The organism is Sphingomonas sp. S-NIH.Pt3_0716 (assembly GCF_003950715.1).
In the GTDB taxonomy this organism is placed as follows: Bacteria; Pseudomonadota; Alphaproteobacteria; order Sphingomonadales; family Sphingomonadaceae; genus Sphingobium; species Sphingobium yanoikuyae_A.
In genome coordinates this window covers 113,120-156,976 of sequence record NZ_QLJK01000010.1, presented here as the reverse complement: position 1 = coordinate 156,976, position 43,857 = coordinate 113,120, and the positions used below count along the sequence as shown (strand labels likewise).

Below are 43,857 nucleotides of genomic sequence, written 5' to 3'. Positions count from 1 at the left end.
CAAGTTTGATGTCCGATTCTATCCAGGCGGAATAAGCCCAAACAGAACCGCTCATTTTCAGGAGCCATTCCTGCACAATATATTCTAGTGGAATATATCGAGACATATAGGAACGGCCTAAATTTATCTGAATCCCTACGCCTGAAAGCCGTAAGAACCCAGGGCCGCCGCCCACATGTCCCTTCATCTAAATCACAATGTCAAAGAGCCGTCCAAACATCGAAGCGGACAGTGATCGTTCCCCGCTATCTCTATCGGGGGACATACTGTCCTGCTATGTTGGCGACCGTGCGTGGCGAAAACCGTTGGTCATCACCGCGTCGGTGGAGTGGCATCTAGGCGCGTCAGACGAACCCGTCAACACCTTTCTCGCAAAAAATGAACCAAAAACAAAAATCACCGCGCAACGGCCCACCTGTATGCCCTGGAGGCTGCGCTACGAGGCCGACTTGTAGAAGGAACAGAATAACTTAATTCACGCGCCTCCCCCTTTCGGATAGCAATCCGGCCGCGATCCCATCGCCCTCGCTTCCGCAAAGACGACGACGTCATGCACTTCCTTCCACATTGACGGGACAGCAGCGTCGGAAACCGGCGTCGCGTCCTGGGGATAGTTCATGATCTTTGCACAATTTGCGCAATCTCCCGTCGCGACACCGGATATTCCGTGATGGAAAGTGGGGGGTCGCTCGTTCTGGACATCGGGTCGGAAGAATAAGGCGTGTCCGTGATACGAAGGTGCAGAAGAGCCGGTGTCGCGCGGCCGGGGCGGCATGCGCTGCGCCGGATCGCGACAATCGGCGCGCCCCTATTCGTGGCCCTGCCCCTCATCCCCGCCCCGGCATTCGCCCGCAATGGCACTGACACCTCCTTCGATATACCCCGTCAGAAGCTGGAAACCGCGATCCAGCAGCTCGCCTTGCAGGCCGGCCGGCAGATCGTCTTCCCCTCCGCCCTTGCCGGTTCGACCACATCGCACCGGCTATCGGGCACCATGCCCTTTTCGAGCGCGCTGCGGCGGCTGCTCAAGGGCAGCGGCCTGACCTTTCGGGAGACGGATGCCCATGTCATCCTGATCGAACCGGCCTCCCCGGTCCGCAGCACGACCGACATTGCCGCCGCCGCCTCTCCATCCCCCCTGCCCCTGGCCCGCCCGCTGATCGTCACCGCGCAGCGTCGCACCGATCCGGTCAGCTTTGCCGGCGACCTGCGGCTGCGCCCCAGCGCGGCGGGTATTGCCGCCCTGGTCGAAGCCAGTCCCGGCATCAGCAGCGAACCGGGCAATGCCGGCCAGCGCGCGCTGGTCGTGCGCGGCGTCGGCATGGCGGGGGAATCCACCACCCTGGTCTATTTCGGTGATGTGCCGATCGCCGGCCCGTCAGGCACCGGCAGCGATGCCGCGCGCACGACCAGCGACCTGTCGCTGGTCGACGTGGCGCAGGTCCGCATCGCGCGCACCGCACGCAGCGCCGAACATGGCGTCGGCGCGCTCGCGGGCGAGATCGAGATCGCGCCGGAAGAACCGCATCTGGGCCAATGGGGCGGCGGCGCCAGCCTGGGCCTGGGCATGCAGCAGGGCGGCGAGCCCGACCTGTCGGCTTCCTCCACGCTCAATATTCCGCTGGGCCAGCGCGCGGCCCTGCGCGCGACCGCCTATGCCAGCCGCGCCGGCGGCTATGTCGACAATGTCCGCACCGGCGCGCGCAACGTCAATGACGACGACATATCGGGGCTGCGCCTGATCGCGCGGATCGTGCCGCAGCCCGATCTCGACATATCGGCGCTGCTCACCTGGCAGCATCGCCGCATCGCCGATGCCTCCTCCTGGTTCCAGTCGCTCGGCCCCTATCGCACCGATCGCTATTTCGCCGCGCCCACCACCCATGACTTCCTGATGGGGCGGCTCAAGATCGGCTATGGCGGCGGTCCGGTCCGCCTGACCAGCATCACCGCCGCCTATCGCTGGTCGCTCGACCGGCGTTATGATCGGACCAACGCCACCTTGTTGCAGGGGCAGGATCCCGAAGCCTGCCAACGCTATTTCGGGCTCGACAGTCCGTCCTGCGATCCGGCGCAGACGCAGCAGTTCGCCGATTATGCCGCCGGCCTCGCGCCGTCGCTGCTGCATATTCCGATCGTGTCGACCCGCATCCTGCAGGAATTGCGCCTGGGCCGTGACAATGCCCATGGGCTGGGCTGGGTGGCGGGCGTGCTGATCGACCATCGGAGCGAGCGGCTGCGCAGCGAACTCTCCTCCTACAGCGGCGATCCCGATGTGACCGGCGAACTATTCGGCGCGCGCCGGCTGGCGATCAGCCGCGACCAGGCGGCGCTGTTCGGGACGCTCTCCTATCGCGAGGACGACCTGCTGGTTTCGCTCGGCCTGCGCTATGATGATTATCGCGTCGCATCGCAGAATGACGTGGTCGTGCCTAACCTGCTCAGCGGATCGATCGACTCCTGGCCGCGCACCGTCAGCCGCTCGGGCGGGCTCAGCACCCGCGTCCATATCGACCTGCCGATCGCGCCGGGCGCCAGCTGGCATACCCAGCTGACGCGCAGCATCCGGCCGGGCGGGGTCAATACGGCTTCGGTATTGCTGCCCGATCGCCGCACCTATGATGGCGACAGCCTGTGGGGCGCGGAACTCGGCTTCAACCTGCATCTCTGGCGCGACAGCGAGATGACGCTGACCGCCTATATGAACGACTGGCGCGACATGCAGTATCGGGCGCTGTCGGAAAATCGCTCGCATGCCTATCTGGTCAATGTCGGCAATGCGATGATCCTGGGCACCGAGTTCGAACTGGTCGCCCGGCCGCTGCCGGGTCTCACCGCCCGACTGGAGGCCAGCCTGATCCGCGCCGACCTGACCCGCGTGTCCGACGCCGCGCCGCTGGTCGGCGGCGCCGACAAGGGCGACAGCATCCCCTTCGTGCCGCATCGCCGGTTGCAGGCCGGCCTGGCGCGCAGCTGGTCGGTCGGCAGCCATGGCCAGCTGACGGTCGAGGGCGACTGGCAATATCAGTCGGGTTCCTGGTCCACCTTCACCCGCGACGATCCCGATTTCGTCGAAACGTCGAGCTTCTCGCTGTTCGGCGCGGGGGTCAGTTGGCACCGGGAACGGACCAGCCTGTCGCTGCGGGCGCGCAATATTTTCAACCGCGTCGCGAATTTGCGCGCGGTGACTAACGGATATGGGGTCGGTCAAACGTTCAGTTCAGGACCGCGATCGATCCTGCTGAGCTGGGACCGGCATTGGTGATGCGGGTCGCCGGGGCGGCCCGCAAGGGGTTTGAAAGCGCGGACAAGGGGTTTCGGGGTTGAACCGTCTATCAGGATCGTCGTTGCCGCAACCGGGCGGGGTGGAAAACAGGGCGACCGACTATTCCGCCTATATCCCGGCGCTGCGCCGCTATTTCGCCCGCCGCGTCACCAGCGCCCATATCGTTGACGACCTGGTGCAGGACGTGATGCTGCGCATGCATGTGCGCCAGTCGCCCGACGGCATCGACAATCTGGAAGGCTATATCTTCCGCACCGCATCCAGCGTATTGCGCGATCAGGCGCGGCGCGATCAGGTCCGTCATGCCAAGGGGCATGATGAACTGACGGAAAAGGATCATCCTGCTGAGGAACGGACCGCCGACCGCGTCTTACAGGCAAGGGAAGAGATCGCCCAGGTCGTCCGCGCGCTGGAAGAGCTGCCGGAACGGACCCGCGACATCTTCCTGATGCGGCGCTACGAAGGGCTGGCCTATGGCGATATTGCGGAAAGGCTGGGCATTTCGGTGAGCGCGATCGAGAAACATGTCGTCAAGGCCGTCGCGCATATCGCCCGGCACATGGCACGATAGGATAGCGGTCACTTCATGACCCAGGACGGGGACGACCCCTTCGACATCGCCGCCGCCCATTGGGCGCGGTTGCAGTCCGGCACGGCGACATCCGCCGAGCGGGCGGCGATCGCCGCCTGGTGCGACGCGGCCCCGGCGCATCGCGCGGCCATGGACGCGGTCGAGCGCGGCTGGGACGTCGCCGGCGCTGCGGAGCCAGATGATGCGATCGCGGCGATGCTCGCCCAGATGCAGGCGCGCCAGACCGAAGCCTCCGCCCCCTCGGCCGACCGCCGCCCGTGGCGCGCGGCCTTGCTGGCAGCCTCGCTGACCGCGCTGCTGGCAGTGCCGGCGACGCTCTGGTTCACCAGCCGCCCCGCCGAGCATCCCGTGCCCCCTGCCCTGTCCGGCGAACAGGTGGCGCAGGCTGCGGGCACGCGCCTGTTCAGCCCGGCCGGCCGCCGCCGCAATATCCAGCTGCCCGATGGTTCGCGCGTGATCCTGGACGCCGACAGTGCGATCCGCTTCGCCTTCTCCACCGACAAGCGGGCGGTCGCGCTGGAGACGGGCCGCGCCTATTTCGCCGTTCAGAAGGACAAGAGCCGCCCCTTCAGCGTATCGGCCGGCAAGCTCACGGCCACGGCGGTCGGCACCGCCTTCGACGTGTCGCGCCTTTCGGGCCGGGAACAGGTGACCACCACCGAGGGGCTTGTCCGCGTCGTGACGGCTGCGGCAACCCACAATGGCAGCCGCGCCACCCTGTTGCCCGCCGGCATGCGCCTGACCCAGAAGGATCAGAGCGTTTCGGTCGACCCGGTCGACGTGACCCGCGAAAGCGCCTGGCGCGACGGCCGCATCGTCTTCACCGGCCGCTGCCTGTCGGACGTCGCGGCGGAAATGAACCGCTATGGCTCGGGCCGGCTGGAGGTGAGGGAGGATGCCGCGCATATCGCCATCAGCGGTGTGTTCGACATCGACAATGCCGATGGCCTGGCCGAAGCGCTGGAGCAACAGGGGCTGGTGCATGTAGCACGTAGCGCCGACCGGATCGTCCTGACCCGCGGCGACCAGATCATCCCCGGCGACTGCGCCGTCCGGGGCTGATCCAAAAAAACGGGGCGTCCGATGACGCCCCGCTCCTTTCCTTATTTCCGATCGGCCGCGCCATAGAGCAGCGCGTTGAACAGGAATTTGAACGTGCCATAGGATTGGGCGCGCTGCGCCACTTCCGGCCCCATCACCAGCAGCTTGCCCTTGCCGACATCGACATCGGCGACGGCGATCGTGCCGGCCAGCTTCTCCTGTCCCACGGCCCAGCCGCTGCGCAGCAGGTCGCGGCCCTCGAACCAGGACACCTGGCCATAGGGGGTGGCATTCGCCGTCACGAAGGTCTGCGAGCGGTTGAAGAACATGTCCACCTGGTCGGGCAGGCCATAGGCCAGCGGCTGGCGGTTATCGACGCGCGCGCGCAGGATCGATCCGGGGATGAAGAAGCTCTTGGTGTCGAGCGGCTTCATCGCCCCCTCCACTTCCCGTGCCAGCGCGGGCTTCAGCGGCGTGCCGAGCAGGTCGATAAAGCGGGCCGAATTGCCGATCGCCACCACCGCGCCGCCATTGCGGGCGAAGTCCGCGACCGCCGGCACCGTCTTGGCGTCGGTGAGATCGCCCAGCATAGGTACGAACTCGGCCGGTATGTCCTTGACGTCCGGCTGCTTGCCAGCGCGGGCCGTTCCCCAGGCACCGCTCGGCGGCAGTGCGCCGTCGGCGAACAGCAGCACATCATAGTCCTTGGCCAGATTGCCCGCATCCAGACGCTTGGCATAGACCGGCGCGAAGGGGAATTCGAACTTCTCCAGCAGGAAGCGGGTCCAGCCGGTCGGGATATTGCCGCCATAACGATCGACCAGGCCGATGCGCAGGGGTTTGAGCGCAATGCGCTCGCCCTGCGGCGCGGCGTCGAGCGCATGGGCGGTCAGGCCCAGCTGCGTCACCGCGTCGCCGACGATCTTCTGCGCGCCGGCCGATGCCGGGATCCAGATCGCGCCGGCCTGCATCGCCTCGCCATCGGCGCTCACCGCCTGCTTCAACCAGGCCGGACGCACGCCGGCCTTCAACAGGCGGTTGGTCAGGATGAAGCTGTTGTTGCTTTCATGGCCGACGATCCAGCCCGCCTTGCCCTGCCCCACGATCCGGCCGGGCGGCGGCGCCAGCAGATCGGGCACCGGGGTGAAATGCTGGTCCAGCCCGTCGAGCAGCCGGTCGAAGCCGATCCCCATCTGATAGGCCAAAGTATAGCCGGTAATGTCATAGGGGGCCTTGGGCGGACCACCGGGGAAATCCGTGTCATGCGGATGGTCCTGCGGCTCGAACATGTCGATCACATGCGGGCGATAGGCCTGATCGGTGCGCACGATATAGGAGCCGGCGGCATAGCTTTTCCCGCCCGCCTGGAACGGCGCGTCGGCCCGCTCCACCTCGACGCCATTCTTGATGAGCGCGTTGAGGAAGGCGATCGCGGTCGGCATGTCGCGCTGGTCGGCGGGGATGATATAGGCGCGCGGATCGCGCTCGGCCGGGGCCTGCAGCATCGTCTTATAGAGGCCGGGATCGACCTTCTTGGGGCCGCGCCCTTCGTCCAGCGCCTTGGCATTGGCCAGCCGGTCGACCTTGGACGGGGTGATGGTCCAGCTGTCCTTGCTGCCCTTCTCGATGCTGTTGGCGCCCATCTTCCAGATGTTGAACAACAGCCGCTCGCGATTGCGCGAGGCATAGTCGATGACGGCGCGGTCCAGCGTCCACTGATAGTCGAGCGAATCCTGCAAATGCCAGTCGCGCGGGCCGATCGGCATCATCTCGTCGCCGCGTGGCAACTGGGTCGATGGCACCAGCGGGATTTTCGCCGGGGTCGGCCCGCCGATAATCTCGGTCAGCAGGCCGATGCTGTTGTGGAAATAGGCGACCGATCGTTCCATGCCATTGTGCCAGGTCGAATAGGGCGCCGCGCTGCGCGTGCCCGACCCGGCCTTGCCTTCGGAAATCAGGCGCGAATGCATCGCGAAGCCGACTTCGTTCAGCTGCGCCATGACGATCGGGTCATAATTGAAATTGAACGGATCGCGGAACGGCGGCACGAACACCACCATGCCCTCCGGCCCGGTCTGATGCTGGTTATAGACGATCTGCGGATACCATTGGCGGAACAGCACCCGATTGACATTCTCGGTCTCGGGCATCGCCGCCATGAAGCTGTCGCGGTTATTATCGTGGCCGATATATTTCTGGTAGAGGCGCGGCAGCGTCGCCATCTCGCGCTTCTTGGGATCGGCCGACCGCATATACCAGTTGGCGACCAGTTCCATGCCGTCGGGATTGTCATGCGCGAACAGGATGATGCAGTCGTCCAGCATGCGCATCGTTTCCGGGTCCGACTGGGTCAGCATCCGGTAGAGCACCTGGATCTGCCCCTGCGACGTCACCGTTTCGGTCGCGTGCATGCCCGCGTCGATCCAGACCACCGCCTTGCCCTGCGCCGCCAGCGCGCGCGCCTGCGCCTCGTCCACGCCATGGGCGCGGGCCAGCTTCTCGGCAATGGCGCGATACTCGTCCAGCTTGGCGAGGTTCGCGGGCGAGGAGACGATCGCCATCCACTGGCTGCGCCCTTCCGCGCTCTTGCCGATGTCGACCAGCTTCATCCGGTCGCTTTGGGTCGCCAGCTTCTGGAGATAGGCCTCATATTCGCTGTAATTGGCGAGATAATAGTCGGTCCCCGGCGGCTGCTTGAAGAAGCGTTCGGGCGGGGTCGGCGTGCTGGTCTGGGCCAAGGCAGGCACGGCCTGCAACAGCAGCGCGCCCGACAGGAAAAGCCAATGGGGTTTCATGCAATCTCTCCAGATATCTGGTCGTAAGCGGGCAGAAAGAGGAAAGGGCGCGATGCTCGATCGCGCCCTTTGAAATAGGCCGTCAGCCCTTAGTAGAAGCGGACATTGTCGATCTGCAACCACATGCGCTTGCCGGGACCGCGCGATCCGCCGAACTCGACCTGGGTGATGCCGTCGCCAGTGAAGGCCGGGCCAGTCTTGCCGCGCCGCTCGACCGGCTTGAACTGGCTGAACGGCACCTCGACCGCAGCCCAGCCGGCGCCGCCCTGCACCTGCGCTTCCCAGACGCCGTCCAGGCCGTTCAGGCGAACGGTGTAGGCGCCGTCGCCCTTCAGCTCGAACCGCAGGCCCTTGTAACCGCTGATCTTCGCCGGCGTGATCGACCCGCGGCTCAGCGGAATGGCAAAGCCGGCATAGGCCGCTTCCTTGACCGCCATGCGCGCCGACAGCGACAGCGCCTTGCCGCCCTCATCGCGCGGCACCGTCTGGGTGATCTCGACCGACCGATCGATGCCGCCATCCGGCGTATCGACGCGCAGCGTGTCGATCGACGAGCGGCGATCGTCGCGCTCGAAATCGTCGATCAGCGCAGGCACGCTGATCGAGGGCAGACGGTCGGTCTTGTTGGCGGCGGGCAGCGCCGGGGCGCCGGCGCCAAAGGCCAGCTTGCCGTCGATCAGCACCTGCGAGACCTTGTAGACATCCTTGATGTTGGTCCAGGGCGTGCCGTCGATCAGCACGATGTCGGCGCGCTTGCCGACCGCGATGGTGCCGCGATCGGCATCGATGCGCATGATCTTCGCGCTGGTCTGGGTGCCGGCGACCAGCGCCTGGCTCGGCGTCAGCCCGGCCTGCACCAGCAATTCCATCTCGTGCAGGGTCGACGGACCATGCGGCGTGCCCGGCATGCCCGCATCGGTGCCCAGCGCGATCGGCACGCCGGCATCGAACAGCGCCTTCACATTGCCCAGCGCAAAGCCGAACTTGCGGAAGGTCTGCTTCAGGCGCGGATCGTCCGCCTTCACGTCGCCGCGCTTATAGGGATCATAGACCGCCAGCGTCGGCGCCATCGCCATGCCGCTCTGCTTGATCGCGGCGACTTCCTCGGCGGTGATCGGCCGGTCCTGCAGGCCATGGGCCAGCGAATCCACGCCCGCCCGCGCCGCGACCAGGCCGCGATCGACGGTGACGGTGTGGGTCAGCACCGGCCAGTTCTGGACATGGGCCGCCTCGACCGTGGCCTTCAGCGTCCATTCGTCCATGCTGGTATTGTCGGGCGACACGCCATAGCGCCAGCCATCGGAGAAGATCTTCACCAGATCGGGCTGATAGGGCACCAGGCTTTCGATCGCGGCCTTGCCGGCACCGGGGGTGTTGACCCAGATGGTGGTCGCCTGATCGGCCCAGTCGGCGCCATGGCCGCCGGGCGTGCTGATGCGCGCGGCGAAGCGGACATGGGGCGCGTTCATCTGGCCCAGCCAGGCGCGCAGCGGCGCGAACGCCTCGGGCGCCTCGTTGAAATCATTCACCGTGGTCACGCCGGCCGCGACATAGGCATTGGCGATCTGCGGGAAAGTGCTGGGGTTGCCGCCGGCGGTCCAGTGGGTATGGACGTCGAAGAAGCCGGGCAGCAGCGCCTTGCCCTTGGCGTTGATGACACTGGCGCCGCGCGGCACCTTCACATCGGCGCCGACGGCGGTGATGCGGCCATCCTGGATCAGCACGGTGCCGGGCGCCGCGCCGGTGCCGTCGAAAATGGTCGCGCCGACGATGGCGACCGTGCCGCCATCGGCCGGGGCCGAGACGGAGGCGGCGGAATGCAGCGCGATCGGCAGGGCGATGGCCGAGGCCAGCAGAGCAGTAACAACAGATTTACGCATGGGACTTCCCCCTCAAAGGCAATGATTATTCTTCGGTCGCCGGCACCGCCGGCATGCAGAACCAGCATTCGGCATCGCTGCCGATCGGCGCGCCCGGCGGGATCGGCGGCGGCGGCGCGATCGGCTCGGCCAGCTTGGCGCGCTCCTCGGGCGAGGCCGTCAGCATTGTGGCGAGATAGCGGTTATGCGCGGCATCGGCGGCGGCGCCGCGCTTGCCGAGGCGCCCGGCCAGGCTCTCCATATGGGCTCGCACGATGGCGATCGCGGTCGACGACAATTGCTTGTCGTCGGCCAGGCTGATGAGGCGCAGGACATAGCGGGCCCGGACCTGCCGCGCGATTTCCGCCTGCCGGCCCATGGCCCCAGCAGCCATCACCCGATCGTCGATCGCGCCCAGATATTCGTCGAGCGACAGCTGGCCGGCATCGGCGGCATGCTGCGCCACCAGCCGATTGAGCCGCTCGGGCGCCAGCATCGCGATGAAGCTGCCGTCGGCCGCCACTTCTGCCGCGCGCGCCCAGTCGAAGGCGGCGGCGGTGCGGCCGGGCAGCAGTTCGATGTCGGTCTGGCGGTCGCTCATGCCCGACTGGATCGATGACAGCAAAGGTGACAGGCGATCGGGCAGATCGAGCGCGGCGGGGTCGAGCGTCGCGAGCAGCGCGCGCAGCGCGGCCCGCTGCTGCGCGGCGTCGACCGGCAGCGCCTGCTCATGGCCATCGCCCTTTACCGCATAGCTGTAATCCACCCCGCCGATCAGCTTCGACGCGGCCGTCACCTGGTAACGGTGGAACAGGTAGATCGGCACGATCATCCGGCGCAGGTCGGCGGCGGCCGCCCCGGCCGGCAGATTGTCGAGGCCGAAGCGGTCGAGCGCGATCCGGCGCACATCCATGATATGGGTCAGCTGCGCGGCGGCATCCGTGCCGTCATCCCACATATTGCCCCAAGGCTGGGCATCGCCATCGCCGCGTGTGTCACCATCGGCGACAAAGCGATAGCCCTTGGCCTGGACCGCGCGGGTCATGGCGTCCAGCGCACCCTTCTCGTCGGTGCCGGCCGGGAACTGGCGATAGAGCCAGTCGATCGCGAACTTGTCCCAGGCGCCGACGCCGGTGGCATAGGCGTCGGAAAAGTCGAGTGCACCGTCCCGCACGGCAATGCGCGGCGCGGGATAGTCCATCACCGACGCCCGGTTCTCGAAGGTCGAACCGGCGAAATTATGGGACAGGCCCAGCGCATGGCCGACCTCATGCACGGCCAACTGGCGCAGCCGCGCCTTGACCAGCATGATCGGGTCGTCGCTGGCGCCGGTGCCTTCCCTGGCTGCGCCGGCCAGCCCCTCGAAGATCAGCTTGTCCTGCCAGGCACGCAGCGATCCCAACTGCACCACGCCGCGCACGATTTCGCCGCTGCGCGGATCGACGATGGTGGTGCCGGTCGACCAGCCGCGCGTCTCGCGATGGACCCAGGCGATGACATTGTAGCGCGCGTCCATCGGATTGGCCCCGACCGGCAGTTCCTCCACCCGGAAGGCGTCGACGAAGCCGGCCGCGTCGAACGCCTGCGCCCACCATTGGGCACCTTCCTTCAGCGCATCGCGGATCGCCTGCGGCGCGGCACGGTCGACATAGAAGATGATCGGCTTCTTGACCGCCGAACGCGCGGCATTGGGATCGGTCTTCTCCAGCCGGAACCGGCGCACCAGCCGGGTGACGATCGGCTCGTCCAGCGCGGCGGCATAATTGTTGCGGATGACCTGCACCGACGTGCCGGTGCGCGGGTCATGGGCGCGGGTGTGGAAATTATCGTCGGGCAGGCGAATGAAGCTGTGATGCACCCGCACCGTCAGCCCGCGCGCATCGGGCAACACCCGCTCGATGCTGCGTCCCGGCTCGTCGCTGGTGAAGGTCAGCGCCGCCTCGAACTCGACATTGTCCGGGAAGGCCAGGCTCTGCGCCGGATCGACATAGGACAGCGCCGGCGCAATCTTGAAATTGCCGGCCTTGGTCGCCTTCAGCCGCCCGGCGACGTCAAAGGCATCGCGCATCAGCAGGCCGGACAGGTCGAGCGTGATGCCCTTGTCATCTTCGCTGACAATATCGCCCGACCAGATCGGCGAATTGGAGAAGGAGCGCGCAACCGCCTGTTCTTCGCCAGCGTCGCCATCGAGCGCACGGAAGCGGTAATTCTCGAACTCGGCCAGCACCTTGTTGCCGACCTTGCGGAACAGCAGCACCTGCGTCTCGCCGAGCCGCGCGCGATCGAGGCCGATCTCGGCCGCGCCCAGGCCGCCCGCGATCGAGGGGGTGTAGAGATAGCGGGCGATGACGCCATTGGCGCCCGCCCTGGGCAGGACGATCTTCTGCCCGCCCGCCAGCGTGAACAGGCTGGCCGGGGCCGGACTTGCCGCCGGCGCCGGCTGGGCCAGCGCGGTGCCGGCCGGCACGCTCAGGATCATCAGGGCGACAAGCGGCAGCGCGCGCAGCGATTTCATCAATAACATGTCCCGAAAGCAAAAAATGGGCACCGGCCGAATGGCCGGTGCCCCAGGAGGCATCAGAATTTGTGGCTGACGTTCAAGTACCAATAGCGACGCAGCGGCGAATAAAGCTGGCCCTGATAGCCACTGGACGACAGCGGCGGCGCCTTGTCGAACAGGTTGCGCACACCGATGCGCATGCTGGTGCCGCTCAGCGATCCCTCGGTGAAGCGATACTGGCCATAGAGGTTCGCCGTGGTGGTCGCCTTGACCGTCCAGTAATCGCCGTCGGCGTCGATCAGGCCGGTGTCATAGACCTTGCCGGTATATTGGGCGAAGGCGCCGACCGTCACATTATTGAGCGACCAGGTGAGCGAGGCCGAACCGCGCCACTTGGGCTTGCGGTCGAGCTGCAGCAGGCTGCGGCCGCCCGAGATGTTGACGGCGGCGTCGATGTCGCCCGCGTCCTGCGCCGCCAGCAGTTCGGCGATGCCCGGCGAGGGTTCCTGATAATATTTCAGGAAGTGCGACGCATTGACCGCGAAGTTGAAGCTGCCGACGCTGGTTTCAGGCGTGCGATAGGTCAGGTTGAAGTCCAGGCCCTTCACCGTCTGCGGCTGCAAATTGGTATATTGGTCAAGGACGTAGAGAACCTCGCCCGCCGGGGTCAGGCCGGTGCCGGCAAAGGCTTCGACATCCGAAGCGGTCGCCGCGGCGCGGATCACGTTCGGATTGCTCGAACCCTGCTTGCGCAGCAGATAGTCGAGGATCAGCGCATTGCCTTCGCCAAAGATGCCGACCAGGCCGGTCTGGCGCACCCGCCACCAGTCGGTGGTGAAGGTCAGATGGCCCATGCCGTCGGGCAGCGGCGGCTCCAGCACGACGCCGAAGGACAGGGTCTTTGCCCGTTCAGGATCGAGATCCGGGTTACCCGAGCGCCGGGCCGAGGTGGTCTGCGCCCGCGAACATTGCGAGAAGTCGGTGATGCGGCCGGCGCGGACGTCCGCCTCGCACATGATATAGTCGGTGCGGCTGTTCGCGCGCGTCACGACCGTCGCGTTGGTCTGCTCCAGGTTCGGGGCGCGGAACGACTTGGCCCAGGAACCACGGAAGCGGATGCCGCGCACCACTTCCCAGGCACCGGCGATCTTGGGCACGGCGACATCGCCGAAATCGCTATAATGTTCGTACCGGCCAGCCAGCTGGAGATCCAGGCTGCGCACCAGCGGGATATCCATTTCCGGCGAAACCAGCGGCACGGCAAATTCCGCATAGGCGCCGAACACTTCGCGATGGCCGCTGGTGTCGTTGTTGAGCGCGGAGTTGACGAAGTCGCCCGAGACCGCGCCGGTCAGCGGATCGGTATAGGTGATGGTGCCGTCGATGCGCGGATCGCGATCGTCGAGCTGGGTCTCGCGCCGCGCCTCGATACCGGCGGCAAAGCCGACATTACCACCCGGCAAGGTGAACAGGTCGCTCTTGGAGATGCGGAAATCATAGGTCGCCAGGGTCGACTTGGTATAGCGGACCAGTTCCTCGCGCATCGCGTCGATGGTCGACTGGCTGTTCACCGACGTGCCGAAGATATTATAGGCGTCCGGGGTCGAGAGCGACAGATATTCCTGCAGCTTGGTGCGGCTGATATTGTCGCTGACGTCGCGGGCCCAGGCTTCGGAATAGCTGACCGCGCTTTCCCAGTTGAAGCCGTTGAACTCGCCGCGCAGGCCGGCCAGCAGGCGATATTGCTGGTTGGTCACGGTGACGTTCATCGGACCGAAGTCATCGAACAGATAATTGTTGATGGTGAGCGGCAGACCCTCGGCCGGGGCGTTGGTGCCGGCCAGGCGGTTGGGATTGACGGTGCCGTTGGCGAACACGGCCTGGCCCAGCGGGTTCCAGTAGTTACTTGCCGGCACATAGATCGGGATCGAGCTCAGCGTCGCGACCGGGCTCTGCTGCGCCTTGGTCTTGCTGCGATAGAAGCCGGCTTCGGCGAAGAAGGTGACATCGTCGCTGATGTCATAATGGCCGGTCATGAACAGGTTCAGGCGGTTGAGGCGCGGCATGATCGACGTGCCCTGCGCCAGCGAGTCATAACGAAGGTCGCGGTCCGCGCCCGCCGTCGCCATCGCACCATTCTGGATGCAGCGATCATTGCCGATCGCCGCGACACAGCCCGTGCTGCTGGTCGGCTGCAGGTGGAACTGGCCCGACGCGTTGGTCAGGGACGTGCCGTTGATGGTCACCGGCACATTGCCATAGGTGCGCAGGTTGGCGAAGGGCGTGGTGGTCGACCGGCCATCAAGCGAGGTCGAGCCTTCGAACGCGGTGCCTTCGAACAGGCCACGGCGGTCGGAGGACTCGGTATAATATTGCTCGGTCGAATCCAGGCCGGTGCCATGATCATAGCTGCCGAACAGGGTGATGTTGCCGCGATTTTCGGCGAAGTTGGTGCCGATCACGCCATTGCCGTTGAACTCGCGCAGGCCGGTGCCTTCCGCGCCGCCATATTGCAGCGACAGTTCGGCGCCCTGATAATCGGTCTTGAGCACGGTGTTGACCACACCCGCCACCGCGTCCGCGCCGTAAATGGCGGCCGCGCCGTCGCGCAGCACTTCCAGCCGCTCCAGCCCGTTCACCGGGATGGCATTGGTGTTGTAGCTCAGCACCGGCACCAGCTGGTCGTTCGCCTGGCTGGTCGGGTGGGCGACGACACGGCGGCCGTTCAGCAGCACCAGCGTGTTGCCGATGCCCAGGCTGCGCAGGTCGAGCGAGCCGACGTCGCCGCGCGCGCCGTTGGAGCTGCCGGGCAGATATTGGCTGTTGAACTGGACGTCGCCAAATTGCGGGATCGAACGGAACAGTTCGTCGCCCGACACGGCGGCCGCGCTCTTGATCTCGTCGGTCGATACGACCGTGACCGGCAGCGCCTCGTTGATCTTGGCGCCCTTGATCTGTGAACCGACGACGACGATGCCGTCCGCCGCATCCGCCGCCGGGGCGGCGTCCTGCGCCAATACGCTGCCTGCGGTCATGGCCCAACCCATGGCGATCAGGCTCGCCGCGCAGGCTCCCTTGTTCCGATACACACCCATATGTCTTCCCCTGGCTCCCGCCATCCGATCCCTTCGGATGGGCTCTGATCTTTTGAGGTTGTCCCCTCGTCCGGCTCGTGGCCGGAAACCCTCTCATTGTCGGAGACGCAGGCCCGAAAATTTCCCCCATCAAAAATTTCACTTTTGTGATGGTGGTATCCATCGCCCTGATCGATAAGCCGTTTCACCAGTGGGGGATGGTGCTGACCGCCCCGCTTCATGCAGCCAGGGGATCCATCCATGTCACGCTTCGCCCGCTCCTTCCTCGCCCTCCTCGCGCTCGGCGCATCGGCGCCCGCCCTGGCCGGGCCGCTGGCCGATGGCGACAAGATGGCGATCATGGCGGATGTCGATCGCGGCGCGGACACGCTGGCGAAGAACGCGCTGCAGATCTGGAACTATGCCGAAATCGGCTTTCAGGAGACCAAGAGTTCGGCGCTGTTGCAGCAGCAGCTGAAGGCCGCCGGCTTCACGGTCGAGGCCGGGATCGCCGGCATGCCGACCGCCTTCGTCGCCCGCTTCAGGACCGGCGACGGTCCGGTGATCGGCCTGCTCGCCGAATATGACGCGCTGCCCGGCCTGCCCCAGGCGGCCGAGCCGGTGCGCAAGCCGATCGAGGGTATTGCCGGCCATGGCTGCGGCCATAATCTGTTCGGCGCCGCCTCGGTCGCCGCCGCGATCGCAACCAAGGACTGGATGGTCGCGCACAAGATCAAGGGCGAACTGCGCCTCTATGGCACCCCGGCGGAGGAAGGCGGATCGGGCAAGGTGTTCATCGTCCGCGCGGGCCTCACCAAGGACGTGTCGGCGATGATCCACTGGCATGCCGCCGACAGCAACAGCGCGTCGCAGAATACCGCGCTCGCCAATATCAGCGGCAAGTTCCGCTTCCACGGCACCGCCGCCCATGCCGCCGCCGCGCCCGAACGTGGCCGCTCCGCGCTCGACGGGGTCGAGGCGATGGACGCGATGGTCAACATGATGCGCGAACATGTGCCGCAGGAAACCCGCATCCATTATGTCATCACCGATGGCGGCAAGGCGCCCAATGTCGTGCCAGACACGGCCGAGGTCTATTATTATGTCCGCCACCCCAATCAGCAGGTGGTCGCCGACATCATGGACCGGGTGAAGAAGGCGGCCGAGGGCGCGGCCATGGGCACCGGCACCACGGTCGAGTTCAACCAGGTCGGCGGCACCTTCGACCTGCTGCCCAACGACACGCTGGGCCATGTCATGTATGACAATCTGAAACAGGTGACCCTGCCCAGCTATAATGCGCAGGAACAGGCCTTCATCACCCAGATCCAGTCGAGTTTCCCCAAGGGCACGCGCATGGGCGACGGCAGCGTCGAAGCCTATAGCAGCGGCGGCCTGACCCCCGCCTCCACCGATGTCGGCGATGTCAGCTACACGACGCCGACGGTCGGCATGGTCGCGGCGACCTGGGCGCCGGGCACCCCGCCGCACAGTTGGCAGGCGGTTGCCGCGAGCGGAACCAGCGTCGGCACCAAGGGCGCGGTCGTCGCCGCCAAGGCGATGGCGCTGACCGCCGCGCAACTGTTCCAGAGCCCGGACACGCTGGCGGAGGCCAAGGCCGAACTGGATCGCCGTCGCGGCAAGGATTTCGTCTATCGCTCGCTGCTGGGCGACAAGGGACCGGCGCTGGAGTATCGAAACGGGAAGTGACGGTCCCGAAGCAGGACGATTACTCGCCCGCCTCCTTATAGGCGGGCAACCCCAGCCCCCGACGGATCGCGAGCGCGCGCAGGCCAAATCCCAGCAGCGCCGCGATCACGCCGGCGACCGGCACATCCAGCCCGGCCAGCCGCAGCAGCACGAACAGGCCGGAGGCGAACGCCGCGGCTGTGACGTAGAGTTCGGGACGCAACAGGATCGACGGCTCGCCCGCCAGCGTGTCGCGCATGATGCCGCCGACGCAGCCGGTGACCACGCCCATCATTCCCGCGACAAAGGGCGGCACGCCAAAGCTCATCGCCTTGGCCGCGCCAAAGACCGCGAAGGCAGCCAGCCCGATCGCATCGAGCCAGTCGAGCGCATGGTCACTCCACCAGCGGCGCGGCGTGATCCAGACGGTGATGGCGGCCGCCATGCAGACAATCGACGGTGCCGGATCGTGGATCCAGAAGACCGGCGCATCGATCAGCAGGTCGCGCACCGTGCCGCCGCCCACCCCGGTCAGCAGGGCGAAGAAGGCAAAGGTCACCAATGTCTGGCGCAGGCGCGCGGCAGCCAATGCCCCGGAAGCCCCGAAGACGAACGTGCCGATCAGGCTCAACGCCTCCAGCACGGGTCCGATATGGGTGGCGATCGTCGGGGTCGGCGGCAGCATGGCTTTCCGTAGCCGCTATCGGGCGCCAGCGGAAGCCGGCGCCCGAGGGTCGATCATTTCCGGCCTTTCTCGGCCGACAAACGGGTCATCAATATGGCCGCCCGCTTGGCCTGGCGCGGCATGGTGGACAGGTCCGCCTTTTCCGCCGGGCTATGGTCGCCGGTCGAGGCGAGGCCAAGACCCACCAGCCCGTCGACATCCTGCGCGACGAAGCTGATATCGCCGGCGCCGCGCTTGAGCGGATCAAGCTCGGGCATTTCGGGCAGGCCCAGATCCTTGTTGATGCCATTCAATTTGCCCAGCAGCGCGCGGTTGCCCGCCGTTGGTGCCATGGAGGGATAGCCCAGATCAAAGGCGATGCTGGCACCGGTGCCGGGCAGATGGCCGTTGTCGACAATTGCCTGCATCTTCGCCCGCACCCGCTCGGTCTGGTCCTGGCTGAGCGTGCGGAAATCGCCCTTGGCGACCGCGATCGGCGGGATGATGTTGGTCTTGCCGGTCACGGCGATGCGCACGCCGTCCTTGTCGACGTCCGCGCTCTGGCCGCCACCGATCAGGCCGACATTGAAGGTCAGGTTTGGCTCCGGCAATTCCTTGCGGAAAGCGGTGATGATCCGCGCCATTTCATAGACGGCGCCATCACCGGCGGCGGCCGAGAAGATGCCCGAACTGTGCGCCGATTTGCCGCTGGTGGTCAGCGTCCAACTGTTGGAGGAGCGGCGCGCGATCGAGCCCATATCCTTGCCGTCCTCGCGGCTCAGCCCCTCGAAATCGAGCGCGACGTCGGCGCGCTTGCCGGCCGCGATCAGGTCAGCGCGCGCGATCGAAACCGGATCGCCCGAATCCTCCTCGTCACCGGTCAGTACCACCTCGATATTGGCGTTCTTGAGCGTGCCCGCCGCCTGCATCACCTTCAGGGCGAGCAACATCGTCACCACCCCACCCTTGTCGTCGCCGACACCCGGCCCGGCCGCCCAGTCGCCCTCGCGCTTGAAGGTCTGGAACGGCGAGTCCGGCTCGAACACCGTGTCGAGATGGCCGATCAGCAGCATCTTCGTCGTGCCCGCCTTGCCCTTATGCACGGCGATGAAATGGCCGGCACGCTTGACCTGATCCATCGGCTTCCAGCTAACGGTGAAGCCAAGCGCCTCGAACTCGGGACGCAGCATGTCGGCCACCGCCTTGACGCCGGCGACATTCATCGACCCGCTATTCTGGTTCACGATCTTTTCGAGGAGGGCGATCGCGGGTTCATGACCGGCATCGACGCTGGCGCCGATCTTCTGTTCGGCCGGGCTCAGCGCCGCCTGTGCCGTGGTCGCCAGCAGCATCGCGCCGCACAGCGCCGCCTTCACAATAGTCTGTCGCATGGGTTCGTAACTTCACCGAAACAAAGGAAAAACGGGCTGCTCCGGGGCAGCCGTAAATAGAACGGGTGGCGCGCGCAGACACGCCACCCGTCGGATGCTTATTTCGCCAGTTCGGCCTCGATCACGGCAACCAGCGCCGGATCGTCGGGCGCGGTCGTCGGCGCGAAACGGGCCGCGACGCTGCCATCCTTGGCGATCACGAACTTCTCGAAATTCCACAGGATTTCCGGCACCGGATTGGGCGTCATGCCATAGCCCTTGAGCCGCTCACGGAAGCTGTCGCCATCGCCCTGCGCCTCCGGCAGGGCGCTCGTCAGTGCGGCATAGAGCGGATGCTTGTCCGGCCCGCTGACCACAATCTTCTCGAACATCGGGAAATCGACGCCGAAATTGGTGGTGCAGAAGGTGGCGATCTCGTCATTGGTGCCCGGTTCCTGAGCGCCGAAATCATTGGCGGGGAAGCCCGCGACCACCAGCCCCTTGTCCCGATAATCGGCATAGAGCTTTTCCAGCCCCTCATATTGCGGCGTCAGCCCGCATTTGGAGGCGACATTGACCGCGAGCACCACCTTGCCGGCATAATCGGCCAGGGTCGCGTCGGCACCCTTGATGGTCTTGAGCGGTATCTGCTGGATTGCGGTCATGCATCGTCTCCCTTGGATATCAGACGGCGGACCTTGCCATCATATGGCGGCGCCGAAAAGATGGCCCGCCGCAGCTGTCACAGCCATCGCCAGCGCGCCCCAGAAGAAGGTACGCAGCATCGACCGCCCCGGCCGCGCACCACCCAGCCGCGCCCCGACATAGCCCAGCAGCAACAGGCAGAGCAGCGACACCGGCACGACGCTGATCCCGGCCAGCGACGGCGCGATGGCTGCGGCGACTACCGGTGGCGCGGCGCCACAGGCGAAGCTTGCCGCCGAGGCCAGCCCTGCCTGCACCGGGCGCGGCGTGCTGAGGTCGGAAATGCCCAGTTCATCGCGGGCATGGGCGCCCAGCGGATCGGTCGCCATCAACTGGGTAGCCACCTGCCCAGCCAAGTCCCGGTCCAGCCCGCGCTCGACATAAATGTCGCGCAGCTCCTCCCATTCCGCATGAGGCTGCGTCGCCAGCGCCTTTTTTTCCTTGGCGAGATCGGCACGCTCGGTATCCGACTGGGCGCTCACCGAAACATATTCGCCCGCCGCCATCGACATGGCACCTGCCACCAAGGCGGCAATACCCGACAATAATATGGACTCGCCCGTCGCGCCCGATGCGGCGATCCCGGTCATCAGGCTGGCGGTCGATACAATCCCATCATTGGCGCCCAGCACGGCCGCGCGCAGCCAGCCGACCCGGTTGACATAATGGACCGCATGATGCGGCCGTGGCGGCTCGACGCGCGGCGTGGTCATATGATGGAGCCCCCTGTCAGATCATCCAGCCCGTTGGCTATCAGATGCAGAGGGCAGCGCAAGGGGTTCAGCCCAGCCCCTCGGCCTTCTCCGCCAGTTCGAGCCAGCGTTCCTCGGCCGCGTCCTTCTCGGCGCGCGCCTTCTCGATCGCAGCGGTCAGCGCGGCGAATTTCTTGGGATCGCGGGTATAGAGCGCGGGATCGGCCAGCGCCTCCTCGTCGCGGGCGATCGCCGCTTCCAGTTCCTCGATCTTCTTGGGCAACAGGTCGAGGTCGCGCTGATCCTTGTAGGTCAGCTTGGTCGAGGCCGGCTTGGGCGGTGGCGGGGCGGCAGCCTCCTTCTTCTCCGCCTTGGGCGCGCGGCGCGGGTCGCGCTTGGCGATCCAGTCGGCATAGCCGCCGACGATCACGTCGACCTTGCCCGATCCGTCGAGGCCCAGCGTCACGGTGACGGTGCGATCCAGGAAATCACGGTCGTGGCTGACGATCAGCACCGTGCCGTCATAATCCGCGATCACTTCCTGCAACAGGTCGAGCGTTTCGAGGTCGAGGTCGTTGGTTGGCTCGTCCAGCACCAGAAGGTTGGATTCGCGGGCAAATTCGCGCGCGAACAGCAGACGCGAACGCTCGCCGCCGGACAGGGTGCCGACCTTCGCCTCGGCCAGAGAGGGATCGAACAGGAAGTCCTTGAGATAGCCATGGACATGTTTGCGGACGCCGCGCACGTCGATCCAGTCGCCGCCTTCGGCCAGCACGTCGCGCACGCTCTTGTCGCCCTGCATCAGGCTACGCTGCTGGTCGATGAAGATCATGTCCAGCGTCTTGGCCAGCGTCACCGCGCCACTGTCGGGCGCCAGTTCGCCGGTCAGCAGCTTCAGCAAGGTCGACTTGCCCGCACCATTGCCGCCGACGATGCCGATCCGGTCGCCACGCTGCACGCGCAAGGAAAAGTCGTTGATGATGGTGCGGTCACCGAAATTCTTGGTGACATGCTCGGCCTTGATGACGCTCTTGGTCTTGCTGTCGTCGCTCGCCACCGCGATCTTGGCGGTGCCCTGCGGACCCTGCATCGCGGCACGCTGGGCGCGCATCTCCCACAGCTTGGCCAGGCGCCCCTGGTTGCGCTTGCGCCGGGCGGTAACGCCGCGCTCCAGCCAGTGCGCCTCAATCTTGAGCTTGGCGTCCAGCTTCTCGGCGGCGCGCGCCTCTTCGGCATAGACCGCTTCCATCCAGTCCTCGAAGCCACCGAAGCCGATCTCGTTGCGGCGCATCTGGCCGCGATCGAGCCACAAGGTCTGGCGGGTCAGGCGGGTCAGGAAGGCACGGTCATGGCTGATGACGATGAAGGCGCCGGTATAACGGGCGAGCCAGCTTTCCAGCCAGTCGATCGCCGCGATATCCAGATGGTTGGTCGGCTCGTCCAGCAGCAGCAGGTCGGGTTCGCTGGCCAAGGCGCGGGCGATCGCGGCGCGGCGGCGCTCACCGCCGCTCGCGGTCGCGGCCTCGCGCGACAGGTCGATGCCCAGCTGGTCGGCGATCGCCTCCACCTCATGGGCGGGCGGCGCGAATGCGCCGGCCAGCGCGAAATCATGCAGCGTCTTGAAGGCGCTGACGTCCGGATCCTGCTCCAGCGTCACCACCCGCGCGCCCGGCTGTACCGAACGAATGCCCTCATCCGCCTCGATCTGCCCTCCGATCAGCTTGAGCAAGGTGGTCTTGCCCGCGCCGTTGCGCCCGATCAGTGCCAGCCGGTCGCGCTGGCCGACATGGATGTCGATATGCCGGAACAGCCAGTGGCTGCCCTGCGAGAGGCCGAGATTTTCGAACGAGAGAATGGGTGCTGCCATGGCGGTGCAGCTAGGGCCTATCGGGCGTCGGGGCAAGAGTGGAACCGGAAAGCTGTCGGACGGCTTTCAACGCAGGACAGCGTCCATTCATCGCACCCCGGCCAAAAACGGGTGCAGGACTTACAGAGGAGACCATGTCCATGAAATCCGCTCTCGCCCTGATGGCGCTCGGCGCCGCCGCACTGCCTGTCGCGGCTGTTGCCCAGACCAGCGTCACCATCGCCGAGACCGCGCCGGTGGTGACGTTGAACGTCACCGAAAGCGTCGAGGCAGCGCCTGATGTCGCGACCATCGGCACCGGCGTCCAGACCAAGGCCCCGACCGCGGCCCAGGCGATGAAGGACAATGCCAGCAAGATGGACGGGCTGATCGCGGCGCTGGCCAAGGCCGGCATCGCCAAGGCCGACATCCAGACCAGCGGCATCAACCTCAACGCCCAATATGACTACAGCAACCGCGACGGCCAGCCGTCCGGCCCGCGCTTCCTGGGCTATGAGGCGTCGAACCAGCTAAGCGTCAAGGTACGCGACGTGAAGAAGGTCGGCGCGCTGCTCGATACGCTGGTGCAGGCCGGCGCGACCAACATCAACGGCCCGAGCTTCTCGGTCGAGGATCCGAGCCCCTTGCAGGCACAAGCCCGCGCCACCGCGCTCAAGACGGCCAAGGCCCAGGCCGATTTCTATGCCCAGGCGGCGGGCTATCGCTCGGCCCGGCTGGTCTCGATCTCGGAAAGCAGCAGCGGCGGCAATGCGCCGATGCCGCTGATGGCCGCCCGCTTCAAGGCCGACGCCGCGCCGCCCCCGGTCGAACCCGGCCAGGTCAGCGCATCGATCAGCCTGACGGTCCAGTACGCGCTGGAACGCTAAGCCGTCATTCCTCGACGCGCCAGTGCGGCACCGCAAGGTCCGCGCTGGCGCCTTTGACCAGCCGCGCGTCGATGCCACGATCGGCAAAGGGCTTGAGCAGCCCCTCATTCCCCTCCCCCTTGATCGACAGGTCGATCGGCAGGCCGGTGCGCTGCGCCGCCCACAGGACAAGCGCCAATCGATCCTTGTCCGTCACGGCTCCTTCTTCATCCAATGCCAGCGACGGCAGTGGCAGGGTCGGCGGCGTAATCTCTATCGCCCAGCCGGGCGTTGCCGCCGCCGCCCGCCGCTCCAGCGCCCAATAGGCGCCAAGGCCCGCATCCGGCAAAGCCCGCGCCCGCACCACCGCCCGTTTGCGCGCGGTATCCACCGTCACCGCATCGGGATTGACACCGGCGACGAGTGCCAGCCGGTCGGTCAGGCGATCGACCTGGCCCTGCACCTCACGCCGCGCGGTCTGGGCGGCGAGCAGCTGGGCATTGTCGGCATCCGTCCCTTCACCCACCCGGATCTGTTCGATATCCAGCGACACCGGCTTGCCCAGCATGTCGCCCAGAATATGGCCGGCCCGCGCGGACGCGTCGCGCTCATAATGGCTGGTGAGGACGCTGGCGGTCACGGCAAGTGGCTTGGCGGCGAAATCCAGGTCGAGCTGCGCGATCCGGGCGCCATCGGGAAATTCGCGCCGGATGACGTCGCGGGCATCGCGCGCGGCCCGCGCCTCCCAGGCGATCTGGCCGAGCGACAGGCCGAGCGGCACTGCCAGCGCCAGGAAGATGGCACCGATGAAAACCATCTGCAGCCAGCTCTGGCTGGGCGACAGCCGCCGGCCAAAGCCATAGAGGCGCGCCATGATCGCCGCAGCCAGGGCGATCGTCACGAAATTGGTGAAGAAGAGCAGGAAGGCACCGCCCGCGACCGTCGCATTGAGCGTCGCCAGACCAAAGCCCACCGTTGCCAGCGGCGGCATCAGCGCAGTGGCGATCGCGACGCCGACGATCGTGCCGGCCTTGCCGCGAATCATCGCATAGGCGCCCGCCAGCGCGGAAAAGAGCGCGACCATCAGGTCGAACAGATTGGGCCGGGTGCGCGCGGCGATTTCACTGGTCACCGTCTGCAACGGCGACAGCAGGACGATGAAGGCGGTGAACGCGATCGCCACCAGCGCGCCGCCCGCCAGCGCGACGATCGTCCGGCGGATTTCGCGCGCATCGGTCATGGCGAGGCCAAAGCCCAGCCCGACGATCGGCCCCATCAGCGGCGAGATCAGCATCGCGCCGATCACCACGGCCGGCGAGGAGAGCAGCAGGCCGAGCACCGCAATGCCCGCCGACATCAGGATCATGAAGGCATAGGACGGGGTCCAGCCATCATCGGCCCGGACCCTTTCGAGCACGGCCTGATGATCGATCCCGCGGATTACATGGCTGCGCCACCAGCGCGGAACGGAGCGCCACAAGGGCGCATCGGCTACGGGCCTGTCATCTTCATTCTGCATGGTTGGCAAGCCTAATTCGCCCGGCCGCTCCTTTCCAGCGCGGAATGACGGATCATTCACCACCTGTTCAATGCGCTTCGCCTATGCCATGCCCATGACAATGATCGCCAAAAGCCTGACTGCCGGACTGGGCGCCCTACTGGCCCTGTCCCTGATGACACCGGTCGCCGAAGCCGGTGGCCGCCGTGACGAGCAGGATGCCGCGCGCCGCGCGATGCTGGACGGCCAGGTCATGCCCTTTTCGATGATCAAGCGCCGGGTCGACGCCCAGGTGGGCGGTGCCACCTATGTCGGCAGCGAGTTCAACCCTTCCACCAATCGCTATCGCCTGAAATATGTGAAGGACGGCAAGGTGATGTGGGTTGATGCCGACGGCCGGACAGGCGATATCATCGGCTGGGCACGCTGACCGCGTGCCGGCCAAACCCATTGCGTCGATAACAAGAAACGGAACCCTATGCGCCTGCTGATCGTCGAGGATGAACCGAGTCTGGGCCAGCAGCTCAGGAACACGCTGGAAGGTGCCGGCTATGCCGTAGATCTCGCCACCGATGGCGAGGATGGCCATTTCCTGGGCTCGACCGAAAATTATGACGCCGTGGTCCTGGACCTTGGCCTGCCCACGATCGACGGCCTGACCGTGCTTGATCGCTGGCGCAAGGAAGGGCGCAGCTTCCCGGTGCTGGTGCTGACCGCACGCGATAGCTGGTCCGACAAGGTCGCGGGCCTGGACGCCGGCGCCGACGATTATCTGGCCAAGCCCTTCCAAAGCGAGGAACTGATCGCCCGCCTGCGCGCGCTCATCCGCCGTGCCAGCGGCAACGCGTCGAGCGAACTGATCGCCGGCGACGTCCGTCTCGACACCCGTTCGGGCAAGGTGACGCTCAAGGGCGATCCGGTGAAGCTGACGGCACAGGAATATAAGCTCCTGTCCTATCTGCTCCACCACAAGGGCAAGGTGGTCAGCCGCACCGAGCTGATCGAGCATATTTACGACCAGGATTTCGACCGCGATTCCAACACGATCGAAGTGTTCGTGACGCGCATCCGCAAGAAACTCGGCGCCGACGTCATCACCACCATCCGCGGCCTGGGCTACAGCCTGGACGAGCCGGGGCGCTGATCCCCGCCCCATCCGCTTCCGTTCGCTGCGGGCGAAGTCGACAGGCAAATAGGTCCGTGCCATCGGCCATGTTTCTCGGCTGCGTATGCAGTGAACGGGTGTAGGATCATTTTGCATGGCCAGCCCGTCGCCCTCCCCCGTCCGGTCCACCGGGTCGATCAGCCGCCGCATGATCGGCATTGCCGCGCTGTGGATCAGCGTGCTGCTGCTGGGCGGCGGCGTCGCGCTCGACCGGGTGCTGTCGGACGCGGTGACGCGCAATTTCGACGACGGCATGAATTATGTGCTGACCGCGATGATCGCGGCGGCCGAGATCGGCCCGGACGGCGAAGTGCTGTTCAACCGCGAACTGGCCGACCAGCGCTTCCTGGAACCCAATAGCGGCCTCTATTACCAGATCAGCGCCAAGGGGCATGAGGATTGGCGGTCGCGATCGCTGTGGGACCGGGCGCTCAAGGTGCCGGGCGACCATGCCGACCGCAATTTCCATGTCTATGACAGCAAGCAGTTTCCCGGCGAGGATCTGCGCGTCATGGAGCGCAGCGTCATCCTGCCCGGTTCCGACGCGCGCTGGATGTTCATGGTCGCACAGGCGCGCCAGGGCCTCGATGGCCAGATCAAGACGCTGCGATCCACCCTGTTCAAGAGCTTCGCGCTGCTGGCGCTGGGCCTGATCGTGCTCGCTACCTTGCAGACCATCTATGGCCTTCGGCCGCTGCGCAAGGTGCGGCTGGAAATCATCAAGATGCGCGATGGCGACAAGAGCCGGGTGACCGAACCCATGCCCGCCGAAGTGCTGCCGATGGTCGAGGAACTAAACGCGCTGCTTGCCCATAATGAGCGGCAGGCGGAGGAAGCGCGCACCCATGCCGGCAACCTCGCCCATGCGCTCAAGACGCCGCTGACCGTCATCATGAACGCCGCGACCGCCAATGCGCCGGACCTGGGCGAAACGGTTGTGCGTGAGGCGACGACGATGCGGCGCCAGGTCGACCATCACCTCGCCCGCGCCCGCGCCGTCGGCCGGCGCGGCGCAGCGCAGAGCCGGGCCGAGGTCTGGGCCAGCCTGGAGGCGGTCGAGCGCGCGGTGCGCCATCTCTATCAGGATGCGCGGGTCGACATGGACGGCGACAAGCATGCGGCGGTCCGCGTCGAGCGGCAGGATCTGGACGAAATGCTGGGCAATCTGGTCGAGAATGCCGCCAAATATGGCGGCGGCAGCGTGTTCGCGACGGTCAGCCGGGTTGGCGCAATGGTCGAGATCATGGTCGAGGATGACGGCATGGGCATTCCCGAAGCCGACCGGGTGCGCATCTTCGATCGCGGCGTGCGCCTCGATTCGGGCAAGCCCGGCACTGGCCTTGGCCTCGCCATCGTCCGCGACGTCGCCGAAATCTATGGCGGGTCGGTGGCACTGGAGGAGAGCGAGGATCTGGGCGGACTGCTGGTCCGCCTGCGCCTGCCGGCCGCCTGACAAAAGGCGCGCGACGAAAGGCAATTGCGTTCCTGCAAATCAATAGCATAGACAGGACAGACCGGGCCGTATCGGCCCATTCCAGACGGGATCGACGGGTGCGGCGCCATCTCTATCTCATTGCCGGCTTCCTCTCGATCGGATTGGGCACGCTGGGCGCCTTCCTGCCGCTGCTGCCAACCGTCCCTTTCATGATCCTCGCGGCCTATTGCTTTGCCCGCTCCAGCCCGGAACTGGAGGCAAAGCTGCTGGATCACAAGCATTTCGGTCCGCATATCCGCCGCTGGCGCGAATGCGGCGCGATCAGCCGCAAGGGCAAGAAGGCCGCGCTCGGCGCCTTTGCCTTCAGCGCGATCCTGGCGCTGATCTTCTCCCCCTTCCCCTGGTATCTGATCCCGCTGGCCGCGGCGCTGATCGGCGGCAGCTGGATCTGGACACGGCCGGAAAGCTGAGCCGCCTGGGCGGGACAGACATCCCCCCTTAGCCCTGCGCCTTTGCATAATCGCGCAGCGCGCGCAGATCGCGGGTAATCCACTTGGCGTCGCGCGCGAAATCCTCGTCACTCATACCGGGCTGGCGAAAAAGCGTCAGCATCACCTCCGCCCCATCCCCATTCTCGATGACGCGCAGCGGGACATGAACCTCCCGGCCATCGCCGGTCTCGACGAAATGGTCCATCACGCCAAATTCATTGTGCGGCGTGAAGCGAACGACGATCGGCCCATCGGGACCGTCGGCAATCCATCCGGTGCCGCCCCTGCGCAGATCGGCCTCGGTCAGGCCCGATGCCCATTTCGGGAATATCTCCGGCTGCCAGATCGCTTCGTAAAGCTCGCGCCAGTTGCGCGCTATCGTGACACTGTAGGTTCGCGCGGTAAGCATACAGAATTCTCTTTTAGAAGTGGAACTGCGCTGTACCGCCGCCAGGCCTTCTTGTCACCGCAACGGATGTTTCTTGGCTAGATGCCGCCGGGCACCGGGGGCCAGCCCCCCTCCGTCAACGCGGCGCTGAGGTCCGTGACGCACGCGTCCAGCACCGCCTGGTCGGTCGAGCGGATGACGAAATTGGCGCCGGTGCGCCCTTCGCGGAAGAAGGGGTAGCTGCCGATCTGGACGCCCTCATGGGCGCGTTCGGTGGCGCCGAGCAGGTCGGCGATCTCGCTTTCCGCGACCCAGCAGCCGATCGTCGCCGACAGGACCGGCAAGCCGCCTTCCAGCGTGCCGGTCAGACTTTCGAGCATGCCGGCGGTGATGTGCGGCACCCCGGCCATGATGAAGATATTGCCGTGGCGGATGCCCGGCGCGCCCGACATCCGGTTTTCGATGAGGTCGGCGCCCGCCGGCACCCGCGCCATGCGCAGCCGCGCGTCGGTGAGGCCCCCACGCGTGACATAATAGCGCTCCAATATCGCCCGCGCCTCGGGATGGATCTCGACGCCGACGCTCAGCGCCGCCGCGATCGCATCGACCGTGATGTCGTCATGGGTCGGGCCGATGCCGCCGGTGGTGAAGAGATAGTCGTTGCGGGCACGCAATATGTTGACCGCCTCGACGATCGCGTCCTGCACATCGGGCACCACCCGCACCTCGCGCAGACGGATGCCCTGGACATTGAGCCAGGTGGCGATCTGCGCGACATTCTTGTCCTGGATGCGGCCGGACAGGATTTCATCGCCGATCACGATCACGGCGGCGGTCCAGATACGGTCGCTCATGCCAGCGGCTCCGCACGGGCGGCAAGCGCCATCAGCCGGGCCAGCCGATCGGGCGGCAATATGTCCGCCGGCTTGTAGCTGGTCTCGAAGACCGGCACATCGGCCGGCAAGGCAGTCCAGTCCGACCGATCGGCCACGAAGATCGCGGCATCGGGCCGGATCGCCGAGCGATCGTCCAGCGTGCCGACCCGGATCGCCGCCCCCGCCCGGCCGAGACGGGGATAGAAGCTCCAGACCGCCGTGCCGCAGTTGGCACAGCGCATGATCACCTGGGTCTTGCCGCTGCCGGTCGGCACGACATGTTCGCTCAATTGCCCAGACAGGAGGTGAAGATGATCGACCTCGACAAAGGCGTTGACTGCGGACGCCGCGCCGCTCTGCCGCTGGCACAGGCTGCAATGGCAGTTGTTGACGAAGATGGGGTCGGCATCGACCCGATAGCGCACCTCACCACAGGCGCATCCGCCTTCCATCACCATGTCCGTTTCTCTTTTCCTGATAGCGACCGCGGGGCTGAGCGAAGACACTCGCAATGCCGGATCGCAGGGTCTATATCAACCACATGACCGAATATATGACGATGACGGCCGACGCGCCGGTTTCCCGCTCGACCGCGATCAAGCTCTATGACGCGGCCGGTTTCGACGGCATGCGCAAGGCCGGCCGGCTGGCCGCCGAGATCCTCGACGCGCTGGTTCCCCATGTGGTGCCGGGCGTGACCACCGGCGAACTGGACGACATCGTCCGCCGCATGACGCTGGACGGCGGCGGCGTGCCGGCGACCCTGGGCTATCGCGGCTATACGCACAGTTGCTGCATCTCGCTCAACAATGTCATCTGCCATGGCATTCCGGGCGACTATAAGCTCAAGGACGGCGATATTCTCAATATCGACGTCACCCCGCTGGTCGATGGCTGGCACGGCGACACCAGCCGCATGTTCATCGCCGGCGATGCGCCGATCAAGGCGAAGCGGCTGGTCGAGATCACCTATGAATGCCTGATGCTGGGCATCGAGCAGGCCAAGCCCGGCAATCATCTGGGCGACATCGGCCATGTCATCCAGCGCCATGCCGAAAAGCATCGTTACGGGGTGGTCCGCGATTTCTGTGGCCATGGCCTGGGCCGCGTCTTCCATGACAGCCCGGAAGTGGTCCATGTCGGCCGTCCCGGCACCGGCCCGGAGCTGAAGCCCGGCATGTTCTTCACGATCGAACCGATGATCAACATCGGCAAGCCGGGCGTGAAGATGCTGGACGATGGCTGGACGGCGGTGACGCGCGACCGCACCCTGTCGGCCCAGTTCGAACATAGCATCGGCATCACCGAAACCGGCTGCGAGATCTTTACCAAGAGCCCGACCGGCCTCGACTGCCCGCCCTACGCGCGCTGATTTCTGCCTGCGCATGGCGGTCCCAAAGGCCCGCTCCGTTCATGCCATCGGGATCAGTCCTGATCGGCATCGACGGGGCGGGCCTTTTGCGTGATGGGCCGTTCAACCACTGCCCAAAAAACAGGCAGAATGACATGATATTGCCCGGAATCCGGGCAATATGGACAAAGATTGCTGCATCGCCGAAAGCAGGCCTAGCGATTCGCCACTTGGCACGGTAATTGATTGTTAAGGGAGACGGCGCTTGCCTCGGGGGGCATGATGATCGTCGCTTGAAGGTTGAAGGATGCGGGGCCAACCCGTGTCCGTTCGTGCGTCATGGGTTGGGATTAAGTGATGAAGAAGATCGAGGCGATCATCAAGCCGTTCAAGCTGGACGAGGTGAAGGAAGCGCTGCACGAAGTGGGCGTGTCCGGCATCACCGTCACCGAGGCGAAGGGCTTCGGCCGCCAGAAGGGCCATACCGAACTGTATCGCGGCGCCGAATATGTCGTCGACTTCCTGCCCAAGGTGAAGTTGGAGGTCGTTGTCGACGACGCCCTGGCCGACCGGGTCGTCGAAGCGATCTGCAGCGCCGCCCAGACCGGCCGCATCGGCGACGGCAAGATCTTCATTTCCGCCATCGAGGGCGCGGTGCGCATCCGCACCGGCGAACGCGACAGCGACGCCATCTGATTTTCGACAGGTTCTAGCCGGCGGACAGGGGTCCGGCGGACACAGGCTTCAACGACCCCTTCGGGGGGGTATCCATAGAGAAGGGCAACTGCACATGGCCAACAAGCCAAAAGACATCCTGAAGATGATCGAAGAAAAGGAAATCGAGTGGGTCGATGTCCGTTTCACCGATCCCAAGGGCAAGTGGCAGCACCTGACCATGGTGTCTTCGGTCCTCGGCGAAGATGAGCTGACCCAGGGCCTGATGTTCGACGGTTCGTCGATCGAAGGCTGGAAGGCGATCAACGAGTCGGACATGATCCTGAAGCCCGACCTGGACGCGGTCTATGTCGATCCGTTCAGCGCCACCCCGATGCTGATCATCTTCTGCGACATCGTCGAGCCCGACACCGGCGAACTCTATGCCCGTGACCCGCGCTCCTGCGCCAAGCGCGCCGAGGCGTTCGTCAAGTCGGCCGGCTTCGGTGACACCATCTATGTCGGCCCGGAAGCCGAATTCTTCATGTTCGACGATGTGCGCTTCGAGAATGACTACTCGCAGAGCTACTACAAGATCGACGACATCGAACTGCCGACCAACACCGGCAAGGAATATGAAGGCGGCAACCTGGGTCACCGTCCGCGCGCCAAGGGCGGCTATTTCCCCGTCGCGCCGGTCGATCCCTGCACCGACATCCGCGCCGAAATGGTGTCGACCATGCTCGAAATGGGCCTGCCCTGCGACAAGCATCATCATGAAGTCGCCGCCGCGCAGCACGAACTGGGCCTGACCTTCGGTACGCTGGTCCAGACCGCCGACCGCATGCAGATCTATAAGTATGTCGTGCAGATGGTCGCCCAGGCCTATGGCAAGACCGCGACCTTCATGCCCAAGCCGATCGCGCAGGACAATGGTTCGGGCATGCACACCCACATGTCGATCTGGGAAGGCGGCAAGCCGCTGTTCGCGGGCGAAGGCTATGCCGGCCTGTCCGACACCTGCCTCTACTTCATCGGCGGCGTCATCAAGCACGCCAAGGCCCTCAACGCCTTCACCAACCCGACCACCAACAGCTACAAGCGCCTGGTACCGGGCTTCGAAGCCCCGGTTCTGCTGGCCTATTCGGCCCGCAACCGTTCGGCCTCCTGCCGTATTCCCTACGGCGCCGGTGCCAAGGCGAAGCGCGTGGAATTCCGCTTCCCCGACGCGATGGCCAACCCCTATCTCTGCTACGCCGCGCTGCTGATGGCCGGCCTCGACGGCATCGAGAACAAGATCCATCCGGGCGCCGCGATGGACAAGAACCTCTATGACCTGCCGCCCGAAGAGTTGAGCCAGGTGCCGACCGTCTGCGGTTCGCTCCGCGAAGCGCTCAACAGCCTGGAAGCCGACTATGAGTTCCTGCTCAAGGGCGACGTGTTCACCAAGGACCAGATCGATGCCTATATCGAACTGAAGTGGCCCGAAGTGTATCGCTGGGAAATGGCGCCCTCGCCGGTCGAATTCGACATGTATTACAGCGCCTGATCCTTTCACAGGTTGCTGGAGGACGGGCCCGGTCGCGCAAGCGGCCGGGCCTTTTCCGTTGCGGCGCGGCAGGCGTGCTGTTCTATTCTGGCGCCACGCATCGACGAAGGGAGACTCGCCTTGCAGATCAGCGGAAAGCTTGCCCGCGCCGCCCGCGCCCTGGTGGAATGGCCGCGTGATCATGTCGCTCGCCTTGCGGGGATCGATATGCCGATGCTGGCCGATTTCGAAGCCGGGCGCGCCGATCCGGGTGACGATGCCAAGGCACGACTGCGCCTGATACTGGAACAGGGAGGCGCCGTCTTCCTGCCGGAGGATGGCGAACAGGGCGCTGGCGTTCGGCTGAAATTCACCGCACGCGACGTGCGCGCGATCAACCGCATGGAAGGCGAAGGCGGCCCGGTGGGCACCGACGACGTCTGATCCCCCTGTTGCAGGATCGATCGCCACCGCCCACATGGACTGCATGAACCCGTTCAACGCGCTAGACCTTTCCTTTCCCCTGATCCAGGCGCCGATGGCGGGCGTATCGACGCCGGCGATGGCCGCCGCCGTCAGCAATGCCGGGGCGCTGGGATCGATCGCCGTGGGCGCAACCGATGCCGCGGGCGCCCGCGCCATGATTGCGGCAACACGCGCACTCACTAACCGACCGTTCAACGTCAATCTGTTCGTCCATGCGCCGCCCCGCGTTCGTCCGGCTGAGGAACAAGCGTGGCTGGCGGCGCTGGCACCGCTCTTTGCCGCGCAGGATGCGGCACCACCCACCCGCCTGGAGACCATCTATCGCAGCTTTGCCGAAGACCCGGCGATGCTCGACCTGCTGGTCGAAGCGCGCCCGCGCGTGATCAGCTTTCATTTCGGGCTGCCCGGCGCTGAGCAGATCGCGGCGCTCAAGCAGGCGGGTTGCCTGTTGCTGGCATCCGTCACCAATTTGGACGAGGCAGGCACCGCGCGCACCGCCGGGATCGACGCGCTGGTGGCGCAGGGATTTGAAGCCGGCGGCCATCGCGGCATGTTCGATCCCGATGCGCCCGATGCAATGCTCGGCACCTTCGCGCTGACCCGCCTGCTGGTGGCGAAGGCCGGCTTGCCGGTGATCGCCGCCGGCGGCATCATGGACGGACGGGGCGTCCGCGCCGCGCTCGACCTGGGCGCGGTGGCGGCGCAATTGGGCACGGCGTTCATCGCTTGCCCGGAAAGCAGCGCCGACGCCGCCTATCGCGCTGCCCTTGCCAGCCCAGCCGCCCTGCACACGGTCATGACCCGCGCCATTTCCGGCCGCCCGGCCCGCTGCCTTGCCAATCGCTTCACCCAATGGAGCGCTGAAAATGGTGACGACGCCCCCGACTATCCGCGCGCCTATGCCGCCGGCAAGGCGCTCAACGCGGCCGCCAAGATCCAGGGCGAAGGCGGCTATGGCGCGCAATGGGCGGGCCAGGGCGCGCCCCTCGCCCGTACCTTGCCGGCGGCAGACCTGGTCACGGCGATCGCCGCGGAGATGCGCGAGGCATGAGCCGCGTCGCACATGACATCGCGCTGCAACGCACTGGCGTCCTGACGTTATTGGCGCCCTATGATCCGCATGTTGCGGGCACGCCGCCGCTTGGCCTCGACCTGCCAGACAGCGACATCGATATCGTCTGCGAGGTGCGGGATTTCGATGCCTTTGCCGCCTTGCTGACCAAGCATTTCGGCGATCGCCCCGATTTTGCGGTTCAAGCGCGCCCCGACCTTGATGCCATGATCGTCCGCTTTCGCGCATGGGACTGGCCATTCGAGATTTTCGGCCAGGCCTTGCCGGTCGCGCAGCAACATGGCTGGCGCCATTTCCGTGTCGAGCGACGCCTGCTCGATCTGGGCGGTCCTGCTTTTGCGCAGGCGATCATGGCCTTGCGCCATCGCGGCCTGAAGACCGAGCCCGCCTTTACCACGCTGCTGGGCCTGACGGGCGATCCCTATGCCGCGTTGCTGGAACTGGAGGGACAGGACGACGCAGCCCTGCGCGCCCTGCTGCCCTGATTCATTTCAGCCCGAATTATTCTGCGCGGTCAGGGATGGCGGCGCCGAACAGCAGCACCGAATCGCCCGGCGGCGACAGCACTATCTCGCCGCCAGCCTCCATCACCAGCGCCCGCACCATCCAGGCGGCCGCCGTGCGCGACGCCAGGCCACCGGCCGGCAAGGTTCCTGCCAGCGCCGCGCGCAGTTCGGGATCGAGAATGACCTTGGGCCCCTCGCCCCGCACCACGATCTCCGTCACGCCCGGCCGCTTCTCCGCACCGATGTCGAGCTGCCCGCCGCGCACCAGCGCATCGCCAGCGATCAGCGCGAGATTGAGCAGCACCTTGACCGCGAGCTTGGCCAGCATCTGTTCCTCGACCATCCAGCCAAGCTTCACCCGACCCGAGGCGAACATGCCCTCGATCGCGACCTTCGCCTCATGCGGCGGCACCGCATCACCGAAACCGCCCGCCGAACCGAAGGCCAGGCGGAAGAATTTCAGCTTGTTGGCCGAGGTGCGGGCACTGTCGGCCAGCAGGTCCAGGCAACGCTGGCGCATGTCCGGGTCGGTTTCGTCGGCCATCAGTTCCAGGCCATTGTTGAGCGCCCCGACGGGGCTCAGCAGGTCATGGCAGAGGCGCGAGCAGAGAAGGCTGGCAAATTCGATGCTGTCGATCGGATGGGTCATGGAGATGGAGGCCGCCGGATTTACGGGAAAAGACACCTTCCCGGCTAGGCTTCCCCAGCCGATGATGCAAGCCCGGCTCACCCCCTTTGCATCACCTTATGTCGAGCAACGCCTCCACGAAGGCCACGCCCCCCTCCCCGTCCGGTCCAGCCACCCATGCGCGCACCGCACCCGCGCCGACGATCAGCCACAAGGCGCCGTCCGGCGCTGCGCAGGCCCGGTCCGTTTCCGACGGAATCGGCACGCCCGATGGGTGGGAATGATAATGGCCAAGCACCGCCGGTCCACCCCGGCGCGCGGCCCGATGCGCGTCCAGCAAGGTGGCCGGTGCCAGTTCGAAATGACGGGCCGGGTCAGGCGCGACATTGGCTGCGGGCAGGATCGCATCGATGCGCGCGCCCTGCCCCAGCAACAGGCCACAGACTTCCCCCGGCTCGGCCGCAGCCAGGGCCATGATTTGTTCCAGCAGCACCCTTGAAATTTCGGCCTTCATTCCTACATCCCTAGGCAATGGTTCCGGGGGTTTCCATCATTGAAACGACGATAGGCGAAGCCCAGGCGGGTTTGCGCCTCGATCGCGCACTGGCCGAACTGCTGCCCGACCTGTCGCGCGAGCGGATCAAGGCGTTGATCGTCGAGGGACAGATCGTCTCGGGCGGTCGATCGCTCAACCCGTCGATGAAGGTGGCGGTGGGGCAGGATTACAGCATCTCTCTGCCAGCCCCGGTCGCGCTCGACGCCGTGGCGCAGGATATTCCGCTCGATATCGTGCATGAGGATGCCGACCTGATCGTGGTGGACAAGCCTGCGGGCCTGGTGGTTCACCCGGCGGCCGGCAATCTGGACGGCACGCTGGTCAATGCGCTGCTGCATCATTGCGATGGCCAGTTATCCGGCATTGGCGGCGTGGCGCGTCCCGGCATCGTTCATCGCATCGACAAGGATACTTCCGGCCTGTTGGTCGTTGCTAAGTCGGACAAGGCCCATGAGGGCCTGGCCCGACAGTTCAAGGATCACAGTATCGACCGGCTCTATGCCGCGATCGTCTATGGCATTCCAACGCCGGGGTCCGGCACGGTCGATGCCTGGATCGGGCGGTCCGACGCTGATCGAAAGAAGATGGCGGTTCATCGGGAAGGGCGCGGCAAGCATGCCGTCACCCATTACCGCGTGATGGAGCGCCTGCGCAGCGCGGCGATGGTGGAATGCCGGCTGGAAACCGGCCGCACCCATCAGGTTCGCGTGCATATGGCGCATCTGGGTCACCCCTTGATTGGTGACCCGGTTTACGGTAGAGACAGAAAAGGTTTCAAATCAATACTGGAAACGCTGGGTTTCAAAAGGCAGGCATTGCACGCGAAACGGCTGGGGTTCATACATCCTGTGACGGAGGAACCCCTGGCTTTCGACAGTCCCCTGCCTGCAGATATGCAGGAACTGTTAAGCGAGCTTCACGTATAGGTTCTGACAAGTTTGCGCGGCCAGCGGATGCCACTTTCGGGTCTGCCTGGCGCGCATGTAAAGGGAAGGAATTGTGACATGGCCAATCGGAGCAATGTCCCCGCGGTTCCGGCGCTGGGCGGTGAAGCCAGCCTCAACCGCTATCTGTCGGAAATTCGCAAGTTTCCGCTGCTGACCCCCGAGCAGGAATATATGCTCGCGAAGCGCTACGAGGAACATCAGGATCCCGAGGCGGCGGCCCAGCTCGTCACCTCTCACCTGCGTCTCGTGGCGAAGATCGCCATGGGCTATCGCGGCTATGGCCTGCCGGTCAGCGAGCTGATCAGCGAAGGCAATATCGGCCTGATGCAGGGCGTGAAGAAGTTCGAGGCCGAACGTGGCTTCCGCCTGGCGACCTACGCCATGTGGTGGATCCGCGCGTCGATCCAGGAATTCATCCTGCGCAGCTGGAGCCTGGTGAAGATGGGCACCACCGCGTCGCAGAAGAAACTGTTCTTCAACCTGCGCCGGATGAAGAACAATATCGAGGCGTTCGAGGATGGCGATCTGCGCCCCGAGGACGTGACCAAGATCGCGACCGATCTGGGCGTGTCGGAAGATGACGTGGTGTCGATGAACCGTCGCATGGCGATGGGCGGCGATACCTCGCTCAACGTGCCGATGCGCGAGGATGGCGATGGCCAGTGGCAGGATTGGCTGCAGGACACCGATCCGCTGCAGGACGAACGCGTCGCCGAGGAGCAGGAACGCACCCAGCGTCACGAGATGCTGGTCGAGGCGATGACCGACCTCAACGACCGCGAAAAGCATATCCTGGCCGAGCGTCGCCTGGCCGAGGAGCCCAAGACGCTTGAGGAACTGAGCCAGGTCTATGGCGTGTCGCGCGAGCGCGTCCGCCAGATCGAGGTTCGCGCCTTCGAGAAGCTGCAGAAGGCGATGATGCGCATCGCCGGCGGCAAGCTGGAAAAGATGGCGCGCTTCGCCGCCGCCTGATCCGGCGACACAGGAAAAAGAAGAAGCCCCGGAGCGATCCGGGGCTTTTTTTTTCGTCTTAGAGCACCCGCACCATCGAGACGCTGTCCGCGCCATAGCTGTCGGCGGCAACCGGCGCGTCGACGAAACCCTGTCGGCGCCAGAAGACATCAGCGCCGTTGACGGCGGTCAGTGTGATGCGGTCGAAGCCGGCGGCGCGGGCCTGCGTCACGGTCAGGTCGACGGCGGCCGCAGCAGCGCCGGTGCCGCGCGCTTCGGGCAGCAGCGCCAGATCGTGGAGATAATAGCGATCGGGTGCATCCGGCAGCGCGCCGATCAACTGGTCGAGCGCTGGCGGCCGGTCGCCGCACCAGGGATGGGTGATGAGATAGCCCAGCACCTGCCCATCCCGCTCCAGCAGAAAGCAGCCTGCCGGATAGAGGCGCAGCCGTTCGACATAGATGGCAGGCTTCTCCGTATAGGCGCCATGGACCCGGTCGGAAATGGCCGCCGCCGCGTCTACATCCCCCAGCCCCATCGGTCGCCACTGGGCGCCGCCGCTCATGCCTCGACACCCAGGGCACGGCGATTGGCCGCCAGCAATTCCTCCGACAGCGCAGGATCATCGACCGCGCGAGCCAGCACCATCGTGCCGACCAATTGCGCCATGCGTGCCAGCGCCGCGTCGCGATCGGCGATACCGGCATTTTGCAACGCGGCAGTCAGATCCTCGAACCCTTCGCGAAAGGCGGCGGCGAGTGGCCCGCCCTTGCGCGCAGCGTCCGGGCCGAGCGCGATCAGCGCGCAGCCGGTTTCGGGCGCGTCACGGTTACGGGCGCTCAGATAATCGGCGGTGATCGCATCCGGCCCATCCTCGGCCGACAAGCGACGCCACTTGGCCGCGCCGCGCGCCAGCGACGTGGCACAGGCTTCGGCCGCCAGCGCCTCCTTCGATTCGAACTGATTGTAGAAACCGCCATGGGTAAGGCCGCATTCGCGCATCACCTCGCCAATGCCGACGCCCTCGACGCCACGGGCGCGGAACAGTCGCGACGCCGCATCCACCACCTTCTCGCGATTGCGCTCGGCCTGTTCACGGCTGACTTTCATGATCCTGCATCTCCAATTGGCCTCTTGACCTTATATATGATACCTATCATTTAACGCCAGTCCGTTTTCCGGCTCAAGAAGCAGTTCAGGGGCCAGTCCAAGGGCCAATCCAAGGGGAAGTCGATGCTGTCCACCATGTTCGCCCGCCGCCTGGCCGCGCGCAATGTCCATTATGGCTGGGCCGTCGCGGGCACGACCTTCCTCACCATGCTGGTGGTCGCCGGCGCGGTCGGCGCGCCGGGCGTGTTCATCGTGCCGCTGCAGAAGGAGTTTGGCTGGAGCGCGGCGGATATTTCCGGCGCGCTGGCTATCCGTTTCCTGCTGTTCGGCGGTATGGGGCCTTTTGCCGCCGCCTTCATGAACCGCTTCGGCGTGCGGCGGATGATGCTGATTTCGCTGTCGATCGTCATTGGCGGCCTGCTGCTGTCGCTTGGCATGACGCAATTGTGGCAGCTCGTCCTTCTCTGGGGCGTGGTGATCGGCGTCGGCACGGGTCTCACCGCCATGGTGCTGGGCGCGACGGTCGCCACCCGCTGGTTCAGCGAGCGGCGCGGACTGGTGATGGGGCTGCTGTCGGCCAGCACCGCGACCGGCCAACTCGCCTTCCTGCCGCTGCTGGCCAGCATGACCGGTAGCTATGGCTGGCGCATGGCGATGCTGCTGGTGTGCGGCGCGATCCTGGTCGCGGCCGTCGCGGTCATGCTGCTGATGCGCGACCGACCGTCGGACCTGAACCTTGCCCCCTATGGCGAGCAGGCGATCCAGCCCGTGCCTGCCCAACCGGCCAGCCTGGACGCGCTGCTGGCGACGCCGCTGATCGTGCTGCGCGACGTGGCGAAGGTGCCGACCTTCTGGATCCTCTTCTTCTCCTTCTACATCTGCGGCGCCAGCACCAATGGCCTGGTCCAGACCCATTTCATCTCGCTGTGTGGGGATTATGGGCTGGCGGCGGTGGGCGCGGCCTCGATGCTGGCGATGATGGGGCTGTTCGACTTTGCCGGCACGCTGGCATCGGGCTGGCTCAGCGATCGCTATGACAATCGTTGGCTGCTCTTCTTCTATTATGGGCTGCGCGGCCTGTCGCTGCTCTATCTGCCGTTCAGCGATTTCTCGATCTACAGCCTGTCGCTGTTCGCCATCTTCTATGGCCTCGACTGGGTGGCGACGGTGCCGCCGACGGTGAAGCTGACCGCGCAGCGCTTCGGTCCGGAAAAGGCCAATATCGTGTTCGGCTGGATCTTTGCCGGGCATCAGCTGGGCGCGGCGAGCGCGGCGCTGGCCGGCGGCCTGTCGCGCACCGCCTGGCAAAGCTATATGCCCGCCTTCATCGCGGCAGGCATATTATGCCTGATCGGTGCAGCGCTGGTGCTGCTCATCAACCGGGGCCGGACGCAGACGCTGGCCACGGCCTGAAGGAATCGATGACGACGGCGCGCAGGGGCGCTAGTTTGCGGCCCATGAAAAAAGCCAAAGCCGCGCCCAAGCCTGCCTCCACCCAGAAACGTCGTTCCCGCTGGATCAGCATCCCCCTCAAGGTCGCCATCGGCTTTGTCGGCCTGTCGGTGGGCACCGTGGTCATCTATCGCTTCGTGCCGCCGCCGGTGACGATCACTATGCTGCTCGACCCCAATGGCATCACCAAGGAATGGAAGCGCCTGGACGCGATCGATCCGGACATGCCGCGCGCGGCGATCGCGGCGGAGGATAGCCGTTTCTGCAGCCATCACGGCTTCGACGCGGTCGCGATTGCCCAGGCGATGCGCCACAATGCCAGCGGCGGGCGCATTCGCGGCGGCTCCACGATCAGCCAGCAGACCGCGAAAAATGTCTTCCTGTGGCAGGGTGGCGGTTTCGTCCGCAAGGGCTTCGAAGCCTGGTTCACCGTGCTGATCGAGGCGATCTGGGGCAAGCGGCGGATCATGGAAGTCTATCTGAACGTCGCGGAGACCGGCATCGGCACCTATGGCGTGCAGGCCGGGTCGATCCGCTATTTCGGCCATGGCGCGGGCAAGCTGAGCCGGGCCGAGGCGGCGCGGCTGGCGGCGGTATTGCCGCTGCCCAAGAAGCGCGAGGCGATCGACCCGCATGGCTTCACCCGCCGCTATGGCAACAGCATCTCGGCTCGCATCCCGGTGGTGCAGCGCGACGGGCTGGACGACTGCCTGAACTGAGGCAGCGGCCGGGCGCCCAAAAATAGGAAATCGGGCGCTTAACTTCCCATATTTCCCGCACATTTCGACATTTTATTGCGCTGTCCTGATCCTATCGGAAAGCGCACACTGCCCTATCCCCGATCATAATCGAGCGGCGGCGAATAGGACATGAAAAAGGGAGGCGCGGATCGCTCCGCACCTCCCTTCCTTTTTGCCTGTCGGCGCCTGGCTTAGAAGCCGATGATCAGCGAAGCGCTGATCGCGCGCGGCGAACCGAAGTTCACGAAGGCCGAGGACGAGCTGGCGAGCGTATCCAGACCGCCGCTGAACGAGCCGACATAATATTTGTCGAACAGGTTGCTGACGTTCAGCTGGATCGCGCCCTTCTCCATGCCGACGCTGGCCAGCGAGTAGCGCAGGTCGAGGTCGACGACGGTGTAGGCACCGAACTTCGCACCGGGGAAGATCATCTTGCTGGTGCCATCGGTGAGCGTCACGCTCTGAATTTCACCGTTGATGTCGTTCAGATAGCGCGAGCTGGTCTTCTTCGCCTGGACGCCCAGGGTGAAGTCACCCAGATTGCCCTGCAGACGGCCACCGAACAGATATTTCGGCGCGCTGCGTTCACGCTTGCCAGCGGTGCGGAGATAGGCAACGCCATCCTGCACATAGCACAGGCCGGCCAGAGCGATGTCGCTGGTCGCGGCGCAGCTGCCGGTCACGGCGTCGTTCTGGATTTCCGACTTGATGTAGGAACCGAACAGATAGGCGGTGATTTCCTTGATCGGGCTGTAGGAAATATTGGCGTCGACGCCATATTTCTTCACCGGACCCAGGTTGGTGTCGGTGCCGTTGCCGTCGATGTCATAGGCAGTGACCAGACGGTTCTTGTACTTCGAGTACCAGCCGGTAACAGCAGCCTGCACCTTCGACGAGGTGTAGCGGAGGCTGGCGTCGAAGCTGTCCGAGGTTTCCGGCGCACGATAAGCGGAGTCGCTATCAACCGGGAAGATGAACGCGTTGTAGAGCGCATCGGTGCTGGGCACCGACAGGTTCTTGGCATAGCTGCCCGCGATGCTGATTTCCGGCGTGATCTTGAAGGTCGCGCCGACGTTCGGCAGGAACTTGTCATACTTCAGCTTGCGTGCCTGCGGCAAAGCCGAACCGGTCGCACGGCCAGTCGTCTCGTTGAAGCTGTAAGGATGGGTCGCGATATAGTCGGCCTGCTGGTCTTCCGGCACGCAGTTCACGAAACCACCCGAGCTGGTGGTGAAGCAATACTGGTTCAGTTCGCGCTTGAAGAAGGGCAGACGGCCACCGATCAGTACCGACAGCTTGTCCTCGAAGAACTGGCCGCGATATTCACCGGCGATCTGGTTCAGTTCGGCGATCGACTTGCGGTCACGCTTCTGCAGGGCGTTGCCGGCAGCATCAAGGACCGGATCGTTGATCGGGAACACGTCGAACGGCGTGCCGCCATTGTCAAGGAAGCCAGCATAGCCGGTCTGGCGGTGACGGGCACGGTCATAGCTGTACGACAGACGGACGCGCTGACCATCGCTGATCTCGTAAGCCAGGTTGGCGATGCCGACCCAGCGACGGGTGTTGGTCTGGCTCGGCTGGAGCAGGGTCACGCGACCCAGCACACCGTCACCGTTCAGGTCACGACCGAAATAGAAGCTGCCGCCATAGTTGCCGGTGCCGGTGAAGCCGGTCGAATCCGTGAAGAAGGTTTCGTTGGCGCTGGTGGTGCCGCCGCCATTGGCCTTCACCCACTGATAGGCGCCGTCGACCGACAGGGTCAGACGTTCAGCCAGGGTGAACTTCGAATTCGCGCGGACATTGCCGGTGTTCGAAGGGTTGAAACGACGCTCGAAATCGGTGCCGCAAGCGTTGGGGGTGCTGGTCTGGCTGACCTGGCAGGGATAGCCGCCGGCGATGTCGTAGAAACGATCGCTCTTGTCGCCGGTGAAGGCGCTGGCGCGGAAGGGCGAACCACCGAAGTTGTTGCGGTTCTGGTTATAATGGGCAGCGACCGAGATGAAGTCGCCGTTGCTGCCGATATCCTGCCAGATCTTGGCGTTATACTGCTGCTTCGACACCTTGCCATAATTGGCAAAGGCAGCATCGTTGCGAATGCGCGAGGCCGAGATCCAGGCCTTGGTGCCATGGCCGGTGAGGTCACCGGTGTTCACCACGCCAAACATGCGGAAATAGGGACGATCGCCAGCACCGTCGGCGACGATGTTGCCGTAGCTGACGCTGGCCAGAACGCCATAATCGTCGCTCGGCTCAAGGGTCTTGATGTTGACGGTGCCGCCAACCGCAGCGGCGGTCGGGCTGTCGACGTCGGTCGAACCGAGGTTGACGTTGACGTTTTCGATCAGTTCGGCGTCAACCTGCTGGTTGGTGTAGATCGCATAGTTGCCCGAGTCATTGAGCGGAATACCGTCAAAGGTCTGCGAGATACGGTCCGAGCTGAAGCCGCGGATGGTGAAGCTGCCGCCCGACGAACCCCAGGGATCGTTGTTGGTGAAGCTGACGCCCGGCACCAGGTTGATGATTTCGTTGACCGACTGGCCCGGACGCTGTGCCTGGATGATTTCCTGGCCCAGAACGACCTTCGCCTTCGGCGAGTCAGGGATCTTCACGCCGCCAACGCCCTGGTTGACGACGGCGCCCGTCACGATGATCGAATCGAAATCGTCCGAACCGGTCGACTGCGCGAAAGCGACAGCCGGGGCAGCGACGGCGAGAATCGCGGCGCTGCACTTGAGAAACTGCTTCATTGACCCTTGTCCCTTTTTCAAGAGTGCGCCCCACGGCGCCATAACCATTTTGCTCTTCGAGCCGGCGCCGCATCTGGCGGCCACTGGCGACGCCCCTGTGATGCTATGATTGCAATTATGTTACAATGCAGGTGCGGGACTGTCACAATTAGACGGGCATCCTGGCAAGGCACTGAAAAACAGCCCGAAACACCGATCTATCACATTGATTTTATTGTATAATATTTCGAAATTTTACGCCACGCCAACAGTGGTGCAATTATGCAACGGCGCAGGAAATTTTGTGCAGTGCGAA

39 protein-coding genes are annotated in these 43,857 nt (G+C 65.2%); 19 read left to right on the top strand and 20 right to left on the bottom strand.

Going from position 1 to position 43,857, the window contains the following annotated elements; translation table 11 throughout:
• Together BRX37_RS27080 and BRX37_RS26720 are read right to left on the bottom strand one after the other, a co-directional pair.
• A partial coding sequence (locus BRX37_RS27080; RefSeq protein WP_206434151.1) for a hypothetical protein occupies nt 1-187 on the bottom strand: 187 nt, incomplete at its 3' end.
• Between the two features lie 288 nt (nt 188-475).
• Entirely contained in the window at nt 476-619 is a 144-nt protein-coding gene (locus tag BRX37_RS26720) for a hypothetical protein (protein ID WP_164522448.1), read from the bottom strand.
• Nucleotides 620-814: 195 nt separating this feature from the next.
• On the opposite strand from BRX37_RS26720, the gene BRX37_RS10565 reads away from it, so the two are divergent.
• The 3 genes from BRX37_RS10565 (at nt 815) to BRX37_RS10555 (ending at nt 4,940) form a co-directional block, all read left to right on the top strand.
• Entirely contained in the window at nt 815-3,265 is a 2,451-nt protein-coding gene (locus tag BRX37_RS10565) for a TonB-dependent receptor domain-containing protein (RefSeq protein WP_318276663.1), read from the top strand.
• A gap of 82 nt (nt 3,266-3,347) precedes the next feature.
• Nucleotides 3,348-3,857 (top strand): RNA polymerase sigma factor, encoded by a 510-nt coding sequence (locus BRX37_RS10560; protein ID WP_125986833.1) that lies wholly within the window; start codon nt 3,348-3,350, stop codon nt 3,855-3,857.
• A 15-nt stretch (nt 3,858-3,872) separates the two neighbouring features.
• On the top strand, nt 3,873-4,940 hold the full coding sequence (locus BRX37_RS10555) for a FecR family protein (protein ID WP_125986813.1): 1,068 nt from the start codon (nt 3,873-3,875) through the stop codon (nt 4,938-4,940).
• A gap of 41 nt (nt 4,941-4,981) precedes the next feature.
• Here BRX37_RS10555 and BRX37_RS10550 read toward each other — a convergent pair whose 3' ends face one another.
• From BRX37_RS10550 to BRX37_RS10535, 4 genes are all read right to left on the bottom strand, one after another.
• Nucleotides 4,982-7,714, bottom strand: coding sequence for a M14 family metallopeptidase (locus BRX37_RS10550; RefSeq protein WP_125986811.1), 2,733 nt, complete (start codon nt 7,712-7,714; stop codon nt 4,982-4,984).
• 89 nt (nt 7,715-7,803) lie between these two features.
• On the bottom strand, nt 7,804-9,594 hold the full coding sequence (locus BRX37_RS10545; protein WP_125986809.1) for a CIA30 family protein: 1,791 nt from the start codon (nt 9,592-9,594) through the stop codon (nt 7,804-7,806).
• A gap of 25 nt (nt 9,595-9,619) precedes the next feature.
• Nucleotides 9,620-12,088: a zinc-dependent metalloprotease gene (locus BRX37_RS10540; protein ID WP_125986807.1), complete on the bottom strand. Its 2,469-nt coding sequence runs from the start codon at nt 12,086-12,088 to the stop codon at nt 9,620-9,622.
• A gap of 62 nt (nt 12,089-12,150) precedes the next feature.
• The gene (locus tag BRX37_RS10535; protein WP_486056625.1) at nt 12,151-15,108 is read right to left on the bottom strand and encodes a TonB-dependent receptor domain-containing protein; all 2,958 of its coding nucleotides are present in this window, start codon (nt 15,106-15,108) and stop codon (nt 12,151-12,153) included.
• Between the two features lie 300 nt (nt 15,109-15,408).
• On the opposite strand from BRX37_RS10535, the gene BRX37_RS10530 reads away from it, so the two are divergent.
• Nucleotides 15,409-16,857, top strand: a complete 1,449-nt coding sequence (locus tag BRX37_RS10530) for an amidohydrolase (protein ID WP_010336076.1) — start codon at nt 15,409-15,411, stop codon at nt 16,855-16,857.
• Between the two features lie 19 nt (nt 16,858-16,876).
• Here BRX37_RS10530 and BRX37_RS10525 read toward each other — a convergent pair whose 3' ends face one another.
• The 5 genes from BRX37_RS10525 to BRX37_RS10505 form a co-directional block, all read right to left on the bottom strand.
• On the bottom strand, nt 16,877-17,521 hold the full coding sequence (locus tag BRX37_RS10525) for a trimeric intracellular cation channel family protein (protein WP_004207533.1): 645 nt from the start codon (nt 17,519-17,521) through the stop codon (nt 16,877-16,879).
• Nucleotides 17,522-17,574: 53 nt separating this feature from the next.
• Nucleotides 17,575-18,891, bottom strand: coding sequence for a M20/M25/M40 family metallo-hydrolase (locus tag BRX37_RS10520; protein WP_125986803.1), 1,317 nt, complete (start codon nt 18,889-18,891; stop codon nt 17,575-17,577).
• A gap of 98 nt (nt 18,892-18,989) precedes the next feature.
• Entirely contained in the window at nt 18,990-19,535 is a 546-nt protein-coding gene (locus BRX37_RS10515) for a glutathione peroxidase (RefSeq protein WP_125986801.1), read from the bottom strand.
• A 39-nt stretch (nt 19,536-19,574) separates the two neighbouring features.
• Nucleotides 19,575-20,288 (bottom strand): VIT1/CCC1 transporter family protein, encoded by a 714-nt coding sequence (locus tag BRX37_RS10510; RefSeq protein ID WP_097383550.1) that lies wholly within the window; start codon nt 20,286-20,288, stop codon nt 19,575-19,577.
• A 67-nt stretch (nt 20,289-20,355) separates the two neighbouring features.
• Nucleotides 20,356-22,134, bottom strand: coding sequence for an ABC-F family ATP-binding cassette domain-containing protein (locus BRX37_RS10505; RefSeq protein WP_125986799.1), 1,779 nt, complete (start codon nt 22,132-22,134; stop codon nt 20,356-20,358).
• A gap of 140 nt (nt 22,135-22,274) precedes the next feature.
• On the opposite strand from BRX37_RS10505, the gene BRX37_RS10500 reads away from it, so the two are divergent.
• Complete coding sequence (locus tag BRX37_RS10500; protein ID WP_125986797.1) at nt 22,275-23,000, top strand: SIMPL domain-containing protein; 726 nt, start codon at nt 22,275-22,277, stop codon at nt 22,998-23,000.
• A gap of 4 nt (nt 23,001-23,004) precedes the next feature.
• On the opposite strand, the gene BRX37_RS10495 is transcribed toward BRX37_RS10500, so the two are convergent.
• On the bottom strand, nt 23,005-24,498 hold the full coding sequence (locus BRX37_RS10495; RefSeq protein WP_125986795.1) for a DUF389 domain-containing protein: 1,494 nt from the start codon (nt 24,496-24,498) through the stop codon (nt 23,005-23,007).
• 70 nt (nt 24,499-24,568) lie between these two features.
• Here BRX37_RS10495 and BRX37_RS10490 point away from each other — a divergent pair, with 70 nt between their 5' ends.
• The 4 genes from BRX37_RS10490 to BRX37_RS10475 all read left to right on the top strand — a co-directional run bounded on the left by BRX37_RS10490 (nt 24,569) and on the right by BRX37_RS10475 (nt 27,547).
• Nucleotides 24,569-24,907: a hypothetical protein gene (locus BRX37_RS10490; RefSeq protein WP_010336069.1), complete on the top strand. Its 339-nt coding sequence runs from the start codon at nt 24,569-24,571 to the stop codon at nt 24,905-24,907.
• A 48-nt stretch (nt 24,908-24,955) separates the two neighbouring features.
• Complete coding sequence (locus tag BRX37_RS10485; RefSeq protein WP_004207541.1) at nt 24,956-25,621, top strand: response regulator transcription factor; 666 nt, start codon at nt 24,956-24,958, stop codon at nt 25,619-25,621.
• A gap of 169 nt (nt 25,622-25,790) precedes the next feature.
• Nucleotides 25,791-27,095, top strand: coding sequence for a sensor histidine kinase (locus tag BRX37_RS10480; RefSeq protein ID WP_026109023.1), 1,305 nt, complete (start codon nt 25,791-25,793; stop codon nt 27,093-27,095).
• Nucleotides 27,096-27,193: 98 nt separating this feature from the next.
• On the top strand, nt 27,194-27,547 hold the full coding sequence (locus BRX37_RS10475; protein WP_125986793.1) for a YbaN family protein: 354 nt from the start codon (nt 27,194-27,196) through the stop codon (nt 27,545-27,547).
• Nucleotides 27,548-27,575: 28 nt separating this feature from the next.
• On the opposite strand, the gene BRX37_RS10470 is transcribed toward BRX37_RS10475, so the two are convergent.
• The 3 genes from BRX37_RS10470 to BRX37_RS10460 form a co-directional block, all read right to left on the bottom strand.
• Nucleotides 27,576-27,977 (bottom strand): polyketide cyclase, encoded by a 402-nt coding sequence (locus BRX37_RS10470; RefSeq protein ID WP_125986791.1) that lies wholly within the window; start codon nt 27,975-27,977, stop codon nt 27,576-27,578.
• Between the two features lie 77 nt (nt 27,978-28,054).
• Nucleotides 28,055-28,810 (bottom strand): competence/damage-inducible protein A, encoded by a 756-nt coding sequence (locus tag BRX37_RS10465; RefSeq protein WP_125986789.1) that lies wholly within the window; start codon nt 28,808-28,810, stop codon nt 28,055-28,057.
• On the bottom strand, nt 28,807-29,289 hold the full coding sequence (locus BRX37_RS10460; RefSeq protein ID WP_125986787.1) for a GFA family protein: 483 nt from the start codon (nt 29,287-29,289) through the stop codon (nt 28,807-28,809). Before BRX37_RS10460 ends, BRX37_RS10465 begins: the two co-directional genes overlap by 4 nt.
• Before the next feature lie 83 nt (nt 29,290-29,372).
• On the opposite strand from BRX37_RS10460, the gene map reads away from it, so the two are divergent.
• The 6 genes from map to BRX37_RS10430 all read left to right on the top strand — a co-directional run bounded on the left by map (nt 29,373) and on the right by BRX37_RS10430 (nt 34,407).
• The gene (gene map / locus BRX37_RS10455) at nt 29,373-30,203 is read left to right on the top strand and encodes a type I methionyl aminopeptidase (RefSeq protein WP_010336065.1); all 831 of its coding nucleotides are present in this window, start codon (nt 29,373-29,375) and stop codon (nt 30,201-30,203) included.
• Nucleotides 30,204-30,539: 336 nt separating this feature from the next.
• Nucleotides 30,540-30,878 (top strand): P-II family nitrogen regulator, encoded by a 339-nt coding sequence (locus BRX37_RS10450; RefSeq protein ID WP_004207549.1) that lies wholly within the window; start codon nt 30,540-30,542, stop codon nt 30,876-30,878.
• Nucleotides 30,879-30,972: 94 nt separating this feature from the next.
• Nucleotides 30,973-32,385 carry a type I glutamate--ammonia ligase gene (gene glnA / locus BRX37_RS10445; RefSeq protein ID WP_125986785.1) on the top strand — a complete coding sequence of 471 codons (1,413 nt, stop codon included), beginning with the start codon at nt 30,973-30,975 and terminating at the stop codon, nt 32,383-32,385.
• A gap of 120 nt (nt 32,386-32,505) precedes the next feature.
• On the top strand, nt 32,506-32,808 hold the full coding sequence (locus tag BRX37_RS10440; RefSeq protein WP_125986783.1) for a helix-turn-helix domain-containing protein: 303 nt from the start codon (nt 32,506-32,508) through the stop codon (nt 32,806-32,808).
• Between the two features lie 34 nt (nt 32,809-32,842).
• Nucleotides 32,843-33,901 (top strand): NAD(P)H-dependent flavin oxidoreductase, encoded by a 1,059-nt coding sequence (locus BRX37_RS10435; RefSeq protein ID WP_125986781.1) that lies wholly within the window; start codon nt 32,843-32,845, stop codon nt 33,899-33,901.
• Nucleotides 33,898-34,407 (top strand): DUF4269 domain-containing protein, encoded by a 510-nt coding sequence (locus BRX37_RS10430; protein WP_125986779.1) that lies wholly within the window; start codon nt 33,898-33,900, stop codon nt 34,405-34,407. The genes BRX37_RS10435 and BRX37_RS10430 overlap by 4 nt, the downstream gene beginning before the upstream one ends.
• 16 nt (nt 34,408-34,423) lie before the next feature.
• Here the strand turns inward: BRX37_RS10430 and BRX37_RS10425 are convergent, their stop codons facing one another.
• Both BRX37_RS10425 and BRX37_RS10420 read right to left on the bottom strand, forming a co-directional pair.
• The gene (locus BRX37_RS10425; protein WP_010336062.1) at nt 34,424-35,077 is read right to left on the bottom strand and encodes a histidine phosphotransferase family protein; all 654 of its coding nucleotides are present in this window, start codon (nt 35,075-35,077) and stop codon (nt 34,424-34,426) included.
• A 91-nt stretch (nt 35,078-35,168) separates the two neighbouring features.
• Nucleotides 35,169-35,570, bottom strand: coding sequence for a M67 family metallopeptidase (locus BRX37_RS10420; RefSeq protein WP_125986777.1), 402 nt, complete (start codon nt 35,568-35,570; stop codon nt 35,169-35,171).
• Nucleotides 35,571-35,587: 17 nt separating this feature from the next.
• Between BRX37_RS10420 and BRX37_RS10415 the strand changes: the two genes are divergently transcribed.
• Entirely contained in the window at nt 35,588-36,538 is a 951-nt protein-coding gene (locus BRX37_RS10415) for an RluA family pseudouridine synthase (RefSeq protein WP_125986775.1), read from the top strand.
• 78 nt (nt 36,539-36,616) lie between these two features.
• Nucleotides 36,617-37,531: an RNA polymerase sigma factor RpoH gene (gene rpoH / locus BRX37_RS10410; protein WP_004207557.1), complete on the top strand. Its 915-nt coding sequence runs from the start codon at nt 36,617-36,619 to the stop codon at nt 37,529-37,531.
• 58 nt (nt 37,532-37,589) lie between these two features.
• On the opposite strand, the gene BRX37_RS10405 is transcribed toward rpoH, so the two are convergent.
• Both BRX37_RS10405 and BRX37_RS10400 read right to left on the bottom strand, forming a co-directional pair.
• Nucleotides 37,590-38,075, bottom strand: a complete 486-nt coding sequence (locus BRX37_RS10405; protein ID WP_125986773.1) for a GNAT family N-acetyltransferase — start codon at nt 38,073-38,075, stop codon at nt 37,590-37,592.
• Nucleotides 38,072-38,620 (bottom strand): TetR/AcrR family transcriptional regulator, encoded by a 549-nt coding sequence (locus BRX37_RS10400; RefSeq protein ID WP_007704859.1) that lies wholly within the window; start codon nt 38,618-38,620, stop codon nt 38,072-38,074. Before BRX37_RS10400 ends, BRX37_RS10405 begins: the two co-directional genes overlap by 4 nt.
• A 123-nt stretch (nt 38,621-38,743) precedes the next feature.
• Between BRX37_RS10400 and BRX37_RS10395 the strand changes: the two genes are divergently transcribed.
• Nucleotides 38,744-40,033, top strand: coding sequence for an MFS transporter (locus BRX37_RS10395; RefSeq protein ID WP_125986771.1), 1,290 nt, complete (start codon nt 38,744-38,746; stop codon nt 40,031-40,033).
• 44 nt (nt 40,034-40,077) lie between these two features.
• Nucleotides 40,078-40,791, top strand: coding sequence for a monofunctional biosynthetic peptidoglycan transglycosylase (gene mtgA, locus BRX37_RS10390; RefSeq protein ID WP_125986769.1), 714 nt, complete (start codon nt 40,078-40,080; stop codon nt 40,789-40,791).
• 212 nt (nt 40,792-41,003) lie between these two features.
• Here mtgA and BRX37_RS10385 read toward each other — a convergent pair whose 3' ends face one another.
• Entirely contained in the window at nt 41,004-43,562 is a 2,559-nt protein-coding gene (locus BRX37_RS10385; protein WP_125986767.1) for a TonB-dependent receptor, read from the bottom strand.
• Between the last annotated feature and the right edge of the window lie 295 nt (nt 43,563-43,857).

Bases quoted from the DNA above. Each gene is read 5' to 3' on its own strand.
- BRX37_RS26720 (WP_164522448.1), bottom strand. From the start codon at position 619: ATGAACTATCCCCAGGACGCGACGCCGGTTTCCGACGCTGCTGTCCCG.
- BRX37_RS10555 (WP_125986813.1), top strand. From the start codon at position 3,873: ATGACCCAGGACGGGGACGACCCCTTCGACATCGCCGCCGCCCATTGG.
- BRX37_RS10550 (WP_125986811.1), bottom strand. From the start codon at position 7,714: ATGAAACCCCATTGGCTTTTCCTGTCGGGCGCGCTGCTGTTGCAGGCC.
- BRX37_RS10545 (WP_125986809.1), bottom strand. From the start codon at position 9,594: ATGCGTAAATCTGTTGTTACTGCTCTGCTGGCCTCGGCCATCGCCCTG.
- BRX37_RS10540 (WP_125986807.1), bottom strand. From the start codon at position 12,088: ATGAAATCGCTGCGCGCGCTGCCGCTTGTCGCCCTGATGATCCTGAGC.
- BRX37_RS10535 (WP_486056625.1), bottom strand. From the start codon at position 15,108: ATGACCGCAGGCAGCGTATTGGCGCAGGACGCCGCCCCGGCGGCGGAT.
- BRX37_RS10530 (WP_010336076.1), top strand. From the start codon at position 15,409: ATGTCACGCTTCGCCCGCTCCTTCCTCGCCCTCCTCGCGCTCGGCGCA.
- BRX37_RS10525 (WP_004207533.1), bottom strand. From the start codon at position 17,521: ATGCTGCCGCCGACCCCGACGATCGCCACCCATATCGGACCCGTGCTG.
- BRX37_RS10520 (WP_125986803.1), bottom strand. From the start codon at position 18,891: ATGCGACAGACTATTGTGAAGGCGGCGCTGTGCGGCGCGATGCTGCTG.
- BRX37_RS10515 (WP_125986801.1), bottom strand. From the start codon at position 19,535: ATGACCGCAATCCAGCAGATACCGCTCAAGACCATCAAGGGTGCCGAC.
- BRX37_RS10510 (WP_097383550.1), bottom strand. From the start codon at position 20,288: ATGACCACGCCGCGCGTCGAGCCGCCACGGCCGCATCATGCGGTCCAT.
- BRX37_RS10505 (WP_125986799.1), bottom strand. From the start codon at position 22,134: ATGGCAGCACCCATTCTCTCGTTCGAAAATCTCGGCCTCTCGCAGGGC.
- BRX37_RS10500 (WP_125986797.1), top strand. From the start codon at position 22,275: ATGAAATCCGCTCTCGCCCTGATGGCGCTCGGCGCCGCCGCACTGCCT.
- BRX37_RS10495 (WP_125986795.1), bottom strand. From the start codon at position 24,498: ATGCAGAATGAAGATGACAGGCCCGTAGCCGATGCGCCCTTGTGGCGC.
- BRX37_RS10490 (WP_010336069.1), top strand. From the start codon at position 24,569: ATGCGCTTCGCCTATGCCATGCCCATGACAATGATCGCCAAAAGCCTG.
- BRX37_RS10485 (WP_004207541.1), top strand. From the start codon at position 24,956: ATGCGCCTGCTGATCGTCGAGGATGAACCGAGTCTGGGCCAGCAGCTC.
- BRX37_RS10480 (WP_026109023.1), top strand. From the start codon at position 25,791: ATGATCGGCATTGCCGCGCTGTGGATCAGCGTGCTGCTGCTGGGCGGC.
- BRX37_RS10470 (WP_125986791.1), bottom strand. From the start codon at position 27,977: ATGCTTACCGCGCGAACCTACAGTGTCACGATAGCGCGCAACTGGCGC.
- BRX37_RS10465 (WP_125986789.1), bottom strand. From the start codon at position 28,810: ATGAGCGACCGTATCTGGACCGCCGCCGTGATCGTGATCGGCGATGAA.
- BRX37_RS10460 (WP_125986787.1), bottom strand. From the start codon at position 29,289: ATGGTGATGGAAGGCGGATGCGCCTGTGGTGAGGTGCGCTATCGGGTC.
- map (WP_010336065.1), top strand. From the start codon at position 29,373: ATGACCGAATATATGACGATGACGGCCGACGCGCCGGTTTCCCGCTCG.
- BRX37_RS10450 (WP_004207549.1), top strand. From the start codon at position 30,540: ATGAAGAAGATCGAGGCGATCATCAAGCCGTTCAAGCTGGACGAGGTG.
- glnA (WP_125986785.1), top strand. From the start codon at position 30,973: ATGGCCAACAAGCCAAAAGACATCCTGAAGATGATCGAAGAAAAGGAA.
- BRX37_RS10435 (WP_125986781.1), top strand. From the start codon at position 32,843: ATGGACTGCATGAACCCGTTCAACGCGCTAGACCTTTCCTTTCCCCTG.
- BRX37_RS10430 (WP_125986779.1), top strand. From the start codon at position 33,898: ATGAGCCGCGTCGCACATGACATCGCGCTGCAACGCACTGGCGTCCTG.
- BRX37_RS10425 (WP_010336062.1), bottom strand. From the start codon at position 35,077: ATGACCCATCCGATCGACAGCATCGAATTTGCCAGCCTTCTCTGCTCG.
- BRX37_RS10420 (WP_125986777.1), bottom strand. From the start codon at position 35,570: ATGAAGGCCGAAATTTCAAGGGTGCTGCTGGAACAAATCATGGCCCTG.
- BRX37_RS10415 (WP_125986775.1), top strand. From the start codon at position 35,588: ATGGTTCCGGGGGTTTCCATCATTGAAACGACGATAGGCGAAGCCCAG.
- rpoH (WP_004207557.1), top strand. From the start codon at position 36,617: ATGGCCAATCGGAGCAATGTCCCCGCGGTTCCGGCGCTGGGCGGTGAA.
- BRX37_RS10405 (WP_125986773.1), bottom strand. From the start codon at position 38,075: ATGAGCGGCGGCGCCCAGTGGCGACCGATGGGGCTGGGGGATGTAGAC.
- BRX37_RS10400 (WP_007704859.1), bottom strand. From the start codon at position 38,620: ATGAAAGTCAGCCGTGAACAGGCCGAGCGCAATCGCGAGAAGGTGGTG.
- BRX37_RS10395 (WP_125986771.1), top strand. From the start codon at position 38,744: ATGCTGTCCACCATGTTCGCCCGCCGCCTGGCCGCGCGCAATGTCCAT.
- mtgA (WP_125986769.1), top strand. From the start codon at position 40,078: ATGAAAAAAGCCAAAGCCGCGCCCAAGCCTGCCTCCACCCAGAAACGT.
- BRX37_RS10385 (WP_125986767.1), bottom strand. From the start codon at position 43,562: ATGAAGCAGTTTCTCAAGTGCAGCGCCGCGATTCTCGCCGTCGCTGCC.